The sequence below is a fragment of the Halopseudomonas sp. genome, from assembly GCF_038130085.1.
Taxonomy (GTDB): domain Bacteria; phylum Pseudomonadota; class Gammaproteobacteria; order Pseudomonadales; family Pseudomonadaceae; genus Halopseudomonas.
This window is the reverse complement of the sequence record NZ_JAYPMU010000005.1, coordinates 112,255-169,925: the sequence shown is the minus strand read 5'-3', so window position 1 is coordinate 169,925 and position 57,671 is coordinate 112,255. Positions and strand designations below refer to the sequence as shown.

The following is a 57,671-nucleotide window of genomic DNA, read 5'->3' as shown; positions in this document are numbered from 1 at the left end:
GCCGACCATCTGGTTCATGGCCATGACGACGTGCTTGAGCTCTGGCGTGCGCGGAATTCTTGGCAGTGTGCGGTATTCGCGTCGAGTAATGGCTTCTGCCTGATCAGCCATGGACATCAATGGCATCAGTTGCCGTTTGAGCAGCAGGGCGCCAAAGAGGGCGCTGAACAGACCACAGACCACCAGCCAGGCCAGTGTTCCGAGGGCGCTATCCCACAGTTTGTTAAGGGCGAACTGGGGGTGGCTGACGACTTCGACGCGGGCGAACTGCTGCCAGCCGTTCATGACGATGGCGTCACCCGACTGTTGTTGCAGGTTAACCAGCTTGACGAACCAGCTGGGCGCCTTGGTTTCATCCAGGCTGCGGACCCGCTCTACAACTACTTGTCCGTCGCTGACCGCGTAGACCCTGATACGCGCGAAATAGCCACTGTCGAAAATCGAACTGACCATGAGTTCGATCATTGCCGGATCCTGCACGTGCGGGGTGAGGGACAAACCGAGCGCCGTCGCAGCATCCTGCGCGTGGGAGCGCAGTTGGGTCTGCAGCTGATTGCGTGAGCTCTCCAGGCTGACCAGAAAACTCCCGCTGAACGCAACCAGCAAGAACAGGCAGATGGCCAGGATGAGCTGTTTCACCAGTGACATGGTTGGTTCCTCTTTACTCAGGGTAGACGGAGGTCATCAAAGCCCTCGTTCTGCATCTTCTTCAACAGATCCTGCCAGCGTGACAGCTGCTTGGCCGAGCCACTCTGTGAGTTGCCGCGGCCCGCAAGCCACAGCCCCTCTGCATTAAAGCTGTAGACCGGAAGCAGGTCACCGCGCCGCGAGGCCGGCAGGATGCGATCAGTCAGGTTATCGAGCACCAGCGGTTCGCTATCAGGGGTCGCATAGTAGGTCAGTACCATGTGTGCCTGATTTAACTCTATCGCTTTGACGTAGGTAAGGCGCAGCTGCTCATTTGGGATGCCAGCACGGCGCAGGCTGAAGAACTTGGCGATGGAGTAGTCTTCACAGTCGGCTGCACCTTTAACCATCGACTCGGCTGGTGATGCCCAGTAATCGACTTGGCCCCATACATTGATGTCATCGCTGAAGCGCAGACGCTGATTGAAAAAGCCGTTTATTGTTTCCAGCTTCTGTTGGTCGGTCAGGCTTTGACTGTTGTCCAGCATGGTGCGCCATTCCTGCAGGCGCCATTGTGCTTGCATGTCTGGGCGGTAGAGCGTGTTTATTCGGGCGAATATCTGCTCGTAGTCCCAGCCGATCGCGGAGAGTGCGACCAGCAGCAAGCTGGCAGGCAGCAGTGACCATGAGCGGAGGGATGTTTTCACTGTATTGGCATTCTGGCAGTGTCAGCCGAGGTAGTGCCGTTCAGTGTAGGCAAGTGCGCGCGGTTCGTCATGCTGCCGCACGCACTTGTCTGCGGATATTGATCAGGAGCGCTTGAGCAGGGCCGGGCGAGGCTTTTCTTCCGGTGCATGGAACAGCAGAAATAGCTGGGTGAGCACTTGCGGGATATGCTCGGCCATGTCTTCGACCATGTCCTCGTCCTTGTCGATTTCGGCGAACTCTGGTTGATCGGCGAACAGACCGGAGGCAACCATGACTGGCAGGAGCAGCTCGCTGACCAATTCTTCGTCGTCGCTGAACCAGGCCTCTTCACGCAGGAACACCCCTTCCATGAAGCCGATGCACCAGCTGCGCAGGTCAGAGTAGTCGGGCTCGTCACCCAGGCTCAGTTCGCACGGCAGTTCCAGATCTTCATCACTCGCCAGCTCTCGGGCGATGCGTGACTTGAGCTCCAGCAGGGTGCTGATGATGGCTTCCTGCTGTTCGTCACTTTCGTAGTTCGGGGTTTCAGCGAACAGCTCGGCGAGCATTTCTTCGTCGGCTACTGGCTCCGGGCTGATTGCCAGCGCAGTCAGGTAGCCGCAGGCGGCCATGTAATCCAGCGCTTCGTCGTGCAGGTCATCGGCGTCCAGAAAAGCTTGCAGGCGCTGGAGTTGGTCATTGAAGGACATGGGACACCTCTCTGTGGTTGTCCGGGCATTTTACGCATGCACCGGGAAATTGCCAAAGGCGTTATACTCTGCGGCCGCTGATTCTGCCCATTCAGGGAATTGGCACCGGTGAGGAGACCCATGCGCGAGCAAGCACTGCAGCAACTCAAGAACGTGTTTGGCTACGGCGAGTTCCGTGGTCAGCAAGCCGACATCATTGATCAGGTGGCCTGCGGCGGTGACGCGCTGGTACTGATGCCAACCGGTGGTGGCAAGTCACTGTGCTATCAGGTGCCGGGGCTGCTGCGTCCAGGGTTGACTGTTGTGGTCTCGCCGTTGATCGCGTTGATGGATGATCAGGTCGCGACGCTCAACGAGTTGGGCTTGAATGCTGCTGCGCTGAACTCAACGCTGGACGAGGATGCTCAGCGCGAGGTGGCCAGGCAGATGCGCGCCGGCGAGCTGGATTTTCTCTATCTTGCTCCGGAGCGCTTGCTTAAGCCGCGTACCTTGAACTTCCTGCAGTCGCTCGAGATTGCGTTATTCGCCATCGACGAAGCTCACTGTGTCTCCCAATGGGGGCACGATTTCCGGCCGGAGTACCTGCAGCTCGGTCAACTGGCAGAGCTATTCCCCGGCGTGCCACGCATGGCGCTCACTGCGACCGCCGACGAGCGTACCCGTGAAGAGATGAGCCAGCGGCTGAAACTGGAGAACGCCGCTTGCTTCATCTCCGGGTTTGACCGGCCCAATATCTTTTACCGAATTGTCCCCAAGGATAAGCCCCGGCAGCAGTTGCTGGGTTTTCTGCGCGAGCACAAGGGCGAGGCGGGCATTGTCTACTGCCTGTCGCGCAAGAAGGTAGAGGAGACTGCGGCCTGGCTGTGTGAACAGGGGTGGCCGGCATTGCCCTATCACGCAGGCTTGCCTCAGGACCTGCGCTCAACCCACCAGCGTCGTTTTCTTAACGAGGAAGGGCTGGTGATGGTGGCGACGATTGCCTTCGGTATGGGGATCGATAAGTCCAATGTGCGCTTCGTTGCGCATCTGGATCTGCCCAAGAGTGTGGAGGCCTACTACCAGGAGACCGGTCGCGCCGGTCGTGATGGCCTCGCTGCCGATGCCTGGATGGCTTACGGCCTGCAGGATGTGCTGATGCTCAATCAGATCATGGCGGGGTCGGAGGGTGACGAGCGTCACAAGCGTATTGAACGGCATAAGCTAGACGCGATGCTGGCGTTGTGTGAGCTGACAACCTGCCGTCGGCAGACGCTGCTGGGCTATTTCGGTGAGACGCTGGAACAGCCCTGTGGCAACTGTGATAACTGCCAGGAGCCAGTCGTGACCTGGGACGGCAGTGAGCCGGCCCGTATGGCGCTGTCGACGATCTATCGCAGCGGCCAGCGTTATGGCGTCGGGCATCTGATCGATATTCTGCTCGGGCGCGACAACGAGAAGATTCGCAGTGCCGGCCATCAGCACCTTTCCACATATGGCATTGGCAAATCATTGGGCGAGAACGAATGGCGTTCGGTGTTCCGTCAGTTGATTGCCCGGTCGCTGGTTGAAGTGGATCTAGATGGCTACGGGAGCCTGCGCCTCACTGAGCGTTGTCGTCCGCTGCTGCGTGGTGAGGAAAGCCTGCAGCTGCGTAAAGATGTCAGCAAACCCGCGGCCTGGGGCAGTCGCGGCAGCAACAAGCCGGTTATTGCTGAGGCCGATCGTGATCTATGGGAGGCGTTACGGGCGCTGCGCAAGCGGCTGGCCGATGCGCACGGAGTGCCACCCTATGTCATCTTTACCGACAACACGCTGGTCGACATGTTGCGCCAACGGCCGACCACGCTGCAGGACATGGCGCTGGTCAGCGGTGTTGGCTCACACAAGCTGGAGCGCTACGGCGCTGACTTTCTGCAGGTACTGGACGGCAATGGCAGCGCAGCTGAGGCGCAGGAGCAGCGCGAGGCCCATGAGGCAATCGCGATGGTGCGCGCGGGTATGAGTGCCGAACAGGCAGCACAGCAGCTCGGGCAGCCTTTGCGCAAGGTATATGGTCAGTTGGCGCAGGCAATCAGCACTGGCAACTTGACTCTGGAGCAGGCAGTCGACATGGGACCGGCACAGATTGAGCGTTTGCAGGATGCGTTTCTCAATCATGATGGCGATGACCTGCCGGGTGTCCGCACGCTTGCTCGAGAGCTGGATGAGCCGATCGAGGAGGGCGTGTTGCACTGTATCCGTGCCGCCCTGGTGCTGGAGATTAACGGCTGAGGCGTTGACGCCTCAGAACGTCTGCCCCAGTTTCATATACAGGGCCTCATGGCCTTCCTCGTTGACACCAAGCCCGAAGAACAGCGGGCCAACCAGCGTATCCATGCCCATCAGCAGACTGCCGGCGCCAAAGTAGCCGGTATCGAACCCGGCGTCGTCCCGATTGTAGACCCGGCCATACTCGAGACTGGCGCCGAGGTAGAACGGCAGGCTGAGGGCGTCGAAGTAGCTGGGGGTCAGGCGGCGGTAGTAGACCAGGCGTCCAAGCTGGTAGTTCTGGCCGGCCAGGCCGTCCTGACGGAAGCCTGAGAACCAGCCTGGGCCACCAAGGCGGAAGCTGCTCTGTGCCACATCGACGTCGCTGTCCGTGCGACCGATGAAACCACCCACCTGCAAGCTGTTGGGGCCGAAGCCGAATGCCTTGTTGGCCTTGAACTCGATCTGCTGGTAACGCTCGTCGGCGCCGATATCCGGCTCGGACTGACGCCAACTTAGGCGGGCCTCTTCGCCCGAGTGCGGGAAGTTGACATCGTCGAGGGTGTCGCGGTCGATCTCCAGCGAGTAGAAGGCTTCGTTGAAATCGATCGAAGGCAGGTCAGGATCACCGATACGAACCCGCGAGTTGCCGCGATAGCGTGATAGCCCAAATCTCACTTCACCGCTGTTGGCGATCTGGCGGCCGAGGTTCAAACCTGCTCCGTAACGTTTCTGACGGTAGGCTACAACTGGATCATCATCGTCGATCACGTCGATGTTTCGTGCCTCGGCATCGATAAAGGGCGCGATAAAGTACCGTGATCCGTAGTCCAGTGGCTGATAGAACTCGGTGTACAGCTCCTGGTCGGAGCCGATCTGCAGGCGGGTCAGCCACTCGGCGCCCAGCGGGTTGAGGCCGTTCACACGGAAACTGGCGCCAAAGTTGTACTGGCTGTCGCCCTCGAAGTCATCGACCAGGTTCAAACCCAGACGCAGGTAGTCGGTGCCAGTGCGGCGGCCTGCGGTATGCACCAGCAGGGTGTTGCGTCCTTCTTCGTGGACCACTTCGTAGGTCACGCGGCTGAAGTAGTCGGTGCCGTAGATGGTGCCCATGTCGGTCTGCAGGCGGGCAAGGTTCAGCGGCTCGCCGATCGGCTGGCGAATCATGCCGAGTACGACTTCGTCGGCAACCTTGCCGCTGTTGTCGACTTCAATGGCATGGATGATGGCCTGGCGCTGCGGTCGGCTGCTGGCGAGGTTACCGCCACTGTCGGCGTCGTCCGGCGCGACGAAAGCGAGCACTCCGTTAGCCTCAGCCAGGCTGCGTGCGCCTGCGTCGATGGCCTGCTGGGTTTCGGCGAAACTGCTGAAGCCCATGTTGCCCAGCTGCGGTTGCAGCAGCAGGTCGCGGTCGGTCATGGTGGCCAGCTGCTTTTCGGTGTTGGTGCGCGTCAGCAGCGTAGTGGTCTGGTCCATGATGTCGAGCACCGAGGTCAGCTCGCTGGCGGACTTCAGCGGTGTGCCGATGTCGACCACAATGACCCGGTCGACGCCCATCGCACGCGCGACATCAATCGGTATGTTCTTGCTCAGCACCCCGTCCACCAGCAGGCGCCCATCAACTTCAACCGGGGCAAAGAACCCGGGCAAGGCCAGACTGGCACGAATCGCCAGTGGCAGGTGGCCATGGTCGAACACCACGGCTTCACCGGTTGCGATATCGGTAGCAACGGCCCGGAAAGGGATCGGCAGTTGGTCGAAGTCGTCGATCTCGTTGGTGTGCACCAGCAGGCTTTCCAGCACCACGCCCATGTTCTGCCCCTGCAGCAGGCCGAGCGGGAAGCTGAGTACGCCGTTGTTGAAGGTCAGTCGTTGCTTGACCAGAAAGTCTCGATCGTCCTGCTTGCGGCGATAGGGAATGTCTTCACGGTCCGGTGAGTCGCTCAGGGCATTCTGCCAGTCCAGGCCAAGCGCCAGTTTTTCCAGTTCGTCGGCGCTGTAGCCGGAGGCGTACAGGCCGCCGATCACCGCACCCATGCTGGTACCGGCAATCGCGTGGATCGGAATGTTCATCTGTTCCAGCTGCTTGAGTACGCCGATGTGCGCCAGGCCGCGTGCACCACCGCCGGACAGCACCAGGCCGGTGCGCAGGGGCTCGGCCACGGTCCAGCCCGAGAGAATCAGCAACAGCAATGGCAAGAGGCGTTTGAGCATGGTGGTGTTCCGGACGAGGCGGCGACTAAAGCGGGTCATTGTATACGAAGGTGCATTGGGATGCGGCCTGCTCGCGTTGTCATTTTGCTGTCATTGCAATGCCACAATCCGGTCACCGCGGGCGCGTAGCGTGAAGTCAACTTTCCGAGGAGACAGGCGTATGAACACGGCAGTGTCGTTGCCAGCGGAACATAAACAGCGGGTAAGAACCCTTTGGATATCGGATCTCCATCTGGGGACCCGCGGCTGCCAGGCAGACAAGCTGGCGACCTTCCTCAAATCCTACGAATGCGATCAGCTGTATCTGGTTGGTGACATCATCGACGGCTGGCGGTTGCGCAAGGGCATTTACTGGCCGCAGGCGCATACCAACGTTCTGCGCCGGATTCTGACCATGAGCAAGCGCGGCACGCGGGTGGTGTATGTGACAGGTAACCACGATGAGTTTCTGCGTCGCTATTCCAGTCTGTTGCTGGGCAATATCGAACTGGTCGATGAAGCGGTGCACCAGTGCAAGGACGGTCGCCGCCTGCTGGTTATTCACGGCGACCAGTTCGATGTGATTACGCGTTGTCACCGTTGGTTGGCATTCCTTGGTGATCATGCCTACGAGTTCAGCCTGGTGCTCAACCGTTGGCTGAACCACTGGCGCAGCCGCTTCGGCTTGGGATACTGGTCGCTGTCGGCCTATCTCAAGCATCGGGTGAAGAAAGCAGTCAACTTCATCAGTGAGTTCGAAGAGGCGCTGGCCCACGAGTGCAACAAGCGCGGGTTTGAAGGAGTGGTCTGCGGCCACATCCACCACGCCGAGATCCGCGAGGTCAGTGGTATCGACTATCTGAACTGCGGTGACTGGGTTGAGTCGTGCACGGCGCTGATCGAGCACCAGGATGGCCGGATCGAGTTGTACCGCTGGCATGAGGGAGCGGCGGCAGGGTTGCAGCCGGTTGAGGAGGCGCTGGAGGGCAGCGCCGCCTGAGAGCGCTCCTAGACGATCACCTTGTCGCGCAGCTTGCGAGCGGCTTGTTCCAGCGCCTTGATGATTTGCTCCTTGTCGTAGTTGCGCACGTGGTTGGTGTCCAGGTACATCGAGAAACCGGTCAGCTCGTGCTCAACGAAGGTCGGCGCTGCGCCTAGTTCGCGGCGCAGACCAACCACTTCGTAAATCTGCACCGGACGGGAGAAGCCCTTGACGCTGATCTGGCCCTTGTCCCGGCACATGATCAGTTCCTTCACCAGTGAGTAGGTTTCGTGCGAGATCAGAATCTCGCCGGCATCGGCTGCGCCTTCCAGGCGACTGGCCAGATTCACTTCGCGGCCGATGATGGTGTAGTCCATGCGGGTCGCGGTACCGAAGTTGCCGACGGTGCAGTAGCCGGTACTCAGCCCCATGCGAATTTCCAGCGGTTTGGTAATGCCGCGGCTGCGCCACTGCTGCCGCAGGACCTTCATGTGCTTGCGCATGGCAATGGCCATGGACACGGCGGCTTCGGCGTCCTGCTTGGCCCCGCGGGTTTTGGGGTCGCCGAAAAACACCATCACGCAGTCGCCGACAAACTTGTCGATGGTGCCGCCGTATTGCAGCGCGATGCGCGACATCTCGTCGAGGTAGTTGTTCAGCAGGTCAGTGAGCGCTTCGGCTTCCAGCTCTTCGGCCAGCTCGGTAAAGCCGCGAATATCCGAGAAGAAGACGGTCAGCTTCTTGCGCCGGGTTTCCAGCTTGGCGCTGCGCTTGCCAGAGAAAATGGACTCCCAAACCTGCGGTGACAGGTATTTGGACAGGTTGGCAGCCAGACGCGCGGTTTTTTCCTGTTCGCGCTGCAACTGCAGTTGCGCCTGCTCCAGGGTATATCCCTGTTTGTGCACAAAGGCGGCCATGATCAGGAGGTAGAACCCACCGCTTGTGAGTGCCGCGAGGGTGACCAGGGCAGAGCTGGCAAGGGTGATGTCTGGCTGGAACACGGCGACGCTGAGCATTGTCCCTGCGGCGCTGAGCAGGCTGCCGGCGATCAGATAGGTCGAGCCTCCGGCGATCAGGCAGGAAAAGCCCATGAGCAGAAAGAACACCAGGGCGGGTACGAAGCTGAAGCCCACCAGTGCGATGAAGACGCCGGTGTGGAAGGCGTCCATTGCCAGCAGTGCCAGACGTTTTGGAATGGTGCGGCTTTGCGGCAAACGAAGGCCAAGAAATTGTGCCAACTGGGGGTAGATCAGAGCGTAGAGGATGGTGGCCAGGTATACGAGCTGATGGCCGCGCTCGACCAGTAGTGCGCTGAAGGTTAAAGCGACACACAGGTAGGCAATGACGCGGGAGTAGTAGCCTTCGAGCGGTGGTTTGACAGGCGCAGTGCGAGTGTCGGTGGTCATGTTCAGTCGATTCCGTGGCCAGGAAAGAGCACCGAGCGGGTGTCCGTGACTGCGCATGATAGGCCGTAATCCGCGCGGCGAACAATGCCGCGCGGATCGGCTTGAGACTTACTCGATTTTGTAGATGGTGTTGCGCGGCTTTTCGAATACGCGACGCAGCATCGGCTCGAAGAACTCCAGCGGCTCGCTTTCGTAGTCCGGGTCAAATGCCGGTGCGTCGTAGAGGGCGCAAAAATCGATGGTGTACTGGTACTGAGGATGATCCTTGAACTGCTCGCGCAGGTGACGATCCATGCCCAGGTGATGGAAGAAGTAGTAGCCCTGGAAGATGCCGTGCTTTTCGATCATCCACAGGTTTTCCGGGCTGACGAACGGCTTCAGGATCGCGGCGGCAATGTCCGGGTGGTTGTAGCTACCCAACGTGTCACCGATATCGTGCAGCAGGGCACAGATCACGTACTCTTCGTCACGGCCGTCACGGTGGGCGCGGGTCGCGGTCTGGATGGAGTGCTCCAGGCGGTCGATCGGGAATCCGCCGTAGTCACCGTCGAGCAGACGCAGGTGGGTGAGGATACGGTCAGGCAGGTTCTTGGCAAACGGACGGAAGTGTTCGGAGATGATGCTCCAGTCTTCAGCGGTACCGTCTTGCATGGCACGGAAAGTAGCGTGTTGCTCACCCATGATTGATCTCCTCTTGTTATCTATTTGGGTCAGGCTGCGAATGCATCATAGAACCGATAGGAGAAAGTGACTGTCGCGCTGCAGACAGTCCCTGCATTCGCTGCAATCAGAAGCGAATCCGTCCCGTCAGCGCGTCGCGCAGCATCACCCAGTCGCCCATCAGGCTGTAGAGCGGGTGGGTAAAGGTCGCTGGTTTGTTGTGTTCGAAGAAGAAATGGCCAACCCATGCAAAGCCGTATCCGGCGACGGGCAGCGCCAGCAGCCACCACCAGTTGCCGCTGAATAGCGTGTAGAGCAGCAAGGCAACGACCAGGCAGCTGCCGGCATAGTGCAGACGGCGACAGACGTCATTGCTGTGCTCGCTGAGGTAGTAGGGGTAGAACTCCGCGAATGAGCGGAACTGGGGTGGTGTGTTGTGGGTTGAATCGTTCATGGCGGAATCCGGCGGGTGTCTGGGGTCAATGGACTGCGAGCCAGCATACCGAGCGTGCCTGACCTGCTGAATGACTCTGGCGGCCAAGCGCGGTAGCACAGGTTTTTTCTTCACTTCAACTTTAGTCTATGATCAGCCGCCGGACATAAAAACCAGTTCGCCGGATCATCAGCAGACAATATCGAGAGACCATGGAGCGCGCAGCACGGACCACATCAGCAGGTTGGGTTTCGGCCATCGGCCATGCGTTGGCCGTTGATGGGCTGGATATTGCCGCTTTGTTCCAGGAGCTCGGGCTCGACAGCGAGGTGCTGAACGACCCTGATGCGCGGATCGTGCAGGACAGCATGACGCGTGTTTGGCATCTGGCGGTTGAGCGAAGCGGCAATGCGGCTATTGGTCTGAATATGGCCAAGGTCGTGCGCCCCGGCCACTTCAGTGTGGTTGGGTATTCGCTGATGTCGAGCCGCACGCTGCGCGAGGGCTTTGGGCGGGTCGTCCGCTACCAGCGTCTGATTGGCGAATCGGCTGACATGCTGATGCAGATCGAACCGGACACCTGCCGTTTGCAGTTCGCCATTCACGGTGATCGCCTGCCAGCTGCGCAGCAGAGCGTCGAGGCTGCCATGGCCTACGCGTTGGCATTCTGTCGCTGGATGACGGCGCAACCTATTGTGCCGCTCAAGGCGACCTTTGCCCGTGCCGAACCGGCGGATCTGGCACCTTATCGAGAGCTGTTCCAGTGCCCGCTTGAGTTTAATGCGCCTGCCCACTCGCTGCTGATGTCGCGTCAGGTGATGGAGGCGCCGTTGGCTACCGCTAACGAAAGCTTGGCGAAGCTGCACGACCGGTTCGCCGGCGATTTTCTGGCGCGCTTTGAAGCGGACCCGGTGACCCACCAGACTCGCCAAGTGCTATGTCGGCTGTTGCCCCAGGGCGAGCCCAAACGGCAGACGGTCGCCAGCGCGATGAACATGAGTACCCGCACCTTGCAGCGTCGTCTGCAGGAGGAGGGGGTCTGCTTCCAGCAACTGCTCGAGCGCACCCGCCGGGAACTGGCGTTGCAGTATCTGGGTCAACCCCAACTCACCTTGTTCGAGATCGCCTGCATGTTGGGCTTTGCTGATCCGAGCAACTTTTTTCGTGCCTTCAAGCGCTGGTTCGGTTTGCCGCCGGGCCAGTATCGCGAGCAGGTATTGCAGGAACAGTCCGAGGAGGAATGATACCCGTGGATGCCTTGACCATGCTGCATGAGCGGGTTTCCGTCCCGCGCCTGGTTGGCCCGGCGCCAACAGCCGAGCAGCAACAGGCGATGTTCCGCGCTGCCCTGCGCGCCCCTGATCATGCCTATTTGCGCCCGTGGCGCTTTATGGTGATTGAGGGTGACGGGCTGGATGCTTTGGGCGAGGTATTTGGCCGGGCGGCGCTGGCAGACACGCCAGACCTTTCGGCGGACACCCTCGCGCGCTATCAGGGGCTGCCGTTGCGGGCACCGTTGATGATTATCGCGATCAGCCGGCATCAGGAACATGCCAAGGTGCCGGTGATCGAACAGGATCTGGCCTGCGGTGTTGCGGTCGGCAACATGCTGCTGGCGGCTCATGCGATGGGGCTGGGTGCGGTTTGGCGGACTGGTGCGCTGGCCTACCACCCGGTGGTGCGAGAGGGGTTGGCGTTGGCCGACAACGAGCAGATCTCAGCGTTTCTCTATGTCGGCCACCCCGCCGGCGAGCGCAAGGCGGTGCCGGCGCTGGATGTGGATCAGTTCTTCAGCCGCTGGCCAGCTGAGGGCTGACTCAGCGCCGGGCGGTTGGCAGGCTGATGTCGACCCGCAGGCCGCCTGCCGGGTTGTTCGAGAACGACAGCCTGCCGCCGTGCCGAGCGACGGCTCGGCGGGCGATGGTCAGGCCAAGGCCATATCCACTGTCAGCACGCTGGCCCGGCACCCGGACAAACGGCTCGCCGAGTTTGCCTAGCCATTCAGCCGCTACCCCCGGGCCTTGGTCATCTATCCGAATCAACGCCATACCCGCCTCACGATGCACACTGATGTCGATCTGGCCCTGTTCGGGACTGAAGCGCACGGCGTTGCGCAGCAGGTTGTCGAACGCTGCGGCGAGCTGATCGGGCCAGCCTGTCAGCGTCAGCTGGCTTTTCCCTGTCAGTGTCAGGGTCAGGTCGGGGGCGCTGAAACGGGCGTCCTCAACAACCTGCATCAGCACGCCATCCAGCTCGAATTGGCTGGCGGGCTCGCGCTGGGTATCCAGTCGGCTCAGGGTCAGGATGCCGTCAATCAACTGATCCAGTCGGTCGCATTCGCGATCAAGGCGCTGCCAGAGCGGGTCGTCCTGCGGCAGGTTTTTCTGGCTGCCCAGCGCCAGGCCGACCCGCAGGCGGGCCAGCGGTGAGCGCAACTCGTGGGAGACATCGCGCAGCAACTGCTGCTGGCTGTCGAGCAGTGACTGCACCTGCTCGGCCATGCTTTCGAAACGGCGGGCCAGTTCGCCGATTTCATCGCGGCGTTCGGCGGTCTTCTGCAGGCTGGCTGCTTTGAATTCTCCCTTGGCCAGCGACTGCGCTGCGCTGCCCAGTTCTCGCAGCGGGCGGGTCAGATAGCGACTGAGCACCAGGCTGAGCAGGGTCAGCAGCGTCAGCGCCAAGCCGATGTTGAGCAGCATGGCGACCGGTGCACGCTGACTGCGCCAGAGGGTCGGCGCCGGGACGTGCAGGGTGACGATGTAGCTTGCCTGGTCAGTGTTCCAGGCGAGTTGAATCAGACGGCCGCGGCCGGGTAGTTCTGGTGGTGGCCCTGGCCGACTCGGCGGCGGCTCGGCCTGAAAGCGGGGTAACCGCGGTAGCGTGCCTGGCAGCAAGCTGTCGCCGGCGGCGTCAAACAGGCGCGCGCGAAGGTGGTTCTCGCGGCGCTGGGCCTCCAGCCAAACCTGGGCGGCGGCGGCGCCGTCCTGCTCGTAAACGGTTGTAAGCTGCGCGGCAAAGTCGCGCAGCTCGGGGTTCAGTTGCAGCAGTAACCAATCTTGCTGCAATGCGCGGCTGACCAGAAAGCCAGAGCCGCCGACCAGCAGGGTTGCCAGCCAGAGTACGGCGAATACTTTCCAGAACAGGCGCATGCAGCGTTCTCTTGGTTAGGCGTCAGTGGGTGCAGGGCTCGCCGCGCGGCATACGGCCTTCTCGATGCTCCTGCATACGCTCGTGGCGCTGATCGCGCAGTTGTTCCATCTTCTGCCGCTGCTCTGCAGTCAGTACGGCGTCAAATCGCGCTTTGCTTTCTTCGCGCAGGGAATGGAACTTGGCGCGTTCCTCTTCACGAATCTGGCTCAGCTGAGCTTTTTGTTCGTCAGTCAGCGACAGCTCTTCAGCCATGCGTTCAAAACCGCGTTCGTGCAGCATGCCGTCTCGGGGTGGCATTGGCATGTCGGCAGGCGCTGGGGCCGCCATCAGGCTGGCAGACAGGCTGGTGGTCAGCAGCAGGGCAGTAGCAAGCAGGGTCTTTTTCATGGTCGTTCTCCGTTGGTGTCTGACCGGGGAATCCGCTCATTGCCTGCAGAGTCTAGAGCGTGCTGTGTCAGCGGCCGCCTGTACTTGGTAAAGATTGTGTAAATCAGCTGCCAAGCAGATAGCCGCGCCCGCGGATCGACTGGATGCGTGGGCGACCGTCAGGATACGGCCCCAGTTTGCGACGCAGGTTGCTGATATGCATGTCCAGGCTGCGATCATAGTTGCCCAGAGGCTTGCCGAGTGCCTCGCGTGACAGCGTCTGGCGGTCCACCACCTGTGCAGGCCGGGACATAAGGGCGCGCAGAATCAGGGCTTCGCTTTGCGTCAATTGCAGGGGGGCGTCATCCAGCCAGGCCATCAGGTTACCGCCGTCCAGCCGCAGGCCCGCGTGGGTCAGCACGTCGCTGCCGTTGTCTTGGGTTGGTTGGCTGCGGCGCAGGAGCGCGCGCAGGCGGGCGACCAGCTCGCGCGGATCGCAGGGCTTGGCCAGATAGTCGTCTGCGCCAAGCTCGAGACCGAGGATGCGGTCAACCGGTTCGCCGCGAGCACTGAGCATCAGTAGCGGTGTGCTGCAGTGTTGCCGCAATGCACGCAGGATTTCCAAGCCGTTCATGCCGGGTAGCATGACATCGAGGATGATCGCCGCGTAGGTGTTGGACTGCGCGGCCTGCAGCCCGCTGGGCCCGTCGTGACGGGCGCTTAGAGTAAAACCCTCCGTCGCCAGCCAGTCGCGCAGCAGGTCGCAGAGCTCCTGATCGTCATCGATGATCAGGATTGGCGTCAGTTCAGCCATTCGCGGCGTTTCTGGCGGCCCATTTTGGCCAGCATGAAACCGAGCAGCAGGCTCACTGCAACCGCTAGGCCGCCGATCAGAAACCAGCGCTGCTGTTGGGCAATGAGACGGGCCTGGGCATCCATGCGGGCGGCCTGGTTGTCATTGCGCAGTTGCTGATTTTCTTCCTGCAACTGGGCTAGCGCTTCGCTCTCGTCAGTGTTGCTGCCGGCGGCCAGCTGGTCGGCCAGGCGCTGGCGCTCGGCTTCGACCTTGGCCAGCTCTGCCTGCAGGGTGCCGATATCCTGTTGGCTGACGCTGCTGTCGACAGCCTCTGGTGCGGTTTCATTTTCTTGGGTTTGAGCGCTAACGGTGCCGATCAGTCCAGTGAGCAGCAGGGCAAAGGCGAGGGGTCGAAACATGGGCTACATCCTTGATCAGGCCGGAAATACGCGCTTGAAGGGTTTGATGGTTACTTGCTGGTAGACGCCGGCGGCCACATACGGGTCGGCATCGGCCCAGGCCTGGGCATCCGCGAGGGATGCAAACTCGGCCACGACAAGGCTGCCGGTGAAGCCGGCGCTGCCCGGATCCTCGCTGTCGACCGCCGGCAGGGGGCCGGCCAGCAGCAGGCGGCCTTGATCCTGCAGCACGTGCAGGCGCGCCAGATGGTCGGGGCGGGCACCCATGCGTGCGGAAAGGCTATCTGGAACATCGGTGGCCATGATGGCGTAGAACATGCTGATTCCTTGCTGTTTGATTCGCGCGGACGAATGTTTTTGTTGGGCGGGCAAGGCCGGTTGCAGGCGGCGTTGAATCGCTGCTTGGGCTTGTCATTGCATAGGCGGCATAATAGGCGAAAGCCCCGCCGCTGCGTCAAGCAACCCGCCAGGAGAGTTTCCGTGATTGTCGACTTGCACATGCACAGTACTGCCTCAGATGGCAGCTTGAGTCCTGACGTGCTGATGCAGCGGGTGAAGGAGGCGGGCGTTGATCTGGTTGCCCTCACCGACCATGACTGTATCGACGGTCAGGAGCAGGCTGCTGCAACGGCCAAGGCGCTGGGTGTGCGCTGGGTCAGCGGGGTGGAGATGTCGGCTCAGTGGTTCGGTAACACCCTGCATATCCTTGGTTATGGTTTTGATCTGTCCGCTCCGGCGATGGTCAATGCGCTGGCGGCGGTTCGTGAGGGGCGCTGGAGTCGCGCTCAGCAGATCAGTGATCGGCTGGCGGGTAAGCGCATGCCCGGTGCTTTTGACGGTGCAGTTGCGGTGCAGCAGGCAGCCGGAGGTGATGTTTCCCAGCCCCCGGGGCGTCCGCACTTTGCCGAATGGATGGTGCAGGCCGGACATGTGCGTGATCACGGTGAGGCGTTTCGCAAGTGGTTGGGGGCCGGCAAGCTGGGTGATATTCGCCAGCATTGGCCGACGCTGGCCGAGGTTGTCGGGCAGATTCGCGCTGCCGGCGGTATGGCGGTGATCGCCCATCCCTGGCATTACAATCTGACCCGCAGCAAGCTGCGGGCGCTGCTGCGTGAGTTCGCCGGTGCTGGTGGGCGTGGTATCGAGGTGGTCAATGGTAAACAGCCGGTTGATCAGGTCGCTTATCTCGGCAAACTGGCGGTCGAATTCGGCTTTCTGGCCAGCTGTGGCAGTGACTTTCATAACCCCGATTCACCTTGGACGTCCCTGGGCAGCATGACGGCTATGCCGCCTGATTGTGATCCGGTATGGGATGATCGGCTGTTCAGCAGCTAAACTGCAGGCAAAACAGCCTCGAGAGGGCACATGAGTCAATTTTTTCAGATCCACCCGCAGAACCCGCAAGTCCGGCTGATTCGTCAGGCCGCCGACGTCATTCGCCAGGGTGGGGTGATCGCGTACCCGACAGACTCGGCCTATGCGCTTGGCTGTCAGCTTGGCAACAAGTCAGCGCTGGAACGCATTCGCCGGTTACGCCAGTTGGACGACAAGCACAACTTCACATTGGTCTGCCGAGACTTGTCTGAACTGGGCGTCTACGCCAAGGTCGACAACACTACCTTCCGCCTGCTCAAGGCGACCACGCCGGGCCCGTATACCTTCATCCTTAATGCCACCAGCGAGGTGCCTCGTCTGCTGTTGCATCCCAAGCGCCGGACCATCGGTCTGCGTGTGCCGGATCACCAGATCACGCTGGACCTGCTGGAGGCTTTGGGCGAGCCGTTGCTGAGTGTGACGCTGATGTTGCCCGGCGACACCTTGCCGTTGACCGATCCGGAGCAGATTCGTGACCGTATCGGCAAATTGGTCGATTTGGTTATCGATGGCGGCGCCTGCATGGTCGAGCCGACGACGGTTATCAGTCTGCTTGATGGTGAAGCGGAGCTGCTGCGCGAAGGGCGCGGCGATCCCGAGCCGTTCGGGCTCAGCCGCGATGAAATTCTTGACTGAATGGCGCCGGGCGCTGACGCTTGGCGCATTATCGGTATAATCGCCGCTGACCAAATATCACAATACGTCTTTTTCAGGAGTTCCCCTTGAGTTCTGTCGATTCGCAGCGCCGGGTTCTGTCAGGCATGCGCCCCACCGGGCGTCTGCATCTGGGCCACTATCACGGCGTGCTGAAAAACTGGGTGAAGCTGCAACACGAGTACGAGTGCTTTTTCTTCGCTGCCGACTGGCACGCACTGACCACCCACTACGAAGATCCGCAGAGCATTGAGCAGAACGTCTGGGACATGCTGATCGACTGGCTGGCAGCCGGGGTCAGCGGCACCTCGTCAACCATGTTTATCCAGTCGCAGGTGCCTGAGCACGCTGAGCTGCACCTGTTGCTGTCGATGGTCACGCCGGTCAGCTGGCTTGAGCGTGTGCCGACCTATAAGGATCAGCAGGAAAAGCTCAAGGATCGCGATCTGGCGACCTACGGTTTCCTCGGCTATCCGCTGCTGCAGAGTGCAGATATCCTGATCTATCGCGCTGGCCAGGTGCCGGTGGGTGCCGACCAGGTCGCGCACGTCGAGATCACGCGTGAAGTCGCGCGCCGGTTCAACCATCTGTATGGCAAGGAAGTCGGTTTCGAAGAAAAGGCCGAAGCGGCCATCAAGAAGATGGGCAAGAAGTCTGCCAAGTTGTACTCCTCGCTGCGCAAGGCCTATCAGGAGCAGGGCGACGCCGAAGCACTGGAAACCGCGCGCGCGCTGCTCAAGGAACAGCAGAACATCACGCTGGGTGATCAGGAGCGTCTGTTTGGTTATCTGGAAGGCGGCGGCAAGGTCATTCTGCCGGAGCCGCAGGCACTGCTGACGCCGGACTCGAAGATGCCAGGTCTGGATGGCCAGAAGATGTCCAAGTCCTACGGCAACACCATTACCCTGCGTGACACCACCGACGAAGTTTCGGAAAAGGTCCGTCGCATGCCGACCGACCCGGCCCGAGTGCGTCGTAACGATCCGGGTGATCCAGCCAAGTGTCCGGTCTTCCAGCTGCATCAGGTCTATACCGACAAGGCCACCCATGACTGGGTGCAGGAAGGTTGTCGTAGCGCCGGCATCGGCTGCATTGATTGCAAGAAGCCGATCATCGACGCGATCAGTGCTGAGCTCGAACCGATGCAGCAGCGCGCCGCCGAGTACGAGGCTAACCCGGATGCCGTCCGCGTTATTCTCAACGAAGGTACTGAGCGCGCCCGTGATGCCGCACGCGATACGCTGATTGAAGTGCGCCAGGCCATGGGCCTGCAGTACCGGCCGTAAACGATGGCTGACCCAACGCAGGACGCTGAGGTCAGCCCAGACGCCGATGCCGCGGTCGATCGTGCCCGCGGCGTTGGTCGTCAGCAGGAGTTGCCGTTAGCGGTTGTCTACGGCGAGGCCTACACCGAAGTCCCGCAGGATCTCTATATTCCCCCCGAAGCGCTGGAAGTCTTTCTCGAGGCCTTCGAGGGGCCGCTTGATCTGCTGCTTTATCTGATTCGCAAGCAGAATATCGATATTCTCGACATCCCGGTCGCCGAAATTACCCGCCAGTACATGTCCTACGTCGAATTGATGAAGGCCGTGCGACTGGAGTTGGCGGCCGAGTACCTGGTGATGGCGGCCATGCTCGCCGAGATCAAATCCCGCCTGTTGCTGCCGCGTCCTGAAGAAATGGAGGACGAGGAGGGCGATCCGCGTGCCGAGCTGATCCGGCGCCTGCAGGAGTACGAGCGTTTCAAGAAAGCCGCCGAGGATATTGACGCGCTGCCGCGCATGGGCCGAGAGACTTGGGCTGCGCGGGTGGAAGTGGGTGAGCTGCCGAGCCGCCGGGCCCATCCGGAGGTCAGCATGCAGGAGCTGCTGCTGTCGTTGTCGGAGGTGCTGCGGCGGGCGGAAATGTTCGAGAGTCACCAAGTTACCCGTGAGGCCCTGTCGACCCGCGAGCGTATGGCCGAGGTGCTGGACCGTTTGCGGTCCGGGCAGTTTGTGCCCTTTGTCAGCCTGTTCAACGCCAGCGAAGGCAAGCTCGGCGTGGTTGTTACCTTTATGGCGGTGCTTGAGTTGGTCAAAGAGCAACTGGTTGATCTGGTGCAGAACGAGCCGTTCGCACCTATTCACGTCAAGGCGAGGGGGGAGGATGAGTCAGCCGCCGATTGAACACATCATTGAAGCCGCGTTGCTGGCTGCCGGTCGTGCGTTGTCGATAGACCGTCTGCGCGAGCTCTTTGATGAAGACCGGATGCCCGGCTTCGACGACATTCGCAAGGCGCTGGAAAAGATTGCCGCCAGCTACGAGGGGCGAGCCATCGAGCTGCGCGAGGTCGCCAGCGGCTGGCGCCTGCAGGTGCGCGAGGCCTACGGCCCTTGGGTGGCACGGCTGTGGGAGGAGCGTCCGCAGCGCTACTCGCGCGCCCTGCTGGAGACGCTGTCACTGATCGCCTACCGTCAGCCGATTACCCGCGGCGAGATCGAAGATATTCGCGGTGTGGCGGTGAGCACCCAGATTGTCAAAACCCTGCTCGACCGCGAGTGGGTTCGTATCGTTGGTCATCGCGATGTGCCGGGTCGACCGGCGATGTACGCGACCACTCGCCAGTTTCTCGACTACTTCAACCTGCGCAGCCTGAACGAGTTGCCCCCGCTGGCGGCGGTTCGTGATATGGATGAGCTGGACCTGGAGCCCGAGTTGGCCTTGTCCGGAGAGGGTGAGCAGTCTGCAACTGCTGACGTGGCTATTGATGAACCCTGGCTGCCGGTCGAGCCGCTCAAGCCGCTGGATTCGGAAGAAGGTCAAAGCGGCTTTCGCAATCTGCTTGATGAGCTTAATGCGATGGAAGCCAATCTCAAGAGTGACTTTGATGACATGCCGGTTGCGGACATGCCGGTTGCCGATGCACCGGATCAGGCAGATGATTCCGACGAAGAGCCTATGAACTGATATAGCTGGCGCTCGGTGTCGGTGTTATCCTGCTCCGCTTTTATCTACACCGGGAGGTGCTCCAATGACCGACGAATTTGAAGTGAATGACAGCCCGGCGGCTCCTGTCGCTGGTGAAAAACTGCAGAAAGTCCTGGCCCGCATGGGGCTGGGCTCGCGCCGCGAAGTAGAAGGCTGGATTGCAGCCGGTCGCGTCAGCGTGAACGGTCAGCGCGCCGAGCTTGGCTGCCGCGTTGACAGCATGGATCAGATCAGCATCGATGAACGCCCGCTGCGCCGCGACCTCAGCTCCGAAGTCGTGCGCCGGGTTATGCTCTACAACAAGCCGGAAGGCGAAGTGTGTACCCGCGATGATCCGGAAGGTCGCCCGACCGTCTTTGATCGCCTGCCGCGCCTCAAGCATGGCCGCTGGATCAACGTCGGTCGCCTCGACATCAATACCAGCGGCCTGCTGCTGTTTACCACTGACGGTGAGCTGGCTAACCGCCTGATGCACCCTTCCTGGCAGATGGACCGCGAATACGCGGTGCGCGTCATGGGTGAGGTAGACGACGAGATGATCGAGCGGCTGAAGGAAGGCGTCATGCTGGAAGACGGTCCGGCCAAGTTCACCGACATCGTGTCCTCCGGCGGCGAAGGTATCAACCGCTGGTTCCACGTTTGTCTGATGGAAGGTCGCAACCGCGAAGTGCGTCGCCTGTGGGAATCTCAGGGCGTGCGCGTCAACCGCCTCAAGCGGGTTCGCTTTGGGCCGGTATTCCTTGGTGCTGAGTTGCCGGTCGGCCGCTGGCGCGAGCTGAAGCAGAACGAGCTGGATGCGCTCAGTATGGAAGTCGGCCTGGAGCCGATTGCCCTGCCAGCGATGAAAACCAGCGACAAGGAAAAGCTGCAACGTCTGGCGCGCAAGCCGTCCATGCACCAGGCCCGTCAGCCGCGCGGCGGACGCAAGCCTCCACGCGGGCGGTGAGCTGTCGGATTTTTCCGCTCGTGACAAATATTTGTCACGAGCGGGTTGCGGTTAACACCTTTGAGGTAATTACGGCACTTGCGGTTGTTGTCGCTCCCGTGAGTTGTTAGTCTCGCGCTTTATTTATTCGTCGACAGCGAGGTTGACATGCGCGGCGCAGGGAGCAAGTTGAAGGGCAAAGGACGGCAGGTGGCAGGGCGCAGCTTCAGGCCACATCCGCTGACAACATTGATGCTGGCGTCGGGGTTGCTTCCAGGCTGGAGCTACGCCAACGACATCACCCTGCACACCGGCGCGGGCGGTCAGACCAACACGTCGATCGCGGTTACCGGTACCAATACCGACATCACCACCGCAACGGTGCGTGGACAGACCGGCTTTAACTCCTTCGGCAATTTCACTGTTGATTCCGGTAATACGGTCAATCTGCATGTGCCGGGTGGGGCCAATAATCTGGTCAACCTGGTGCATGATTCGCGCGCCGTCATTAACGGCACCCTGAACGGTCTCAAAGGCGGCAAGATTGGCGGCAATATCATTTTTGCCGACCCGCACGGTTTTGTTGTCGGTGCGTCCGGCGTGGTTAACGTCGGCAGTCTGACCGTCACTACTCCGAATACCGCCACCATGGACAACCTGCACCGAATTGCGGTTGTCGATGGTGCCATGACCGGGGATCAGGCCGATGATTATGTCGCCGAGTTGGCCGCTGGCGAGTTGCCGACAGCAGAGCTGGCAAGTGATGGCAGCAATGCGATTGTCATCAAGGGCATGGTCAACACCAACGGTTCGATCAACTTGCACGGCGCTTCAGTGCTGATTGAGGCGACTGCCGGGATGCAATCGGGCACTGATGTTGCCCGCACCGTCTTTAACAACACGGTTAACACCGATGGCCTGACGATCGGTGATGGTGTTGTTCGCGGCGATGGCGGGATTGTCATCACCGCAACCGATAACGTCGAGATTAGCGGCGAGCTGGCCGCACTGATGGCCGACGACTCCGGGGCGCAGGTGCAGATTGCCGCTCGCAAATCGCTGGAGATGAACGGCGACGCGTTGATCAGTACGCGCGGCCAGAACGGTCAGGACGGCGGCGATGTCACTATCGAATCTCCGTCCATTACCCTCAGCGACAACGCCCAGGTCGTAACTCGCGCGACCGGAGCGGGCAGTTCTGGTGATATTGCGCTGAATGCGCTGAGCGATATCAGCTGTACATTCTGCGATGAGGATGCCGAAGCGCAGACGCTGGATGAACTGAAGAACGGCATTCAGTATCAGGCCAACCCCTGGTTGTCGGCCAACCTCGGCAAGGCTGAGATCATCGTTGGCGAAAATGCTGTGCTCGACGCCGGGCATGACACCGCAGCCAACGCAGGCGACGTGACGCTGGATGCCTATGGCTTGAATCGGCAGATGGCCGGCTATGCAGAAGCCAGCGCACGGATTGATGTCGATGGCACTATTACCGGGCGCAACGTCACCATCACCGCCGATGCGCGTGCAGAAGTGGCTCGGGACATCCTCGGGATGCTGCTCAGCAAGTATGACCTCAAGGAGGATATTGCTCAGCTTGCGACCGACAACGGCTGGACCGAAGCCGAGACTTGGGCCAACGTGCTGGATACTCTGTCTGACCCGATCAAGGCTTACGCCGGGACTACGGACACCAACGCTTTCCTCGAAACGCCCACCAACTTTACCGAGCTGACGCTGCTGGTGCCGAACCTCTCGGCTTACATCGCCAAGGCCGACGCGGTCGTTGATATTGGCGCCACTGCCAATATCAATACCTCTGAAAACCTGACCGCTTGGGCGTCTACCTCGCGCAATGTGGCCAGCTCCACCTGGAGCATCCCGGTTCTTGGCAAGAAAATTCCGTTCGGCTTTGACGCTGCGTACGGCCAGATTTCCGGTTTGACTGAGGTCACTGTCAATAGCGGCGCAACGCTGGACGTCGGGCAGGATCTCACGGTCGTTGCGCACAGCGACAACAGCCTTTCTGTGACTGCAGCTGCTGAAAATAGTGTGGACGGCGAGGGCAGTGCTCTCAAGACCATGGGTCTTGGTTTCGGTATGGGGATGAGTGACATCACCACGCGTGCCGTGGTTGCCGACGGCGCCGATCTGACGGTCGATCGGGATGTCAGCGTACTGGCCCTGACCGAGCAGGAACTCGAGACCAGCGTCAGCTTCAAGGCCAGTGGTGAGGGTGCAACTGGCGGTCCTGCTGTTGGCGTATCGCTTTACAACAGCGACACCTATGCCGAGTTCAGTGCCGACCTGTCTGGTGCACGCAACCTCAACGTCAATGCAGCCAATGTGGTCTACAAGCAGATCACCTCCGTGTCTGTGTCTGCCGGAGCCTCCGAGCCTGGCTATCTCGACAAACTCAAGGAAAAGGCCAACGAACAGGTTGCCAAACCGGTTACCGACTACTTGGGCAACAGTCTCAAGGAGTTCTTTGGTATTACGCCGGAGTCGAAAGAAGAGGGCGGCTCCAAACCTGCTACTGACAGCAAGTTCCGTTTGGCGTCGGCAATTGACGTGACGCTGGCCGACCACAGCGTCAAATCAGTGCTGGGTGGTGGCAGCTCAGCGCCGGTAATCGATATCACTGGTGATCTGGTGGTTCAGGCCTGGCAGCAGCAGAAGAACCTGCACAATGCCGCCCAAAGCACGGTCAACGCTTCCGCCAAGCGCGATGATGGCACGACCGATGGCGCTGAAGTATCGCTCAGTGTCGCGGCCGTTTACACCGAGCTGGATCAGCAGACCCACGCGATCATTGGCGATGGTACGCAAGTCAGTGCCGGTCGCATCGGCGTAGGCGCCCGGTTTGATCAGCCCATCGGCTTGCTCGGACTGGATCGCTGGAGCTCGCTCAAGCAGGTGTATGCCAACCTCAAGTTGCTGAGCGAAGGCCCGCAGGCGGTCATCGGCAAGATTGCGACCCAATACGCGAACTCGACTGGCGAAGCCGACAAGCTCGGTATGGCGGGCTCGCTGTCGATTTTGCAGAACCGCATCGACACCCAAGCCTGGGCCGGGGATAACGTCAATCTTACCGCTACCTCCACAGATGAGGCTCCGTGGTCAAGCCTGCTGGCGGCAGTGCTGCCAGAGCTCGATAGCACCACTGCGCTGGAAACACGCCGCGAAGCCCTGCGAACGCTCGGCTGGGAGTGGTCCGCGCCGTTGCAGGTAACGGCTGACAATCAGCTTGAGCAGTTGGCTATCTCAGGGAATTTCGACGCACTGTTCGGCACCACCAGTGAAGATGGCGGTGCGGTTGGCGCGGGTATCAACATCCAGATTACCGATAACCAGGCTATCGCGGGTATTGGTGCCGGGGGGGAACTGAGTGCGGATGTTATTAACGTCGGAGCCCTGCAGGATGAGCTGATCATCGGCGTCAGTCCGTCAGCAGGCAAAGGTGCCAGCGTTGCAGGTAATGGCTCGGTTGTGGTCAGCGTGGTCGACAGTGCTGTGCATGCGTCCATCCACAGCAGCACCGACGTGACCGCGGATACGGTCAATATCGATGCCGAACATCAGTTGGGCTTGTGGAGCGCTGCCGGTGCCATCGCCGCATCGGAGAATGTTGGTATTGGCGCGGGTGTGGCGGTCAACGTGGTCAATACCGACGTCTATGCGTTGGTAGGCGATAACGTGGGCTGGCGTCCAGAGCATATGGGCGCAGGGTTGACCAACAGCACTGCTGGCAACTGGCTGGTCAATGACCTGACGCTCAGTGCGCAGAGCTCTGGTCAGAGCGGTGCGTTCTCGATTGCCGGCGCCTTGGCGCGCTCCGAGAAGGAAAAGGAACAGCAGGATGCGGTTGCCGCGGAGAGCGGCGCAGCCGATTCTGGCTCGCAAGAGAAGGCTGGTAGCCTGAGTGAAGCGATCAAGACATCGCTGACTAACGGCCTGGCACTGATCACCGGCGAAGTACAGAACGCCAAGGACAAAGCGGCTTCCTCTGGCGAAGCGGCGATGAACAAGATCAGCGAGTACTGGGGCAAGCTGCAGACCGCGTTCAGCGGCGACAGCGGCAGTGACGGTAGTGACGGCACCACCAAGGAAGGTCTGAGTCTTGCCGCTGCGGCTTCAGGCAGCATCAACGTCTCTGGTCAGAAGAACCGCGCCCATCTTGGCAACATCGTACTTGATCCGCGCGATACCGACGGCAGCAAGGTCAATGTGCTGTCACTCAATCAGACCCACCAGTTCAGCGGCTCGGGCGCAGGTGCTTTGACGCTGTCGGGTGGTGACAAGAGTCAGCACAGTGCTGCCCTTGCGGGGGCAGTTGCCTATAACCAGCTCAACAACGTAACCGAAGCGCTCATGCAGGACACCGTCCTGCGCAGCAACGATCTGCTCAAGGTTCAGGCCGCCAGTGGTGGCGATCAGATCGCGATGGGGCTGGGTCTGTCGGTTGCGGCCGGTGGCGAGAGCAACGTTGCAGTTGCGCTGTCGGGTTCCGCGGGCGTATTCAACAACTCCACGCGCGCGGCGGTCATCGACAGCGAAATCGCGCAGCGCAGCGCAGCGCCCGGCAGCATCGCAGTCAATGCCTACGACCGTTCGCGCTCTCTGCTGGGCGGTGGTTCCTTTGCGGTCAGCAAGGAGAAGGGCGGCAGTGCTGGCGGCTCAATGGTGCTGGCCATTATGGGCAATGAACTCAAAGCTGAGTGGCTGGGTAGCACCGCTTCTAGTTTCGATAGCCTCGAAGTGAAGGCCAACAGTGCCTCTCGCGTTCTGGCCGGCGCGCTGGCAGTCGCCGCGAGTACAGGTCAGCAAAGTGGCTCTGGTGCAGGCTCGCTGTTTGTCGTTGTGATGAACAACAAGGTCAGCGCCAAAGTTGACGCCACCAGCAACGGTCATTCGTCGCTGACGGGCAACGACGTAACGGTTGCGGCCGCCAGCGTTCCGGGCGGAGATGCGTTGAATGATATTTTCAATTACGACGCCAACGCCGATACCACGCTTGGCGAAACCGGCCTGGACATGACCGGCAGCAACGCGGCCTCGCAGATTGAGGTCGAATCGGAAACCAATGACGAGTTGTTCAGTGAAGACGGTGTTGATACCAATACCGATGAGTCTTCCAGCACGGCCGACACCACGACACGTAACCTGTTTGACAGCGGCGATATCGCTGGCGAAGCGGTGTTGGCAATTGCCGGCAGTGTTGCCGGCACCAGCGGCAAGACCGCCGTTGGCGGTGCTATTGGTGTGGTCTACAACGGCAGTGACTACAGTGCCAGCGTTGCCAACACAGATATCGATCTGGCCGGTGATCTGGGTATCACCGCGCGTAACGAAACCGATGTGCTCGCGGGTACTATCGGTGCGGCGGTCGCCTCCAATATCTCGGTAGCAGGCTCGGCTACGGCCCTGATTGGTCGCGGCAATGTATCGGCTGATCTGGACATGACCGGCCGTACGCTCAAGGCTGATGACCTGACTGTTGAAGCGCTCAAAACAGGTGGTTTCTACTCGCTTGCCGGCAGCATCTCCGGCAGCACCAACACTGCCGCGGTTGGCGCCGCGTTCAGCATCAATGACATGCAGCAGAGCGCCAGTGCGAATATCATCGGCGGTACCTACGAGCTGACCGGCGATGCCTCCCTCAGCGCGGCGCAGCAGAGCCGGATTATTACGGCAGCGTTGTCGGGCGCGGTCTCGGCCAGCGGCTCTGGTGTGGGTGCGGCGATGACCTACAACCGTATTGCTGACACCACGACAGCGGAACTCAGCTCAGCGCTGATGACCGCGCGTAACCTGACCATTTCCGCCAGCCAGCCGAATCTGGGTGCGAGCATCTGGTCTCTGGCCTTCAACCTCGCCGCTGGCGGCGGCACTGCCGGTGTTGGTGCTGGCGTGGCGGTCAACCTGATTGACGCCGAGCGCGCAGCCAAGCTTACCGACAGCACGGTTAACCTCAGCGGTGACGCTAGCCTGGTTTCGGCGCTGGATGGTGAGATCTGGAGCATCGGCATCGACGCGGCTGGTGGCGGCACTGCTGGTGTAGGCGGCTCCTTTGCGGCCAACAACATCAACGGCAAGGACGAAGTCAGCATTTCCGGCAGTACGGTCAACGCCACTGGCAGCGACCAGACCCTGTCGCTGGACGCCAGCGCCGGAGATGGCCTGACCATCGCTTCGCTGGCGGGCTCGGTGAAGGGCGGCGGCACCGCCGCTGTTGGTCTGGCAGCGTCGGTCAACCGCATTGCGGCGGACCGCAGTGCGCTGATTCAAAACAGCAGCGTGATCGACGGTTTCGCGGATGCAAGTTTGAAGAGTGGGGTAGAGCAGGCGATCTACTCCATCGCGGTGGCTGGCGGCGGCGCGGGCACCGTGTCCGTCAACGGGGCAACCACCACCAACATTCTGGATGGTGAAGAACGCGCTGAAGTTCTTTCCAGTGAACTGAAAAACGTTGGCAGTCTGTCGCTGTCTGCCGCTGAGGGTTCCCGCACTATCTGGGGGCTGGGTGCGGTGATCAATGGCGCTGGCGGCACTGCTGTCGGCGCTGCTAATGTGAACAATATCATTCTGGCCAAGCGGGTCGCGCGAATTGACGAGTCTGCGCTGTCACTGTCGGGCACCTTGAATCTGGCCAGCGGCGGCGATGCGTTGATTCGCTCGGCTGCGCTGGGCGGTGGTGGTGCTGGTACGGCCGCAGCCGGTGCGTCCATTGCCGTTAACGTGGTGGACGGTGAAGAGTCGGCCAGCATCGAAGATAGCTCGGTTGAAGGCGCTACCGCACTCACCGTCGAGGTGACTGAAGGCGAGGTTGATATCAAGACCCTCGCCGGTAACGTTCAGGGCGCGGGTGCTGGCGCGGGTGCCGGTGCGGTTGCGGTCAGCACCGTAACGCAGGTGCGTCAGGCGTGGATCAGCGACAGCTCGCTTGATCTGGCGACGGGCGCTGATGCGCGAGTTGAAGCCCTGACACAGGCGAACATCGACACGCTGGCGCTCAGTGGAGCCGGCGCCGGTACTGCTGCTGCGGTCTTCTCCAATACCACCAACAACATTGACGCTCGCACCTATGCTCGGGTGCTCAACAGCGGCGGTGACGCCGATCAGATGTTGGTGAAGGCGCGTGATGCCTCCAGCGTCAACTCGCTGTCGGGTGGCATTGCGGCAGCCGGTAGTGTTGCGGTAGGTGTTGCGACCGCAGTCAATCGAATTAACAACGATATCGAAGCCAGTGTCAGTGGCCGTCACACCGATGGTGGCTTTGCGCTGAATGACCTTGCCGTGCAGGCTGCGTCTGATGCCGAGATCAACACCATTTCGGTCTCTGGCGGCTTCTCCGGCACTGCTGCGGTGAACGGTGGTGTCTCGACCAGCATCCTGGATACCAGCGCACGCGCGCTGATCAACGGCGGTGCCGGCGTGCTGGCCCAGAACAATGTGGCTGTCACGGCGTTCAACCGCGACATCATCAACTCCTACGCTGGCGTCGTTGCGGGCAGCGGCAACGCTGCGGTGTCAGGCCTGTTGACCGTCAACGTACTGCAAAGCGAAACCGAAGCAGCCATTCGTGACGCTGCAACAGAGGTGACCGCGCTGGCGCTGGGTGCAGGCGTGTCTGTCGATAACGGCGAAATTGATAACGCGCCGGACACCGATGCCTGGGCTGACGCCGAGCAGTTCAACCCTGAACTTAACCTGCAGACCGGTAGTGAGCTGGTCAAAGGTGTCGCCGTACGCGCTACGTCTCTGCAGCAGGCCGGGCAAACCAGTGTCAGTGCCGCGGTGTCTCTGGTGCCGCTGGCCAGCGCCTCTGTGGGGGGCGTCGCCAATACCCAGGTACTGGGTGGCTCTACACTTGCGGCTATTGATGAGGCGCAGATTAACCAGAGTAACGTCGGCGCTGCTGCCGATCAGCAGGTCAGCGTCGGTGCGGCCAGCCACAGCTACAGTTTCGGCGGCGTACTCAATGCGGCGCTGTCGCTTGGCGCTGCTGCGGTCGCCGTAACAGCGGACACCGGTGTTATTAGTCGAGATGTCACTGCGCGTGTACGGGGTGCCAAGGTCACCAGCCGGGGAGCGATGGATGTTGATGCCAACGCCACCAACTCCGCGAGCAATATCGTTGTCAGTGCTTCCGGTGCGATTGTCGGCATTGCTGGCAGCGCGAGCGTGCTGGTCTTGGAGGGCACGACCCAGGCGCTGGTCGACCAGGAAAGCGATCTGGAGGTTGGCAGCCTAACGGTTTCGGCTGATGCGATTAACAGTCTGGCGCCGAGCGCAGACACCGCCAGTGGTGGTGCCGTGGGTGCGGGTGCAGGTGTGGCTGTTGGCTACAACCGCAGTGTGGTTCGTGCCTGGGTAGGCGCACAGGATGGCTCCAGCGAGGGGCGCACCAAGGTCATGACCAAAGGTGACGTCAGCATTGCTGCAAGCAGCGTCACACGCGTGCTCGCCAATAGCGTCAGCGTTTCCGGTGGCGGCGTCGGTGCTGCTGGCTCGGTCAACGTCATGGTGATCGAGAACAAAACCGAAGCAGGGGCAGGTCGCCTGGATCTGGGTAGTGCAGCTGAGCGCGCAGCCAACCTGACCGTCTCGGCTACCGATCAACTGAATGCCCTGAGCAACGCTGGGTCTGCCGCGGCGGGCGGTGTTTCGCTCGGTGCCAGCGCCAACGTTCTGGTCGCCAACAATGCGACCCGCGCGCAGTTGCTGGACAGCAACCTCTGGTTGTCCGGTGATCTGGATCTCACCGCGCTGCGTAAAACGGACGTGCAGCTGTACACCGTCACCGGTGGCATCGGTGGCAGCGCCGCGCTTGGTGGCAGCATCGGCGTGATCGTGCTTGGCTCCGGCGCAGCGAAGACGGACGATGTCGACGCGATGGACGAGCTGGACAAGGACGGTAACGGCAGTCTGTCCATGGTCGATGGCATGACCTCGCGCGAAACCGCGAACACCAGCTATCAAACAACCGAATACAACAGCAGCACCGGTGAATACGACGTTGTGACTCGCAGCAACAGCAGCGAGACCGACTGGGTCAATCAGCAGGGTCAGGTCGGCAGCACCGGTGGTCGCCTGCAAGATGGCACCAGCTACCAGCATGAAACCGTTGCCCGCATCAGTCAGGGGCAGGTAGACGCGCTGGGTGACGTCAACGTCAAAGCAACAGACGCGCTGTATACCTACAACCTCAGTGGCTCCGCGCAGCTTTCAGGTACGGCAGCGGTGGGCGCTGCTGCCAGCTTTACCATGTCGAACGCGCGAGTCAGTGCAGAAGTTGACCCGCTGTCATTGACCAGCGATCAGCTTGATGTCAGCGCTGAAACCGTCAATCTCTACAACGACAAGAATGCGGTTGTCATCGACGCCTTCACTGCCTCTGCCGGTTTTGGTGTTGGCTTAGGTGCTGGGGTCGGCGTTGCGGTCATGGATAACACTGTCTCCAGCCGTCTCGGCGGTGACCTGAACACCACCGGGTTGCAGGCTGCTGCAACGGATGCGCTGGGACTGGAAGTGAGCGTCCTGGGCGGTCAGTTTGGCGCTGGCGGGGCTGCAGGTATTGTGGTTGCGGTCGGTGAGCGCAACAGCGACGTCAGTGTCTCTGTCGACGAGGATGCAGAACTTTCAGCCGATGACGACATTACCCTGGCTGCCAGCTCCGAAGGCAGCAGCAAGGTCAAGGCACAGGGTGCCTCGGGTGGTCTGCTGGCGGGTGTTCAGGCTACCGTTGCTACAGCACATGACGCCAGCAAGGCACGCATCAGCGTTGGCGAAAACGCAGAGCTGATCGCGGCAGACAGCTTGTCACTGACCGCTACAGCAACCCCGCAGCTGGAAACGGAAGGCTTGGGTGTTGCAGTAGGTGGTGCGGTGGCTATGGGGGGCACCATCTTGCTGGCCAATGCTGAGGCCGCGGCTGATGTCACTCTCGCCAGCGGCAGCAAGCTGAGCGCGCACGAAGGCATCATCAATGCGTCGGTGCAGCGCAACGGCTCGGCGGACTCGGTTAATGCACACGGTGTCGGTGTAGCTGGCGGTCTTGGACTGTCGGTCAATGCGGTTGTCGCGCGGGCGGTGAACAACACCAGCAGCACGGTGACGGGCGCCGCCGGCAGCCAACTGGTGGGCTTGAGTGCTGGCGGTCAGGGTGCAAACTGGACGCTGACGGCCTTTACCGATAGTCGTCAACGGGCTAATACCAGCGGCGTGACTGTCGGCTTGCTGAGTATTGGTGCCAATATCGCTGAAGCAGGGTCAACCAACACCACCGCAACCAATATCAGTAGCGCGTTCTCTGGTGACTTGGCTGAGCTGCGTGTTGCCGCCACCGCAACCAACGATTCAGAGGCCCGCAGCGTTGCGGGTCAGGGCGGCTTGATCAGTGGCGCGGCGGTGCAGGCTAACACTTGGGATGATGGTGTTACCGAGGCCAACTGGCTGGCTCAGGGCGCGGCTGGTGGGCTATTGCAGGCTGATAGCGCGACGCTGGATGCCGCGCATACCAGTTACGTCAACGCCTTTGTCGACAGCACCAATGCGGGCCTGGTTGGTGCCAGCGGCGCATACGCTACCAATACGGTGGATGCACAGGTACGCAGCCAGTTGTTGGGCGGGTCCGTGCTGAGCGTCGGCGACTACAGCCAATCTGCACTGGGCAAGTTGGTCAAGTCCGAGAGCAGCAACTACAACGTCACCTCCGGCTCCGGCGGGGTGGTTGACTTGCCAGCGGCCAAGAGCATTACCACTGTGCGTTTCAACACTGAAGCTCTGGTTGGTGATAACGCCAATCTGCGAGTAGATGGCGATTGGCGTGATCCGGGTGCGCTGGTGATTCTGGCGAAGAATGATTTTTATGCGCGGGACAAGGTAAAACTGGACGCCGGTGGCGCCATCGCGGTGACCCGTGCCGAGTCTCGCGTTGATGTCGAGCAGGCGGATGCCTCCGTCGTCATCGGCAGCGGAGCGGACGTCTACAGCGTTGGCGCAATGACACTGGCCAGCTCGACCGTCTCGGATATCGATGCGCGAGCCAACACCAAGGCCTATGGTCTGGCCGGTGCGGCAGAGGGCTACAGTCTGGCGCGAGTCAACGCTCAGCACGCGGTCGATATTCAGAGTGGCGCACATCTGCGTGCCTACGGCGACGTCAAGCTGCTGGCGGGCGCCGATGCAGCCGGACAAGCCAACTCGGCCACGCTGGTCGCTCGTACCGACCTCTGGAACAACACCGCCTTCCCGGTCAACAACGATCCGGTTGCGCGGGCAATCTATCAGCGCGATCAGGACATCACTATTGCCAGCGGCGCGTTGGTCGAGAGTGTGGCCGATGTCTACGCCTATGCCGAGCAGGGTTATGGCAACCTCACCGGCAAGGGGGTTGGCAAGGACCTCTACCGTGAGGCCGCCGCAGCCGTTGTGAACGGCCTTGGTAAGCTGGTCGGTGCCGGTGAAGTGTCCTTCGACATCAATTACGACTACACCGAGAACGGGCACAGCTCCAACGTTGTTGCTGACGGCAATGTCTACAGCGGTATTTTCAATCACCAGGTGCTGGAAATTAACAGCCTGGACTTTGATACCACCAACGAGACCGTGTCGGTGGTGGTGGGTGAGGTCAGTGATGGCATCACCTACGAGCTGAAGACTGGTGAATACGTTCAGGTTCTGAGTGCTCGCGAGGAGCAGTTGAACAAACAGCTTCGTGACTACGGGCTGTCTGAACCGGATCGCCTGGCGATTGAAGCCGAGTTGCGACTGCTGCGTCAGCGCATGACTCAGTTGTATCTGGAGATGGGTGGTGTGATCGAGGGAGAGGGCGATCTTAACTTCGATACCCTGCCGCGCGACATCACCATCCAGATTCTTGAGGTCGACCCGATTATTGCCCGTCCGGGCAACATTCTGGTTCGCGGCGATACGCTGACCGGCAGCGGTAATCTGCGCGCACCGGGCGATGCCAGTATCGAGATCACCAACAAGAGCGCTGCGTTCCTCAGTATTACCGATCTGGAAATTCCCAATCGCGAAGGCGGCCTGTTGCGCTTCAACGGCGCATCAATGCAGAACAACGCCGATATCACCAACGCGAACTTGGGCGGCGTGAGTGCCGGGTTTGGTGAAATCGTCGTTGCGGCCAACTCGCCTGCACCGCAGATCACGATCATCAACAGCTACAACCCGTCAACCGGCGGCAGTTATGACCTCGGTAATGGACTCACGTTGAAGCAGCCTGCGCCGGACCTCTACGTCACGGGTGCCATTCGCAACCTGCGCGGCAATGTGTCGCTGACTGCCAGCTACGGTAGCGTCAACATCAACGGCGAAGTGCGTGCGCAAAGCATCAGTGTCAGCGCGGGCCGTGACTTCATCCTCAACTCGTCGACGCCGTTCTACCATGTTGGTGGTGATCCAAGCTCCAACGTGACTGACGGTTATCTGGATGGCCCGGTTGCGGGTACCGGTACCGTCGCCGGCAACAATGTCGCGATCAGCGCCCAGTACCTGAATATCAATGGTCTGCTGCAAAGCGGTGTTGCCGACTGGTCGGTCGTGATCAACGAGGCTGATTTCACTAGCGTTGACTTCCTCAAGGCGTCGTCTGCGTTCACCAAGGGTACTGGCGAGCGCTACTACCAGCTGCGTCCGAGCGATGCCCGCACGGGTACCGTTGGTTACAGCTATGACTTCCAGACCGGCAACATCGTGCTTGACGCGGTGGAAGTCGGCGGCGGTTACATGGAACTGACCGGCCATATTCTCAGCACTGGCAACGGTCAAATCAACGTGTTGGACGGCTATAGCCGCGTCAACGTGGTCAACAACAGCAGTCGTACCTTGCAGATCTCCGGCATTGACCTTGGGTCCGGAGTCGAGGGTACGCTGCGGATCAACGACATCAACTACAGCGGTGATTTCAAGGGTAATGACACCGTTACCTCGACCATCTACCAGCGCGTAGGGGATGACATTCAGGTCTATCGCGGCTTGAGCAATCAAGTGGCAACTACCGATGCCTACCGTGTCGCGACCTACGACAGCACCCGTGACACCAGCTACGCCGTGCGCGAGGGGCGCAGCTATGTCTGGTTGACCGGTCAGGACTACACCGAGACGCAGGTGTATGAGCGTTATGTAGACAAGTTCTGGAGCCTGATCAAGACCGGTGAGTGGGACTATGAAAAGCTGGTCGAGAGCCGTGAAGGTCCGCCGACGTTCATTCCCGGCGCGGACTACATGGGCAACTATCTGACTTCTGGTGGTTCCAGCCTGTCGGCGGGCGAGGTGATGGATGAGAGCAGCACCGTCAGTACCGATACGCCGATTTCGGTCAAGGAGCACTGGACGTCCTGCGCCAAGCACTTCATCTGGTGTCAGGTCACGCGTTACCACGAGCGTGAAACCATCACCAGCGGCAAGAAGGAAATCGTCCGCAAGACCGTACGCGCCGATCTGCCGATCAGTATCAGCTTTATCGGTAACGACACCGGTCGAGTCACGCTGACCGCCAATGGCAACGTTGTGCTGGCAGGCTCGATCTTTAACGAGACGGGCACCACCAGCATTGACGCCAACAACCTTACTCAGGCTTCCGAAGAGTACGTTGTTGCTGCCAAGGATCTGAGTCTGCGCACCAAGGTGGGCATTGGCACCGAGGCGCAGGCACTGAATGTTCAAATGTCCGGTGGTTCGCTGAGCGCAATCAACCAGAATGGCAACGTCTACCTGCAGGCACTCAATGGTGGCGTCAACCTCGCTGATCTGAGCACGCGTTTTGGCGATATCAACCTGTCCGCGCAGGGCAATGTGACAGCCAATAGCGGCACCGTCATCGGCGGTCACGCGATCAATCTGACCAGCACTCAGGGCTCCCTGGGAGAGCTTGGCTCGGCGCTGAAGATCAATACAAACAACACGGACGGGCTGTCGTCCGCCCCGTCGAATCCTGCGCTCTTTACTGCGTCGGCGGTAGGCGATGTGGCGGTAGAAGAGGTCTCAGGTGATCTGCTGGTGAACCAAGTGTTTGCCGGCGGTGATGCATCCATCAGCGTTGTCGACGGTGACCTGCTCGATGGCAACGCTAATGACACCTTTGATCTGCGTTCGCTGGATGAATTGGTTGCTCTCTGGGAAGAGATGCAGCTCAGCGGTGCTGGCGCCGAAGAGGCGCTGGAGCAGCAGAAGACTGCGCTGGTCAATGCAGGTAATGCCCGCTACAGCCGTTACTGGCAGTTGCGTAACCTGCGCCTCGAGGGTGGTGATCTGGTTGCTGATGACTATGATCCGGACTTCCAGCCGACGCTGAACGCTGCTCAGGAAACTCAGCTTCGCGACGTCTACGGCTGGAATGATCAGCAACTGGCTGACTACAAGGCTGATCTGGCCACCGAGTATCAGAGTCTGCACGCAGAGTTTGGTGGGCAGAGCTACAACGCCGGATTCAGTTACGTGCTGAGCGCGGCAGAGTTGGATGGTGTGGCGCAGGGTTCAAGCTGGAGCACTGAGCAACTGCTGTACTCCATCTCCCGCGGCCTGCTGCGCGGCGAGGGTGGTGCCGGTGCCGGGAAGGTGGAAGGGCTCAACATCGATGCTCGCAACGTCATCCTGAGTGCCAATGCCGTTGGCAGCACTCTGGCTGAGGACATCGTGATTGATCTGTCCAGCGGGTTTGCCGGGTTGACTACCGAGCAGCGCGCCGCGTTGGCTGGTGCTGAGGCCGACGACATCGTCATCGATGCTGACAATCCGGACATCATCCGGATCATCCAGCGTGAGGACGTTGACATCGCTGCCCGCGGCAATATCAGTGTGCAGGCTGACGCCGATGTATTCCTCGGCGGTACCACTGATTTCAACCTCTATGGAGTGTCGGGCGATCGCATTGAGCTGAAGACCGATGGCAGTATCACCAGCGCCAATGGCAATAACCTGGTCATCAATGGCAACGATATTCTGCTGGATGCGGGCGGCACCATTGGCGGCGCTGATCAAGCCCTGTATCTGAAAGCGCTAGGCACCCTGACCGCTCGTGCACAAAGCTTGAATCTGGTGCATGACGATGATCTGACCGTTGACTACCTGCTAGGCCGTCAGGGCATCCGACTGCAGGTCGACAATGGCAGTCTGTTCGTTAAGGACAACAGCTTTGGTGGCGTCTGGCAGGAAGTTGAACATCTGGCTGGTGGGGATATCAATCTGACCGTCAGCGGCGATATTGGCCGCGACGGCGAGCGTTTGAATATCTCCTCCAACCCGGGTGATCTGGTCAATTTGGATGTGGGTGGCAATGCCTGGCTGGGCGGTATTCAGGGGCTGACATCAACACCGGGTGCGCTGCGATTCAACGAGCTGCAGGTAACGGGGCGCTTGGATCTGGCCAATATCTACAACCTGCAGCAAACCAGCGATTGGCAGTTGGGCGCCCTGGCAGTAGACGTGCAGAATAACTGGCTGGCTGACGTCGGCACCGAGATTCAGGCTGCCGGGGGCATCATCGGCCAAGCTGGCAATCAGCTGTCGCTGGGCAACCTAACCGCCAATGGTTCCGCAGCGGGTATCAGTCTGACGGCCGCAACCATCGAGCAGAATGCTGATGGACTGATGTGGTCTGCTGCTGGCGCGCTGGCGCTGAATGCACAGGGCGATATCGGTGCATCTAGCCGTTATGTCAGGGTCGCGGGTGATCAGGTGGGCGCGCGCAGTGACACTGGCGGCATCTATCTGAGCATCTTTGGCCCGGTTAATGGCGGGGATCTAATCAGTCTGGCTGGCGATCAGTGGCTGCGCACCTCAGGTGAGGTGACGCTGGATCAGATCACCTCAGGTGCGGGCGTATCTGGCGAGATTGATGGCGTACTGTCGGTCACTAGCCTGGATGCGGGACTTGGTGTCGAATTCACCGGTGCGCATTTGGAAGCCGGCACATTGACTGCGCGCAATGGCGACGCGCGGTTTAATCTGACTCAAGTTGGCGTGGACCAGCTGTCCGTCAGTGATCACCTGGATCTGCTCACCTCCAGCAGCTGGCGCCTTGGCGCTGTTGAGGCGGGCGGCAACGCGCTGATTCGTCAGCAAGGTGCGACCGACGTGATCAACAGCTACACCTCTTTGCTGGTGGACGGCGAGCTCGATCTGCAGGCCAGTGGTCACGTTAACGGCGGCAATGCGCAGGCAGGCAGCGGAGTGTCCTATCAAGGCGGTTCGGCGGCGCTGGGTGACATTACCAGCACTACCGCTGACATCAGTTTGACTGCGGTAGGTAGCCTGAGTGCAGGTACGCTGTCCACTCCGGCTGGTGCTATCGATGTCACTGGTGGCAACCTGACGGTCTCTGAGGCACAAGCGCTTAACACCATTGATATGCAGGCCAACGGTAATTTGACTCTTGGTTTGGGGCGCGCGGGCCAGAATATGACCCTGACGACCCTCGCGGGATCTGCTGGCGACATTCGCTTCGGCACGCCAGTGACCAATGATGCCGAGCTTGTACCTGACCACCTGTATAGCGGTGATGATCTGACTGTCGAGGCTGATGGGGATGTGATCGGCGGCAACCTAGCGGCAGAAGATCAGCTGTATATCTCCGGTAACAACCTGAGTCTGGGTCGTGCGCAAAGCTACACCTCGGATGTGCAGATGCGTGCGGTCAACGACATCTACGCGCGCCAGGTAATTGCCCTGCGAGACATCGGCATTATCGCCGGTGGTGATCTGACAATGGACAGTTACTCGGCTCAGCGTCTGTCGCTGTCTGCTGGCCGCGACCTTACCATTGGTCTGGGTGGCAACCTGAATGTTAGCGGCTATGCGGAAGCTGGCCGCGATATCTTCTTCCAGATCGGCGGTGACGTGGATCTGCTGGGGATGCGTGCCGGTCGTGATGTCACTGTCATTACTGACGGCTTCATCAATGTTGATGAGGTAATCGAAGCAGGTGGCAACGTCGATCTGCAGGCCGCTGGTGCGGTCACCGTCGGTCAGCACATCGACGCCGATGGGAACGTCGATGTGCTTGCAGGTGGGCTGTTCAGTGTGCCGGAGCTTACCGCTGGTGGGGCCGTGAAGGCTCAGGCCAACGGCATCAGCCTGGGCAACCTGACGGCAGGAACCGATGTGGATCTCCTATCCGGCGGTTTCATTCGGGTTGCCGATACCAGCAGTAGCGGTGGATATCAGCAGTGGGAAGCTGACGAGGAAATCAGCTTCCAGCGCCTGCTGGCTGGTGGTCAGGTGCTGCTCGACAGCCTCCTTGATACCCGTGGTGACCAGGTAGTGGCTGACGGCGGCCTGACCGCCAACGCCGGCTGGCGTAATGGCGTCGCTTCACCAGCAGTGATCGAGTTCCGTCAGGTCGTCGCGCCCACCATGAGCCTCTGGGCTGGCTCGGCTATCAGTGTTGCCGATGCTCATTTGGGAGAGTCGGCTGATCTGCATGCGCAGGACATTCAGTTGGTGGGCGAGCATACCGGTACTGGCGTACTGCAGCTGTTGGCAGAAGGCTTGAATAATCAGGGTGCCCCCGGCGATCGCTTTGTTACTCGTCTGCAGGCTCGGGCGGTGCTGACCACGCTGCTGGACATGACCTACACCGACTTCGAGACGACTGCCTCAGTCGCCGGGTTTGCTGATGTTCGCAACGCCGATTATCTGCGACTGAGCACGCCTCAGGTCTTGCTGATTGCCGATAACCTGTCGCCTGTCTATCTGCCGGAAGCCAACGTGCAGCTGTATGAACTGGACAAGGCGTTCTGGTTATTCCAGACCGACCTCACCAGCTACACCAATGCCTACGTGTTGCACCGCGACACGACTCACCTGGTACGGGTGCCGAACTTCGCCGAGGGGCACCAGGACGGCGGTGTCGATTATCAGGGCATTACCGCGGCGCGCTACGCGCAAGCAATGCTGACACCTGACCTCATGGCATTGCGCCTGGGACAGTTGATGAATCAAGCCGCTGGCATCCCGCAAGCGCCGGGCATGCAGGTTCAGATCCCGGGGCTGAACGGGCCGGTTAACCTGCAATGGCCGCAAGGTCCAATTAACAACGATGATGAAGAGGAACGGTGGGATATCTGATGACAACGCAGGCAAGGAGCAGTAAGCGAGTATGGATGCTGGCGGCAGCTGCAATGCTGCCCTGTGTTGTCGAAGCTCAGGTTTTGCCCGGTGGCGTCAGCGCCGGGCAACTGAATCCGAGCTTGCAGCGCGAGCAGATAGACGCCCAGCAACGTCAGCAGCAGATTGAAGAGCGCGCGCGGCGTATCGAAGTGCCTGCTATTCAGGGCGAACAGCCAGAGCAGGGTGATGCATTGCCCGCCGAGAGCCCGCCTTTCGTGTTGAACGGCATCAGCTTCAACCCGTCGGTGTTCCTGGCACAAGACGAGCTGAGGGAGATTGCCAGCGGCTATGTCGGCAAGGAGATTACCTTTGCCGACCTTAACGAAATGATCCGTGAGGTGAATCAGCGTTACGCCGACAGCGGGCAGTTGACGGCGCGGGCGATCATTCCGCCGCAGTCACTCGAAGACGGACAGCTGCGCGTGGTTCTGGTTGAGGCCAAGCTGGATAGCGTGGTCTTCAGCGGTGAGCAGCAGGGGGTCAAGGAAAGTTTCTACCGCGACCGCTTGAACCTGACCGAGGGAGAAACGCTGGACAGCCCGATGCTGATTGAAGCGATTCGCCGCTTTAACTCAACCAGCCAGGGGCCGCAACTCTCCGCAGGGCTTGCCCCGGGCGAGCGCTTTGGAACTACTCGGGTAGACGTTGAGCGTTTTGAGCCGGACCGCTTTGACTGGTCGTTGTTTGCCAACAACTACGGCAGTGAAGGCACAGGCTACGAGCAGCTTGGCGGCACCTTCAACTGGTTCTCTCCCACAGGCGCTGCAGACAACCTCAGTGCCGTGCTGGTAGGGACCCGCGGCAGTCAGTACATGAACCTGCGTTACACCCGTCCGGTTACCCGCAGTAACGGCTTTGCCTGGATCGAGGCCGGTGCAAACAGCATGGAGATCAAGCGCGGGCCGCTTGCGGACCTCAATATTGAGGGTGACTCAAGCAACTATGGTCTGGGGTTTGATCAGCCTTGGTGGTTGTCGGACCGCTGGCTGCTATTGGGCGGTGTTGGCTATACCTTTCAAACCTCGGAAACGACGCTTGAGGGTGTGACGCTCAGCGAAGTGGATATTCAGGAAGTTTTCGTCAAGGGGCAGTTTGAGTATCGAGCAGCGCCCTGGTACACCCGTTACGAACAACGTATTCGCCAGGCGTCGCCGGATAATGCGCTGACCGGCGACAGCGGCAACTTCACGATTCTGACCGGTGATCTGTACTCATCGCGTCAACTGGGCGAGGCTTACGAGCTGGTCGGCAAGGCCGGATGGCAATATTCGACCCGTCAGGAAGAACTGCCGTCGGCGTTGCACAAACAATTCGGCGGTATCAGTGCCCAGCGCGGCTACGAGCCGGGCATCATTACTGCGCCCTGGGGTGTCAATTTCAGCGTCGAGGGCTATTGGCATCTCAGTCAGCGGTGGCAGCCGTTTGTATTCATGGACTACGGCAGAGCCATGGAGCTGGGTGATGAAGATGTTGACCTGATCAGCGGCGGTGCAGGGGTAAATAGCCGTTGGTGGAATGACCGAGTTTCTGCAAGCCTGCTGGTAGCAGGTGCATTCAAGGACGTAGTGCCCGATCAGGACAGCGGACAGGTACTGTTGCAGCTGGTTTTCAGATAGTCTCGGGCATTGGGAAAAACGCAATAACCGGGTCAGACCCCGGACAGGGAGTAGATGGATGTCAACGCTGTTGCTTTACAAGGAAATCAAGGCGCTTAACCGTGATCAGCATAAGGCGCTTAAGCTGAAGACGGACAAGGGATGCGAGTTTGCAGCGGGGACACACATTGTCCCGCTGGCTGGCCTGGAGTTTTTTCAGGCTGCGCGCAGTTACCCGATTGTGTTTATTGGTGAGGGCGACGGCCTCAGCCCAATTGCGCTGATGGGCCTGAAACAGGGATTGAACAGCTTTGTCGGCGACTCAGGGCAGTGGCGTTCAAATACCTATGTCCCGGCCTTCATTCGTCGTTACCCCTTCGTGTTGGCTCAGTCGGAGAACGACGAGTTCACCGTTTGCTTTGACGAAGGGTATGCAGGCTGGAACGAAGAAGAAGGTCGAGAGCTGTTTGCCGAGTCAGGGGAAAACAGCGCTTACCTCGATGAAATGATTCAGTTCCTGCAGAACTTTACCGCTGAAATGCAGCGCACTCGCCAGTTCGTGTCGATGCTGCGTGAAATGGATTTGCTGGTCCCGCGCACACTGAAACTGACCCACGTCAGTGGCGAGAGCTTTGTGCTGAAGGATTTCCACGCGGTCGACGAGGAGCGTTTCCTCGCGCTTGCCGATGAGCAGGTTCTCGCGTTGAACAAGGCGGGTTTTCTTGGCTGGGTCTACGCTCACCTGATGTCGCTGGGCAATGCCAATCTGCTGTTCGAAGACTATCTGGCGAACAAACCGGCTCAGACCCACTGAGCCAATACGGGGGCGGTATTCACCGCTCCCGATCTTTCTATTCTTCTCCTACAACCTGATTGCGGCCGCTGCGCTTGGCTTGATACATGCGCTGATCGGCACGGTCCAGCAGTGTACTGGCGCTGTCCTGAGAGCGCAGGGTTGCGTGGCCGAGACTGACGGTCATAGGCAATGGCTGGCCGTCAATTTGGAACTGCAAGTGTTCGATTGACTGGCGGATGCGTTCGGCAACCAAGTGACACGCCTCAGCGTCAGTATTGTTCAGCAGGACCACAAACTCCTCACCGCCCAGACGATACAAGCCATCAACGTTGCGCAGCGTGGCGGTGACGCAGCTGACGACGGCTTTCAAGGCTTCATCTCCGTAGGCGTGGCCGTAGCGATCATTGATGCTCTTGAAGTGGTCAACGTCGAGGACCAGCAGGGACAGCGGCTGACCGTTGCGGGTGCTGGAGCGAATATCGCGCTCCAGATTCTGGTTGAGTGCGAGGCGATTGCCTGCCCCGGTCAGCGTGTCGTTTAGCGCACAAGCCAAGGCTTCTCGGTACATCAGAGCATTGCGCAGCGGGAACAGTAAGGTGGCGAGCAGGCCTTCGATGCTGATCAGTTCAGCTTCGGTAAACCGGCTTTGGCGGCTCAGTTGCAGCTCGCCGAGATAGCTGCCGGCATGTGACATTCGGTAGCTGCAGCGGTGGACGCCCTGCTGGCCGTGTGCAACCGGAGTGCTGGAATTGGTGTGACGGTACTCGAGGCCATCCACTTGCAGTAGCTGCTGCAATGCGCCGAAGAACAGGCCAAGCACCCGATCCAGTTCAAGACTGGTTTGCAAGGTCTGGGTCAATTCGCGCTGGGTGTCTTGAAGGCTAACGGTCGGCTTGCCGCTGCGGCGTTTGTGGGCATGGCTTTGGCCAAGCTTGACGCGGGCGGAGTCGAAGTCGATGGTGTTTCCTTGCAGTGACATGATGGCTGATCCCATTGATGTGCTTTGTAGGTTTCAAAGCAATCAATGTGCCATTATAAAAACATGTTAAATATCAGTTGCTTATATATATATTTTGAGGGTTTTGCCGCGTAGGTGGCAAAAAAATGCCGCCATCAGCCGGGAGTGTGGTTGAGTGGCGGCAATACTTCGTCAATATTTCGTCCTACTGTGCGTCCAGCGCTTGGCCATTGCAGTCGCGGCTGTCCGGGCCCAGCAAATAGAGGAACGCCGGCATGATATTTTCCGGCTCGGGGTTGGTCTCGACTGGCTCGTTCGGGTATGCCTTGGCCCGCATGCGGGTGCGGGTGGCCCCCGGGTTGAGGCTATTGACCCGGATGTTGCTGGTGCCGTCCTGTTCGTCTGCCAGAACCTGCATCATGCCTTCCACTGCGAACTTGCTGATCGCGTAGGGGCCCCAGTACGCGCGACCTTTGCGACCGACGCTGGAGGACAGCAGGACGACCGACGCATCACTGGACGCGCGCAGCAGCGGCATCATGGTTTTGGTAAGCAGGAAGGGCGCGTTGACGTTGACCTGCATGACCCGCATCCAGGCTTCGGTCTTGACGCTGTCGAGCAGGGTGCGTGGGCCGAGCTCGGCGGCGTTGTGTACCAGGCCGTCCAACTTGCCAAACGCGTCAAACAATTGGTCCGCGAGGTCTTCGTAGTCTTTCTCTGTGGCTGTTTCGAGATTTAGCGGGCACAGCGCAGGTTGCGGGTGGCCTGCCGCTTCGATGGCATCGTAGACCTCCTCGAGCTTGCTTTGGGTCCGGCCTACCAACACGACGGTGGCGCCGTGAGCGGCACAGCTGAGGGCGCATGCACGGCCGATGCCGTCGCCTGCGCCAGTGATCAGGATGACGCGTCCGGCCAGCAGGTTGGCAGGGGCGGTGTAGTCAAACATGGGGTGTCTCCAGATGACGCCGGCTCAGCAGCCACGGCTGCAGGTCAACGGCGGAATGAACGCTATGGGTGGCCTGCCAGAGGCTGTGGTCTTCGCCGGGCGGCAGATAGCCGTAGAGAGCGGCGATGGTGGCCATGCCGGCGGCATGCCCGGCTTGAATGTCGCGTAGATGGTCACCGACGAAAACGCAGTGCTCAGGGGCGATGCCAATCTCGTTACAGGCTTTGAGTACCGGCTCCGGGTGCGGCTTACCGCGGCTCACCTGATCCGGGCAGACCAGACTGCCGCAACGTTCTGCCAAGCCAATCTGCTCCATCAGCGGAATACTGAAGCGGCTTAGTTTGTTGGTAACAACGCCCCAGGGCAGGCCTTCGCTATCCAGCCAGTCGAGCAGTGGCAGGATGCCGGGGAATGGGCGGGTGTGTACGGCCAAGGCGCGTTCATAGCGGCTGAGAAACTCTTCGCGCAGGGCGTCGAAGCCGGGTTCACCGGGTCGCGTCGCAAAGGCGACCGACAGCATGCCAACCGAGCCATCTGACACTTGAGCGCGGATCAGCTCGGGCGCGACCCTTGGGCGCTGGTGCTCTTCCAGCATGCTGTCGATGACCGCCATGAAGTCATCGACGGTATCCAGCAAAGTACCGTCCAGATCGAACAGGACGCCACGCAGCATCAGGCGTCGGCTCCACGCTGGCAGGAAACCATGTAATTTACGTCTACATTGGCTTCCAGTTTGTAGGTGCGGGTCAGCGGGTTGAAGGTCAGGCCGGTGATGTCCTGCAAGTCCAGATTCGCCTCGCGAATCCAGCCGCCTAGCTCGGCCGGACGAATGAACTTGGCGAATTCATGGGTGCCACGTGGCAGCATGCGCAGAACGTACTCGGCGCCGACGATCGCGAACAGGAAGGACTTCGGGTTGCGGTTGATGGTCGAGAAGAACACCTGACCACCGGGTTTGACCAGGCGGGCGCAGGCGCGGATAACCGAACCCGGGTCCGGTACGTGCTCCAGCATCTCCAGGCAGGTCACCACGTCGAAGGTGCCTGCATGCTGCTCGGCGAATTCTTCGGCGGTGCTTTGTTCGTACTCAACGCTGACGCCGGACTCCAGTTGATGCAGGCGGGCAACTGCCAGCGGCGCCTCGCCCATGTCGATGCCGGTAACTTGGGCGCCGCGTTGGGCCATGGCTTCGGCCAGAATGCCGCCGCCGCAGCCAACGTCCAGCACTTTCTTGCCAGCCAGACCGACGCGCTCGTCGATCCAGTTGGTGCGCAGGGGGTTGATCTCGTGCAGTGGTTTGAATTCGCTGTTGCGGTCCCACCAACGGCTTGCCAGCGCTTCAAACTTGGCGATTTCGGCGCGATCGACGTTAAGACTCATGGGTATCCCCTTTGGCGATGAGTTCAGCCAGGCTGCGGGCCTGCTGGAGAATGGATTGCGTGTCTATTCCAACCAGTTGACCGTCGCGCAGTTTGCTGCGACCGGCGACCCAGACGTCGCTTACCTGGCTGGCGTTGCAGGTGTAGAGCAGCTGCGAAACAGGGTGATAGAGCGGTTGCTGGGCCAGTCCTGACAGGTCAATGGCAGTCAGGTCGGCGGCCTTGCCTATTTCGATAGAGCCGGTTTCTTCGTCGAGTCCCAGTGCTTGTGCTCCGGCGAGCGTGGCCATGCGCAACGCGCTATGGGCATCTAACGCTGTGGGAGCGCCGCTGACGATTTTCGCCAGCATGGCAGCGGTACGCATTTCGCCGAGCATGTCCAGGTCGTTGTTGCTGGCCGCGCCGTCGGTACCCAGAGCCACATTCAGACCGCTCTCCAGCAGGCGTTGAACCGGCATCATGCCGCTGGCCAACTTGAGGTTTGATTCGGGGCAGTGGATCAGTTGCACGCCGTACTCGACCAGTAGTTCAAGGTCTTCGTCGTTTATCTCGGTAGCGTGCACTGCTTGCAGACGGGGGCTGAGCAGGCCCAGTTGCTGCAGGCGGCGTAGCGGTCGCACTCCGCTCTGAGCAACGGCGTCGGCTACTTCGCCGGCAGTCTCATGGATATGCATGTGAATTGGCATATCCAGCTCGTCAGCAAGGGTGCGGATACGACTAAGCGTCTCGTCGCCTACTGTGTAGGGTGCATGCGGGCCAAAGGCGACGCTGATCAGGTCGTTGTGGCGCATCTCGTCACGCAGCCGCAGGCCTTTGGCAATGGCTTCGGCAGCGTCGCGAGCGCCAGGGATCGGGTTGTCGATCACCGGGAAGCAGAGTTGAGCGCGGATACCTGCGTCGGCAGCTGCGGCGGCGGCAACGTCAGGGAAGAAATACATGTCGGAAAAGCAGGTGGTGCCGCCGCGCAGCATCTCGGCAATCGCCAGCTCTGTGCCCAGTCGGACAAAATCGGCGTTGACCCAGCGGCCTTCTGCGGGCCATATATGGTCTGTCAGCCATGTCATCAGCGGGAGATCATCCGCCAAGCCGCGAAACAGCGTCATCGCTGCGTGGCCATGGGCGTTGATCAGGCCGGGGATGAGGACGTGGTCTGGCAGGTCGCGCCGCTCGCGCGGGTTAAGCGCGTTGGCGGAGGCCACCGGCAGAATGCCGACGATGCGCCCTTGATGGACTGCCAGGGCATGATCTTCGAGAACCTGGCCGTGCGGGACAACGGGCACGATCCAGCGTGGCACGATCAGCAGATCGAGCTCGCGGGGCAGCGTGGTCATGTTCAGTTCACCTTGCATCATGGTCGGCAAGTATACCTGCTGGTGGTGCGCAAATGCAGCGTGAAAGTAGCTGTGGTTCGCAACGAATGACAGCGCCGGGATAGGGGGTTCGCTCATGTTGCATGTGGATACGATAGCGGCTGATCAGCCGCTGCAGGGCCTGGTCTGGCTGGCAGAAGGCAGGCTAAGGATGCTGGATCAGCGCGCGCTGCCTGATCGGGTGGAGGTCGTTGAGTGCGGCAATCCGGCACAGGTGCTGGCTGCCATGCGCGATGGCGTGGTTTGTGGGGCAGCGGCGTTGGGGATAGCGGCGGCTTTCGCGTTAGCGCTGGCGGCCCGAAGGCCGGTTCCTCCATCAAGCTGGCTAACGTCGCTGCAACCGCTACTGGACGAGTTGGCGGCGGTGCATCCCATGGCGGCCAACTTGCACTGGGCGCTGGGAATTATGCGGCAGACCATTGTCAGCGCTGGCCCCGGCGACGATATGGCCATGCGTCTTCTGCAAGCGGCGCAAGCGATCCAGGCGGCCGACCGGGAAGCCAATCAGACGATGGCGAGGCTGGGTGTTCAGCTGCTGCGTCGGCACCAGGCGCCGGTGCATCGCGTCATGCTGCATGGCTACGGCGGCGATCTGTCCGGCGGCGGTGGTGGTACTACCTATGGGGTTGCGCGCACTGCCAGTGCGGCGGGGCTGGTTGGCGAGGTGCTGATCAACGAGGGGCGCCCGTTGCTGCCGCGTGCTTCGCTGGGGTTGTCCGAGTTGTTGCGTTCTGGTGCGCCTGCCGCGTTGCACCCTGACGTCGAGGCCGGGAGGCTGATGAAGCACGACGGTGTGACCTGGGTGCTGGTCGGTGCTGAGCGTATTGCTGCCAATGGCGATGTTATCGGCCCGTTGGGTAGTTATTCACTGGCGATTCTGGCTATGCATCACGGGCTGCGTTTTATGGTCGTTGCGTCTACCGCGACGATTGATATGTCGCTGGCAGACGCGGATGAGCTTGGTCCTGACCAGCTCGGCGCTGCTGTGCCCGAAGGAGGAGGGGTTGAGTCGTCGCCGCTGGAGGTGACGCCTGTGGAGCTGATTGACGCGATTGTCACCGAAAAAGGGATTGTCGAGCAGCCAGATGAGCGAAAAATAGCCAGCTTGATGAGCGTTCGTCAGCTTCACTGAGCCAGCGCGGCGGGTGTGCTTCGTGCTCCCGCCAGCGCCTTGTCTGTGGTATCCTCTGCCGCTTTGATCGGGCGGGACGCGTCCCGCTGTGGGCCTTGGCCCGCGGTGAGGGTTGGTCGGCGTGTTCGTCCTCCTTGCGCATGTGACTAATGCTTTTGGCATCAATGGGTTGCCGACAATAAAAGGAATGCCGTTTCATGGGTGAACTGGCCAAAGAAATCCTTCCAGTCAATATTGAAGACGAACTGAAGCAGTCCTACCTGGATTACGCGATGAGCGTAATCGTCGGTCGTGCGCTGCCGGACGTGCGCGACGGCCTCAAGCCGGTACACCGTCGCGTGCTGTATGCGATGAGCGAACTGGGTAACGACTGGAACAAGCCGTACCTGAAGTCGGCCCGTGTTGTCGGTGACGTAATCGGTAAGTACCACCCGCACGGTGATTCCGCGGTATACGACACCATCGTGCGTATGGCGCAGGATTTCTCGATGCGTTACCCGCTGGTCGACGGTCAGGGTAACTTCGGTTCCATCGACGGCGATAACGCCGCGGCCATGCGTTACACCGAAGTGCGGATGGCCAAGCTGACCCATGAGCTGCTGGCTGATCTGGACAAGGAAACGGTTGACTGGGTCCCCAACTACGACGGCAAGGAACAGATCCCCGACGTTCTGCCGACCAAGATTCCGCACCTTCTGGTCAACGGCTCCAGTGGTATCGCTGTGGGTATGGCGACCAATATTCCGCCGCACAACCTGACCGAAGTGATCAACGGCTGCCTTGCCGTTATCAGCAATCCGGATATCAGCATTGATGAGCTGATGGAGTTCATTCCGGGCCCCGATTTCCCGACTGCCGGCATCATTAATGGTCGCGCGGGTATCGTTGAAGCCTATCGCACTGGCCGTGGCCGCATTTATGTGCGGGCGCGCTGCCATATTGAAGATATCGACAAGGTTGGCGGTCGCCAGCAGATTGTTATTTCCGAGTTGCCTTACCAGCTGAACAAGGCGCGTCTGATCGAGAAGATCGCCGAGCTGGTCAAAGAGAAGAAGCTGGAAGGTATTACCGAGTTGCGCGACGAGTCTGATAAAGACGGTATCCGCGTGGTTATCGAGTTGCGCCGTGGCGAAGTGCCAGAGGTTATCCTCAATAACCTGTACGCTCAGACCCAGATGCAGAGCGTGTTCGGCATCAACGTGGTTGGCCTGCTTGATGGTCAGCCGAAGATCCTGAACCTCAAAGAACTGCTGGAAGCCTTCGTTCGCCACCGCCGTGAAGTGGTGACTCGCCGCACCGTGTACGAGCTGCGCAAGGCGCGCGAGCGTGGCCACATCCTCGAAGGCCAGGCGGTCGCGCTGTCCAATATCGATCCGGTCATCGAGCTGATCAAGCAGTCGCCGACGCCGGCTGAGGCCAAGGAACGCCTGCTGGCGACTGCCTGGGCGCCGGGTACCGTAATCGAAATGGTTGAGCGCGCTGGCGCCGAGTCCTGCCGCCCTGACGGGCTGGGTGATGAGTTCGGGCTGCGCGAGGGGCAGTACTATCTGTCTGCCGAGCAGGCGCAAGCGATTCTGGATATGCGCCTGCATCGCCTTACCGGTCTGGAGCACGAGAAGCTGCTGACCGAGTATCAGCAGATTCTGGAGCAGATCGGTGAGCTGCTGCGCATCCTCAACAGCCACGAACGTCTGATGGAAGTCATCGTTGAAGAGCTGGAGCAGGTCAAGGAAGCCTTCGGCGACGAGCGTCGCACCGAAATCGTCGCTTCGCGGATGGATCTGACCCTGGCCGACCTGATTACCGAAGAAGAGCGCGTTGTCACCATCTCCCACGGTGGCTATGCCAAGAGCCAACCGCTGACCGACTATCAGGCCCAGCGCCGTGGTGGTCGTGGCAAGGCCGCAACCGGGGTGAAGGATGAGGACTACGTCGAGCACCTGCTGGTTGCTCACAGCCACGCCACGCTGCTGCTGTTCTCCAGCCGCGGCAAGGTTTATTGGCTGAAAACCTACGAAATTCCCGAAGCCTCACGTACTGCGCGTGGTCGCCCGCTGGTCAATCTGCTGCCGTTGGAAGAGGGCGAGTGGATTACCGCGATGCTGCAGATCGACCTTGAGGCGCTTCAGCAGCAGAGTGCTGAAGAGGGCGATGAGCTGGACGATGACAGCAATGTGATCGAAGGCGAAGTTGTTGAAGCCGAGTCGGATGATGCCGAAGGTGACGACAGCGATGATGATGACAGCGATGAGCCCACCGGCGCCTACATCTTTATGGCGACCGCGCGCGGTACCGTGAAGAAGACCCCGCTGGTGCAGTTCAGCCGCCCGCGCAGCAATGGTTTGATTGCGCTGCGCCTGGAAGAGGGTGACACCCTGATTGCCGCTGCCATCACCGACGGCTCGCGCGACATCATGCTGTTCTCCGACGGCGGTAAGGTCATTCGCTTCAAGGAACGTCATGTCCGTACCATGGGGCGTACTGCCCGCGGTGTGCGCGGCATGCGTCTGCCGACCGGCCAGCGCCTGATCTCGATGCTGATTCCGGAGCGCGAAGCGCAGATTCTGACCGCCTCCGAGCGCGGCTACGGCAAGCGCACAGTGCTGGAAGAGTTTCCGCGTCGCGGTCGTGGCGGTCAGGGCGTGATCGCCATGGTATCGAATGAGCGCAATGGCCCTCTGGTTGGAGCCGTTCAGGTAGTTGATGGTGAGGAAATCATGCTGATTTCCGATCAGGGGACGCTGGTTCGTACTCGGGTCAGCGAAGTCTCCAGCCTGTCGCGCAACACCCAGGGTGTCATGCTGATTCGTCTGGCCGCGGAAGAGAAGTTGGTCGGCCTGGAGCGTGTTCAGGAGCCATCGGAAGACGATATTGAGCTGGAAGAGGAAGCTGCCGCAGAAGGCGATGCACCGCTTCCGGAAGGTGAAGAGCAGCAACCCGTGGATGATCAGGAGTAATCGTGAGTAAGCGTCTGTTCAATTTCTGTGCTGGGCCGGCCGCGCTGCCGGAAGCGGTGTTGCAGCGAGCTCAAGCTGAGCTGCTTGACTGGCAGGGCAAGGGCCTGTCAGTCATGGAAATGAGCCACCGCAGCGATGAGTTTGTCTCGGTAGCCCAGCAGGCCGAACAGGATCTGCGCGACCTGATGGCGATCCCGGACAATTACAAAGTGCTGTTCCTGCAGGGCGGTGCCAGTCAGCAGTTTGCCCAGATCCCGCTCAACCTGATGCCCGAAGGCGGCAGTGCCGATTACATCGATACGGGTATCTGGTCTCGCAAGGCAATTGAGGAAGCATCGCGCTTCGGTAGTGTCAATGTCGCGGGCAGCGCCAAGAACTACGATTACTTTGCGATTCCCGGGCAGAACGAGTGGCAGTTGTCTGCGGACGCAGCATATGTTCACTACTGCCCGAACGAGACCATCGGTGGTCTTGAGTTCAACTGGGTGCCGCAGACCGGTGAGGTGCCGCTGGTGGCGGATATGTCCTCGACCATTCTGTCCCGTCCGGTGGATGTCTCGCAGTTTGGCATGATCTACGCGGGTGCGCAGAAGAACATCGGCCCGAGCGGCCTGGTGGTTGTCATCGTGCGTGAAGATTTGCTCGGCCGCGCCCGCGCGAGTTGCCCGACTATGCTTGATTACACGGTCGCAGCGAAAAATGACTCCATGTACAACACCCCGCCGACGTTTGCCTGGTACCTGTCTGGCCTGATCTTCCAGTGGCTGAAGGAGCAGGGTGGTCTGGAGGCGGTCAAGCGCGTCAATGATGCAAAGCAGAAAACTTTGTACTCGGCGATCGACGCTAGCGAACTGTATACCAACCCGATCAATGTGGCTGATCGTTCCTGGATGAACGTCCCGTTCCGTCTGGCCGATGATCGTCTCGACAAACCCTTCCTTGCGGGCGCCCAGGAGCGTGGTCTGCTGAATTTGAAGGGTCACCGTTCGGTGGGCGGCATGCGCGCGTCCATCTATAACGCGGTGCCGCAGGCGGCGGTTGACGCTCTGGTGGCCTACATGGCCGAGTTCGAAAAGCAGCACGGTTGATACTCATGTCCGATGAAGATCAGTTGAAGGCGCTGCGTAAGCGCATCGACACCATTGATGAAAAGATTCTTGACCTGATCAGTGAGCGGGCGACCTGTGCGCAGACGGTTGCGCACGTCAAGCAGAAGGCGCTGGAGCCCGGTGTGAAGCCGGTGTTCTATCGCCCGGAGCGCGAAGCGTGGGTGCTCAAGCACATCATGGAGCTGAACAAGGGGCCGCTCGACAACGAAGAGATGGCCCGCCTGTTCCGTGAAATTATGTCGGCCTGCCTGGCACTGGAAGAGCCGCTGCGTGTGGCCTACCTCGGTCCGGAAGGCACCTTTACCCAAGCGGCAGCGCTCAAGCATTTTGGCCATTCGGTGGTCAGCGTGCCGATGGCGGCGATCGACGAGATCTTCCGTGAAGTCGCCGCAGGTGCTGTGCATTTCGGCGTGGTGCCGGTAGAGAACTCTACCGAAGGAGCAATCAACCACACCCTGGATAGCTTCCTTGAGCACGATCTGGTGATCTGCGGTGAAGTGGAACTGCGTATCCACCATCACCTGCTGGTGGGTGAAAACACCAAGACCGACAAGATTTCCCGGGTCTACTCACACGCTCAGTCATTGGCGCAGTGCCGCAAGTGGCTTGACGCGCATTACCCCAACGTAGAGCGTATTGCGGTCTCCAGCAACGCCGATGCGGCGCGTCGGGTAAAGGGTGAGTGGAACTCGGCGGCGATCGCCGGTGATATGGCGGCGGACCTCTACGGCCTGACTCGTCTGGCTGAGAAGATCGAAGATCGCCCGGATAATTCCACGCGCTTTTTGATCATCGGCAACCAGCAGGTTCCGCCGACGGGAGACGACAAGACCTCGGTCATTGTGTCCATGCGCAACAAGCCGGGTGCCCTGCATCATCTGCTGGAGCCTTTCCACTCCAACGGCATCGACCTCAGCCGCATCGAGACCCGCCCGTCGCGCAGCGGCAAGTGGACCTATGTGTTCTTCATCGACTTCTTTGGGCATCAGCATGATCCGCTGATCAAGGATGTGCTGGAGAAGATTAATGATGATTCGGTGGCTCTGAAGGTGCTGGGGTCCTACCCGAAAGCGGTACTTTAACTGCGGCACCGGACGCCGCCCGCGCTGTCTGCGAATGTGCAGACGTGTCGAGGTGTGCTCCGGGGCTAGAAGCTTGAGGCTTGTGTGATGAGTTGTGATTTTCTCAGCCTGGCACGTCCGGGTGTACAGAAGCTGTCTCCCTATGTGCCGGGCAAGCCGGTAGAAGAGTTGGCGCGCGAATTTGGGCTGCGCCCGCAGGATATCGTCAAGCTGGCCAGTAACGAAAACCCGCTCGGCCCAAGTCCGGCCGTGCGCGACGCTATTGCTGCTGCCTTGCCTGAGCTGACTCGCTACCCTGACGGCAACGGCTTCGCGCTTAAGCAGGCGCTTGCTGCCAAGCTTGGTGTGGATACCGCTGGAATCACCCTCGGTAACGGCTCCAACGATATCCTTGAATTGGTCGCTCGCGCCTTCGTGGGGCCTGAGCACGAAGTGGTCTTCAGCGATCATGCGTTTGCGGTGTACCCCATCGTCACTCAGGCTGTTGGTGCCAAGGCGGTATCTGTCCCGGCCAAAGACTGGGGACATGATCTTGACGCTATGGCTGCGGCAATTACACCAGCTGCCCGCGTGGTCTTTATCGCCAACCCGAATAATCCGACGGGTACTTGGATTGAGCGCAGCGCACTGGAAGCCTTCCTTGATCGGGTTCCCGAGAATGTCATCGTGGTGCTCGACGAGGCCTACACCGAGTACGTTGAAACCGACGACGTGCCCAATGGGGTCGACTATCTCGGTCGCTACAGCAATCTGCTGGTCTCTCGTACCTTTTCCAAGGCCTACGGCCTTGCGGCCCTGCGCGTGGGGTATGGTCTGTCCAATCCGGCGATCGCCGACGCATTGAACCGTGTTCGCCAGCCGTTCAACGTCAATAGTCTTGCGCTGGCAGCGGCTCTGGCCGCGCTGGAAGATGAGGCGTATTTGATTGAAAGTCGCCGCATCAACCGTGCAGGCATGCAGCAGCTGGAAGATGGTTGCACTGCGCTGGGGTTGAGCTGGATTCCGTCGCGCGGCAATTTCCTCGCGATTGACCTGGGTCGAGAGGCGGCACCGGTATTTCAGGGGTTGCTGCGTGAAGGCGTGATCGTGCGCCCGGTCGCCAACTACGGCATGCCCAATCACCTGCGGGTCACTATCGGTCTGCCTGCCGAGAATCAGCGTTTCCTTGATGCCCTGAAACAGGTGCTTGCGCGTGTCTAATGTAACCGCAATGTCACAGGGCGTACCGACAATCGGGCGTCTCGCGGTTATTGGCTTGGGGCTGATTGGCGGCTCGTTTGCCAAAGGGATGCGCGAGAGCGGCCTGTGCAGCGAAGTCATTGGTTGTGATCTGGACCCGGTAGCGCGTCGCCAGGCGGTGCCACTCGGTGTCGTCGATAAAACGACAGCAGATCTCGCTGAGGCTGTTAAAGATGCGGATCTGATCATGCTTGCTGTCCCAGTGCTTGGTATGCGCGCAGTGCTTGCGCAGCTGGCTGTGCTGGACTTGGGCGAAGCAGTTATCACCGATGTTGGCAGCACCAAGGGCGCTGTGGCGCTGGCGGTCGAGGAAGTGTTTGGCGATGTGCCCGCCAATTTTGTGCCGGGCCATCCGATCGCTGGATCGGAGAAGAGTGGTGTCGAGGCGTCGCGTGCTGATTTGTTTCGTCATCACAAGGTCATTCTGACGCCTCTGGAGCAGACCGCTAAGGGCGCTGTTGAAGTGGTTCGGCGTTGCTGGCAGGCGCTGGGGGCAGACGTCGAGCTGATGTCTTTGGCCGACCATGATGAAGTCCTGGCGGCCACCAGCCATTTGCCGCACCTGCTGGCATTTTCGTTGGTTGACACCCTTGCATCGCGTAACGAGAACCTCGAGATCTTCCGTTACGCTGCAGGTGGCTTCCGGGACTTCACCCGCATTGCCGCGAGTGATCCGGTGATGTGGCGCGATGTGTTTCTGGCCAACCGGGATGCTGTTTTGCGCAGCCTGGACGCCTTTACTCAGGATTTGGGTCGATTGCGTGAGGCGGTGGAAACCCGCGACGCCAATACGCTGCTCGGTGTGTTTACCCGGGCGAAATCAGCTCGAGAGCATTTCAGCACTATTCTGGCCCGCAGGGCCTACATGGAACCTATGCAGACTAACGAATTCAATTTCATCGCGCGCCCCGGCGGTCAGGTGACCGGCAGCATTCGCGTACCGGGCGACAAGTCCATTTCCCACCGCTCCATCATGCTCGGCTCGTTGGCCGAGGGTGTGACCGAGGTAGAGGGTTTTCTTGAGGGCGAAGACAGCCTCGCAACACTGCAGGCGTTTCGCGACATGGGCGTGGTTATCGAGGGGCCGCATCACGGCAGGGTAACCATCAATGGCGTGGGTTTGCACGGTCTGAAGTCGCCGCCGGGCTCGCTCTATCTGGGTAACTCCGGGACGTCCATGCGCCTGTTGTCCGGCCTGCTGGCGGGTCAGGAATTCGATACCGTACTGACCGGTGATGCGTCGCTGTCCAAGCGTCCGATGGGGCGAGTGGCCAAGCCGCTGCGCGAGATGGGCGCGCAAATCGAGACTGGCGATGAAGGTCGTCCGCCACTGCGCATCAAGGGTGGCAGTCGCATGATGGGCATGGACTACCAGATGCCGATGGCCAGTGCGCAAGTCAAATCCTGCATTCTGCTGGCCGGTCTGTACGCCTCCGGTACGACCTCGGTAACCGAGCCGGCGCCGACCCGCGATCATACCGAGCGCATGCTCAAAGGCTTTGGTTATCCGGTCAAGGTTGATGGCGATACCGTCACCATCGAGTCCGGCCACAAACTGACCGCCTGCCGAATCGATGTGCCGGCAGATATCTCGTCCGCTGCCTTCTTCATGGTTGCCGCGAGCATCTGTGAAGGCGCCGACCTGACGCTTGAGCACGTGGGTATCAATCCGACTCGCATCGGTATCATCAACATCCTGCGCGAAATGGGCGGCAACCTGGAGTTGCTGAACGAGCGTGAAGTGGGTGGCGAGCCGGTTGCCGACATTCGTGTGCGTTATGCGCCGCTGAAAGGCATCGACATTCCTGTGGATCAGGTGCCACTGGCGATCGATGAGTTTCCTGTGTTGTTCGTTGCCGCTGCATGCGCCGAAGGGCGCACCATTCTGCGTGACGCTGAAGAACTGCGGGTCAAGGAATCCGACCGCATCCAGGTCATGGCAGACGGTCTGCAGGCGCTGGGCGTCAAGGCTGAGCCGACGCCGGATGGCATCATTATCGACGGCGGCCCGATTGGTGGCGGCAGTGTCGAAAGTCACGGTGATCATCGTATCGCCATGTCGTTCTCGGTAGCCGCGCTGCGCGCCACCGGCGACATTCACATCAAGGACTGTGCCAACGTGGCAACGTCATTCCCGGGCTTTGTCGATCTGGCGCAATCGGTCGGCATGAAAGTCCAGCTGGAGGAAAACGCGTGATTGATCAACAGGCCCCCGTCATTACCATCGACGGCCCCGGTGGCTCAGGCAAGGGAACCATTGCCGGTCTGCTGGCCCGTCGACTGGGCTGGAATTTGCTCGACTCGGGGGCTCTGTACCGCCTGTTGGCTTTTGCTGCTCGCAATCACGGGGTCGATCTGACCAACGAGGCGGCATTGGAAGCGTTGGCGGCGCACCTTGATGTGCAGTTCGTCGCCGCCGAAGACGGTCGCGAGCAGCAGATCATCCTTGAGGGTGAGGACGTCAGCCGGGCTATCCGCACTGAAACCGTCGGAGCTGGTGCTTCCCAGGTTGCTGCGCTGCCTGCTGTTCGTGATGCGCTGCTGCAGCGCCAGCGTGCCTTTCGTGAAGGTCCGGGCCTGGTGGCCGATGGGCGCGATATGGGGACGGTGGTATTTGCCGATGCCCAGTTGAAGATTTATCTGACGGCGAGCGCGCAGGAGCGCGCCGTACGCCGTCACAAGCAGTTGCTCGGAAAGGGTGAAACTGCTAATCTGGCGAGTCTTCTAGATGAGATCGTCGCGCGTGACGAGCGAGATATGAATCGCAGCGTCGCTCCGCTCAAGCCAGCGGAGGATGCCATTCAGATCGACTCGACGCAGATGGGCATCGAAGAAGTACTTGAAACAGTTCATGCAATGGCGCGCGAGCGCAATTTGCTGGGCTGATCAGTCTGTACTTTCCGGGCAACCAGCGACACCGGAGAGAACATTGAGATAATCAACCCACGCAAGCTGGTGGCGTGGCGGGACAGTGGCTGCACAGCGCGCTCTTGAGCGGCTATGCGGTAGCATCCCAAATACTTAATTTACAGGATTCCAAATGAGCGAAAGCTTTGCCGAACTTTTTGAAGAAAGCCTAAAAACCCTTGATATGGAGCCGGGCTCCATCATCACTGGTATCGTTGTGGACATCGACTCTGACTGGGTCACCGTTCACGCCGGTCTGAAATCAGAGGGTGTTATCCCGCGTGATCAGTTCCTGGACGAGCAGGGCGAACTGACCATCGCTGTGGGTGATGAGGTGCACGTTGCACTGGATGCCGTCGAAGACGGTTTCGGTGAAACCAAGCTGTCCCGCGAGAAGGCCAAGCGCGCCGAATCGTGGAAGGTCCTCGAAGCTGCTTTCGCTGCAGAAGAAGTCGTCAAGGGCGTCATCAACGGCAAGGTCAAAGGTGGCTTTACCGTCGACGTCAACACCATCCGTGCGTTCCTGCCGGGCTCGCTGGTTGACGTGCGCCCCGTACGTGACACCACCCACCTGGAAAACAAGGAACTGGAATTCAAGGTCATCAAGCTGGACCAGAAGCGCAACAACGTTGTCGTTTCTCGTCGTGCTGTCCTGGAAGCCGAGAACTCCGCCGAGCGCGAAGCCCTGCTGGAAACCCTGCAGGAAGGTCAAGTTGTCAAAGGTATCGTCAAGAACCTCACCGATTACGGTGCGTTCGTCGACCTGGGCGGCGTCGATGGCCTGCTGCACATCACCGACATGGCGTGGAAGCGTATCAAGCATCCGTCCGAGATCGTCAACGTTGGTGACGAGATCGACGTTAAGGTCCTGAAGTTCGACCGCGAGCGCAACCGCGTTTCCCTGGGTCTGAAGCAACTGGGCGAAGATCCGTGGGTCGCTATCACCGGTCGTTACCCGGAAGGCACTCGCGTGACTGCCAAGGTCACCAACCTGACCGACTACGGCTGCTTCGCTGAGCTGGAAGAAGGTGTTGAAGGCCTGGTTCACGTTTCCGAAATGGACTGGACCAACAAGAACATCCACCCGTCCAAGGTTGTCAACGTTGGCGACGAAGTGGAAGTTATGGTTCTGGATATCGACGAAGACCGTCGTCGTATCTCCCTGGGCATCAAGCAGTGCAAGATGAACCCGTGGGAAGAGTTCTCCAGCAAGTTCAACAAGGGCGACAAGATCTCCGGTTCCATCAAGTCCATCACCGACTTCGGTATCTTTATCGGTCTGGACGGCGGCATCGACGGTCTGGTTCACCTGTCCGACATCTCCTGGAACGAAGCTGGCGAAGAAGCGGTACGTCGCTTCAAGAAAGGCGACGAGATCGAGACTGTCATCCTGTCTGTTGATCCGGAGCGTGAGCGTATCTCCCTGGGCGTCAAGCAGCTGGAAGATGATCCGTTCTCCAACTTCGTTTCTCTGAACGAAAAGGGCAGCAT

At 60.2% G+C, this 57,671-nt stretch carries 38 protein-coding genes (2 of these 38 only partly in view); 21 read left to right on the top strand and 17 right to left on the bottom strand.

Annotation, left to right across the window (positions count from 1 at the left end; translation table 11 throughout):
* From AAFM31_RS05970 to AAFM31_RS05960, 3 genes are all read right to left on the bottom strand, one after another.
* Positions 1 to 648: the beginning of a LapD/MoxY N-terminal periplasmic domain-containing protein gene (locus AAFM31_RS05970; protein WP_341706988.1), read on the bottom strand. The gene continues 1,299 nt to the left of window position 1, outside the view; the window shows 648 of its 1,947 coding nt (coding positions 1-648); its start codon is at positions 646 to 648; its stop codon lies beyond the left edge, outside the window.
* A gap of 17 nt (positions 649 to 665) precedes the next feature.
* Complete coding sequence (locus tag AAFM31_RS05965) at positions 666 to 1,334, bottom strand: transglutaminase-like cysteine peptidase (protein ID WP_341706987.1); 669 nt, start codon at positions 1,332 to 1,334, stop codon at positions 666 to 668.
* Between the two features lie 102 nt (positions 1,335 to 1,436).
* Positions 1,437 to 2,024: a UPF0149 family protein gene (locus tag AAFM31_RS05960; RefSeq protein ID WP_341706986.1), complete on the bottom strand. Its 588-nt coding sequence runs from the start codon at positions 2,022 to 2,024 to the stop codon at positions 1,437 to 1,439.
* A 120-nt stretch (positions 2,025 to 2,144) separates the two neighbouring features.
* Here AAFM31_RS05960 and recQ point away from each other — a divergent pair, with 120 nt between their 5' ends.
* Positions 2,145 to 4,274 carry a DNA helicase RecQ gene (recQ, locus tag AAFM31_RS05955; RefSeq protein ID WP_341706985.1) on the top strand — a complete coding sequence of 710 codons (2,130 nt, stop codon included), beginning with the start codon at positions 2,145 to 2,147 and terminating at the stop codon, positions 4,272 to 4,274.
* A 12-nt stretch (positions 4,275 to 4,286) separates the two neighbouring features.
* On the opposite strand, the gene AAFM31_RS05950 is transcribed toward recQ, so the two are convergent.
* Positions 4,287 to 6,464, bottom strand: coding sequence for a patatin-like phospholipase family protein (locus AAFM31_RS05950; RefSeq protein WP_341706984.1), 2,178 nt, complete (start codon positions 6,462 to 6,464; stop codon positions 4,287 to 4,289).
* A 160-nt stretch (positions 6,465 to 6,624) separates the two neighbouring features.
* On the opposite strand from AAFM31_RS05950, the gene AAFM31_RS05945 reads away from it, so the two are divergent.
* Positions 6,625 to 7,443 carry a UDP-2,3-diacylglucosamine diphosphatase gene (locus AAFM31_RS05945; protein WP_341706983.1) on the top strand — a complete coding sequence of 273 codons (819 nt, stop codon included), beginning with the start codon at positions 6,625 to 6,627 and terminating at the stop codon, positions 7,441 to 7,443.
* An 8-nt stretch (positions 7,444 to 7,451) separates the two neighbouring features.
* Here AAFM31_RS05945 and AAFM31_RS05940 read toward each other — a convergent pair whose 3' ends face one another.
* The 3 genes from AAFM31_RS05940 to AAFM31_RS05930 form a co-directional block, all read right to left on the bottom strand.
* Complete coding sequence (locus AAFM31_RS05940) at positions 7,452 to 8,831, bottom strand: adenylate/guanylate cyclase domain-containing protein (RefSeq protein WP_341706982.1); 1,380 nt, start codon at positions 8,829 to 8,831, stop codon at positions 7,452 to 7,454.
* A 108-nt stretch (positions 8,832 to 8,939) separates the two neighbouring features.
* Complete coding sequence (locus tag AAFM31_RS05935; RefSeq protein WP_341706981.1) at positions 8,940 to 9,512, bottom strand: HD domain-containing protein; 573 nt, start codon at positions 9,510 to 9,512, stop codon at positions 8,940 to 8,942.
* 106 nt (positions 9,513 to 9,618) lie between these two features.
* Positions 9,619 to 9,945 (bottom strand): DUF962 domain-containing protein, encoded by a 327-nt coding sequence (locus tag AAFM31_RS05930; protein ID WP_341706980.1) that lies wholly within the window; start codon positions 9,943 to 9,945, stop codon positions 9,619 to 9,621.
* Positions 9,946 to 10,136: 191 nt separating this feature from the next.
* Between AAFM31_RS05930 and AAFM31_RS05925 the strand changes: the two genes are divergently transcribed.
* Entirely contained in the window at positions 10,137 to 11,168 is a 1,032-nt protein-coding gene (locus AAFM31_RS05925) for an AraC family transcriptional regulator (protein ID WP_341706979.1), read from the top strand.
* Between the two features lie 5 nt (positions 11,169 to 11,173).
* Complete coding sequence (locus tag AAFM31_RS05920) at positions 11,174 to 11,740, top strand: nitroreductase family protein (protein ID WP_341706978.1); 567 nt, start codon at positions 11,174 to 11,176, stop codon at positions 11,738 to 11,740.
* Position 11,741: 1 nt separating this feature from the next.
* Here the strand turns inward: AAFM31_RS05920 and AAFM31_RS05915 are convergent, their stop codons facing one another.
* From AAFM31_RS05915 to AAFM31_RS05895, 5 genes are all read right to left on the bottom strand, one after another.
* On the bottom strand, positions 11,742 to 13,073 hold the full coding sequence (locus tag AAFM31_RS05915) for a HAMP domain-containing sensor histidine kinase (RefSeq protein ID WP_341706977.1): 1,332 nt from the start codon (positions 13,071 to 13,073) through the stop codon (positions 11,742 to 11,744).
* A 22-nt stretch (positions 13,074 to 13,095) separates the two neighbouring features.
* Positions 13,096 to 13,461, bottom strand: a complete 366-nt coding sequence (locus AAFM31_RS05910) for a Spy/CpxP family protein refolding chaperone (protein WP_341706976.1) — start codon at positions 13,459 to 13,461, stop codon at positions 13,096 to 13,098.
* A 103-nt stretch (positions 13,462 to 13,564) separates the two neighbouring features.
* Positions 13,565 to 14,245: a response regulator gene (locus AAFM31_RS05905; protein ID WP_341707014.1), complete on the bottom strand. Its 681-nt coding sequence runs from the start codon at positions 14,243 to 14,245 to the stop codon at positions 13,565 to 13,567.
* Positions 14,242 to 14,655 carry a hypothetical protein gene (locus tag AAFM31_RS05900; protein ID WP_341706975.1) on the bottom strand — a complete coding sequence of 138 codons (414 nt, stop codon included), beginning with the start codon at positions 14,653 to 14,655 and terminating at the stop codon, positions 14,242 to 14,244. Before AAFM31_RS05900 ends, AAFM31_RS05905 begins: the two co-directional genes overlap by 4 nt.
* A gap of 15 nt (positions 14,656 to 14,670) precedes the next feature.
* Complete coding sequence (locus AAFM31_RS05895) at positions 14,671 to 14,973, bottom strand: YciI family protein (protein ID WP_341706974.1); 303 nt, start codon at positions 14,971 to 14,973, stop codon at positions 14,671 to 14,673.
* A gap of 162 nt (positions 14,974 to 15,135) precedes the next feature.
* Between AAFM31_RS05895 and AAFM31_RS05890 the strand changes: the two genes are divergently transcribed.
* The 9 genes from AAFM31_RS05890 (at position 15,136) to AAFM31_RS05850 (ending at position 41,119) form a co-directional block, all read left to right on the top strand.
* Positions 15,136 to 15,990: a PHP domain-containing protein gene (locus AAFM31_RS05890; protein WP_341706973.1), complete on the top strand. Its 855-nt coding sequence runs from the start codon at positions 15,136 to 15,138 to the stop codon at positions 15,988 to 15,990.
* A gap of 30 nt (positions 15,991 to 16,020) precedes the next feature.
* Positions 16,021 to 16,665, top strand: coding sequence for an L-threonylcarbamoyladenylate synthase (locus AAFM31_RS05885; protein ID WP_341706972.1), 645 nt, complete (start codon positions 16,021 to 16,023; stop codon positions 16,663 to 16,665).
* Between the two features lie 86 nt (positions 16,666 to 16,751).
* Complete coding sequence (locus AAFM31_RS05880; protein ID WP_341706971.1) at positions 16,752 to 17,969, top strand: tryptophan--tRNA ligase; 1,218 nt, start codon at positions 16,752 to 16,754, stop codon at positions 17,967 to 17,969.
* 3 nt (positions 17,970 to 17,972) lie between these two features.
* Complete coding sequence (locus tag AAFM31_RS05875) at positions 17,973 to 18,848, top strand: ScpA family protein (RefSeq protein ID WP_341706970.1); 876 nt, start codon at positions 17,973 to 17,975, stop codon at positions 18,846 to 18,848.
* Positions 18,829 to 19,629, top strand: coding sequence for an SMC-Scp complex subunit ScpB (gene scpB, locus AAFM31_RS05870; RefSeq protein ID WP_341706969.1), 801 nt, complete (start codon positions 18,829 to 18,831; stop codon positions 19,627 to 19,629). Before AAFM31_RS05875 ends, scpB begins: the two co-directional genes overlap by 20 nt.
* A gap of 64 nt (positions 19,630 to 19,693) precedes the next feature.
* Complete coding sequence (rluB, locus tag AAFM31_RS05865; protein WP_341706968.1) at positions 19,694 to 20,596, top strand: 23S rRNA pseudouridine(2605) synthase RluB; 903 nt, start codon at positions 19,694 to 19,696, stop codon at positions 20,594 to 20,596.
* A gap of 147 nt (positions 20,597 to 20,743) precedes the next feature.
* Positions 20,744 to 38,668, top strand: a complete 17,925-nt coding sequence (locus tag AAFM31_RS05860) for a leukotoxin LktA family filamentous adhesin (protein WP_341706967.1) — start codon at positions 20,744 to 20,746, stop codon at positions 38,666 to 38,668.
* 35 nt (positions 38,669 to 38,703) lie between these two features.
* A complete protein-coding gene (locus tag AAFM31_RS05855; RefSeq protein WP_341706966.1) occupies positions 38,704 to 40,326 on the top strand; it encodes a POTRA domain-containing protein in 1,623 nt (540 codons plus the stop codon).
* A 58-nt stretch (positions 40,327 to 40,384) separates the two neighbouring features.
* Positions 40,385 to 41,119 carry a SapC family protein gene (locus tag AAFM31_RS05850; protein ID WP_341706965.1) on the top strand — a complete coding sequence of 245 codons (735 nt, stop codon included), beginning with the start codon at positions 40,385 to 40,387 and terminating at the stop codon, positions 41,117 to 41,119.
* Positions 41,120 to 41,156: 37 nt separating this feature from the next.
* Here AAFM31_RS05850 and AAFM31_RS05845 read toward each other — a convergent pair whose 3' ends face one another.
* The 5 genes from AAFM31_RS05845 to AAFM31_RS05825 all read right to left on the bottom strand — a co-directional run bounded on the left by AAFM31_RS05845 (position 41,157) and on the right by AAFM31_RS05825 (position 45,715).
* On the bottom strand, positions 41,157 to 42,080 hold the full coding sequence (locus AAFM31_RS05845; RefSeq protein WP_341706964.1) for a GGDEF domain-containing protein: 924 nt from the start codon (positions 42,078 to 42,080) through the stop codon (positions 41,157 to 41,159).
* Positions 42,081 to 42,264: 184 nt separating this feature from the next.
* Positions 42,265 to 43,005 (bottom strand): YciK family oxidoreductase, encoded by a 741-nt coding sequence (locus AAFM31_RS05840; RefSeq protein ID WP_341706963.1) that lies wholly within the window; start codon positions 43,003 to 43,005, stop codon positions 42,265 to 42,267.
* The gene (locus AAFM31_RS05835) at positions 42,998 to 43,678 is read right to left on the bottom strand and encodes an HAD-IA family hydrolase (RefSeq protein ID WP_341706962.1); all 681 of its coding nucleotides are present in this window, start codon (positions 43,676 to 43,678) and stop codon (positions 42,998 to 43,000) included. Before AAFM31_RS05835 ends, AAFM31_RS05840 begins: the two co-directional genes overlap by 8 nt.
* Positions 43,678 to 44,385 (bottom strand): bifunctional 2-polyprenyl-6-hydroxyphenol methylase/3-demethylubiquinol 3-O-methyltransferase UbiG, encoded by a 708-nt coding sequence (gene ubiG, locus AAFM31_RS05830; RefSeq protein ID WP_341706961.1) that lies wholly within the window; start codon positions 44,383 to 44,385, stop codon positions 43,678 to 43,680. The genes AAFM31_RS05835 and ubiG overlap by 1 nt, the downstream gene beginning before the upstream one ends.
* A complete protein-coding gene (locus AAFM31_RS05825) occupies positions 44,375 to 45,715 on the bottom strand; it encodes a TRZ/ATZ family hydrolase (RefSeq protein ID WP_341707013.1) in 1,341 nt (446 codons plus the stop codon). The genes ubiG and AAFM31_RS05825 overlap by 11 nt, the downstream gene beginning before the upstream one ends.
* Positions 45,716 to 45,830: 115 nt before the next feature.
* Between AAFM31_RS05825 and AAFM31_RS05820 the strand changes: the two genes are divergently transcribed.
* From AAFM31_RS05820 to rpsA, 8 genes are all read left to right on the top strand, one after another.
* Complete coding sequence (locus tag AAFM31_RS05820) at positions 45,831 to 46,886, top strand: S-methyl-5-thioribose-1-phosphate isomerase (RefSeq protein ID WP_341706960.1); 1,056 nt, start codon at positions 45,831 to 45,833, stop codon at positions 46,884 to 46,886.
* A 197-nt stretch (positions 46,887 to 47,083) separates the two neighbouring features.
* On the top strand, positions 47,084 to 49,843 hold the full coding sequence (gene gyrA, locus AAFM31_RS05815; RefSeq protein ID WP_341706959.1) for a DNA gyrase subunit A: 2,760 nt from the start codon (positions 47,084 to 47,086) through the stop codon (positions 49,841 to 49,843).
* A gap of 2 nt (positions 49,844 to 49,845) precedes the next feature.
* Complete coding sequence (serC, locus tag AAFM31_RS05810) at positions 49,846 to 50,931, top strand: 3-phosphoserine/phosphohydroxythreonine transaminase (protein WP_341706958.1); 1,086 nt, start codon at positions 49,846 to 49,848, stop codon at positions 50,929 to 50,931.
* A 5-nt stretch (positions 50,932 to 50,936) separates the two neighbouring features.
* Complete coding sequence (pheA, locus tag AAFM31_RS05805; protein ID WP_341706957.1) at positions 50,937 to 52,034, top strand: prephenate dehydratase; 1,098 nt, start codon at positions 50,937 to 50,939, stop codon at positions 52,032 to 52,034.
* 87 nt (positions 52,035 to 52,121) lie between these two features.
* Positions 52,122 to 53,234, top strand: a complete 1,113-nt coding sequence (hisC, locus tag AAFM31_RS05800) for a histidinol-phosphate transaminase (RefSeq protein WP_341706956.1) — start codon at positions 52,122 to 52,124, stop codon at positions 53,232 to 53,234.
* Entirely contained in the window at positions 53,227 to 55,470 is a 2,244-nt protein-coding gene (locus tag AAFM31_RS05795; protein WP_341706955.1) for a bifunctional prephenate dehydrogenase/3-phosphoshikimate 1-carboxyvinyltransferase, read from the top strand. Before hisC ends, AAFM31_RS05795 begins: the two co-directional genes overlap by 8 nt.
* Positions 55,470 to 56,159 carry a (d)CMP kinase gene (gene cmk / locus AAFM31_RS05790; protein WP_341707012.1) on the top strand — a complete coding sequence of 230 codons (690 nt, stop codon included), beginning with the start codon at positions 55,470 to 55,472 and terminating at the stop codon, positions 56,157 to 56,159. The genes AAFM31_RS05795 and cmk overlap by 1 nt, the downstream gene beginning before the upstream one ends.
* Before the next feature lie 154 nt (positions 56,160 to 56,313).
* Positions 56,314 to 57,671, top strand: partial view of a 30S ribosomal protein S1 gene (rpsA, locus tag AAFM31_RS05785; protein ID WP_088273772.1) — the 5' portion only. 325 nt of this gene lie beyond the right edge of the window; the window shows 1,358 of its 1,683 coding nt (coding positions 1-1,358); it begins with the start codon at positions 56,314 to 56,316; the stop codon falls past the right edge of the window.

What these genes read in the sequence shown, in the direction of transcription:
- pheA (WP_341706957.1), top strand. Translation starts at nt 50,937, where the DNA reads ATGTCCGATGAAGATCAGTTGAAGGCGCTGCGTAAGCGCATCGACACC.
- AAFM31_RS05850 (WP_341706965.1), top strand. Translation starts at nt 40,385, where the DNA reads ATGTCAACGCTGTTGCTTTACAAGGAAATCAAGGCGCTTAACCGTGAT.
- AAFM31_RS05910 (WP_341706976.1), bottom strand. Translation starts at nt 13,461, where the DNA reads ATGAAAAAGACCCTGCTTGCTACTGCCCTGCTGCTGACCACCAGCCTG.
- AAFM31_RS05875 (WP_341706970.1), top strand. Translation starts at nt 17,973, where the DNA reads ATGGCTGACCCAACGCAGGACGCTGAGGTCAGCCCAGACGCCGATGCC.
- AAFM31_RS05895 (WP_341706974.1), bottom strand. Translation starts at nt 14,973, where the DNA reads ATGTTCTACGCCATCATGGCCACCGATGTTCCAGATAGCCTTTCCGCA.
- AAFM31_RS05945 (WP_341706983.1), top strand. Translation starts at nt 6,625, where the DNA reads ATGAACACGGCAGTGTCGTTGCCAGCGGAACATAAACAGCGGGTAAGA.
- AAFM31_RS05940 (WP_341706982.1), bottom strand. Translation starts at nt 8,831, where the DNA reads ATGACCACCGACACTCGCACTGCGCCTGTCAAACCACCGCTCGAAGGC.
- scpB (WP_341706969.1), top strand. Translation starts at nt 18,829, where the DNA reads ATGAGTCAGCCGCCGATTGAACACATCATTGAAGCCGCGTTGCTGGCT.
- rluB (WP_341706968.1), top strand. Translation starts at nt 19,694, where the DNA reads ATGACCGACGAATTTGAAGTGAATGACAGCCCGGCGGCTCCTGTCGCT.
- hisC (WP_341706956.1), top strand. Translation starts at nt 52,122, where the DNA reads ATGAGTTGTGATTTTCTCAGCCTGGCACGTCCGGGTGTACAGAAGCTG.
- recQ (WP_341706985.1), top strand. Translation starts at nt 2,145, where the DNA reads ATGCGCGAGCAAGCACTGCAGCAACTCAAGAACGTGTTTGGCTACGGC.
- AAFM31_RS05935 (WP_341706981.1), bottom strand. Translation starts at nt 9,512, where the DNA reads ATGGGTGAGCAACACGCTACTTTCCGTGCCATGCAAGACGGTACCGCT.
- AAFM31_RS05840 (WP_341706963.1), bottom strand. Translation starts at nt 43,005, where the DNA reads ATGTTTGACTACACCGCCCCTGCCAACCTGCTGGCCGGACGCGTCATC.
- AAFM31_RS05925 (WP_341706979.1), top strand. Translation starts at nt 10,137, where the DNA reads ATGGAGCGCGCAGCACGGACCACATCAGCAGGTTGGGTTTCGGCCATC.
- AAFM31_RS05930 (WP_341706980.1), bottom strand. Translation starts at nt 9,945, where the DNA reads ATGAACGATTCAACCCACAACACACCACCCCAGTTCCGCTCATTCGCG.
- AAFM31_RS05950 (WP_341706984.1), bottom strand. Translation starts at nt 6,464, where the DNA reads ATGCTCAAACGCCTCTTGCCATTGCTGTTGCTGATTCTCTCGGGCTGG.
- AAFM31_RS05960 (WP_341706986.1), bottom strand. Translation starts at nt 2,024, where the DNA reads ATGTCCTTCAATGACCAACTCCAGCGCCTGCAAGCTTTTCTGGACGCC.
- AAFM31_RS05825 (WP_341707013.1), bottom strand. Translation starts at nt 45,715, where the DNA reads ATGACCACGCTGCCCCGCGAGCTCGATCTGCTGATCGTGCCACGCTGG.
- AAFM31_RS05860 (WP_341706967.1), top strand. Translation starts at nt 20,744, where the DNA reads ATGCGCGGCGCAGGGAGCAAGTTGAAGGGCAAAGGACGGCAGGTGGCA.
- AAFM31_RS05845 (WP_341706964.1), bottom strand. Translation starts at nt 42,080, where the DNA reads ATGTCACTGCAAGGAAACACCATCGACTTCGACTCCGCCCGCGTCAAG.
- ubiG (WP_341706961.1), bottom strand. Translation starts at nt 44,385, where the DNA reads ATGAGTCTTAACGTCGATCGCGCCGAAATCGCCAAGTTTGAAGCGCTG.
- AAFM31_RS05820 (WP_341706960.1), top strand. Translation starts at nt 45,831, where the DNA reads ATGTTGCATGTGGATACGATAGCGGCTGATCAGCCGCTGCAGGGCCTG.
- AAFM31_RS05855 (WP_341706966.1), top strand. Translation starts at nt 38,704, where the DNA reads ATGCTGGCGGCAGCTGCAATGCTGCCCTGTGTTGTCGAAGCTCAGGTT.
- gyrA (WP_341706959.1), top strand. Translation starts at nt 47,084, where the DNA reads ATGGGTGAACTGGCCAAAGAAATCCTTCCAGTCAATATTGAAGACGAA.
- AAFM31_RS05900 (WP_341706975.1), bottom strand. Translation starts at nt 14,655, where the DNA reads ATGTTTCGACCCCTCGCCTTTGCCCTGCTGCTCACTGGACTGATCGGC.
- AAFM31_RS05885 (WP_341706972.1), top strand. Translation starts at nt 16,021, where the DNA reads ATGAGTCAATTTTTTCAGATCCACCCGCAGAACCCGCAAGTCCGGCTG.
- AAFM31_RS05915 (WP_341706977.1), bottom strand. Translation starts at nt 13,073, where the DNA reads ATGCGCCTGTTCTGGAAAGTATTCGCCGTACTCTGGCTGGCAACCCTG.
- AAFM31_RS05835 (WP_341706962.1), bottom strand. Translation starts at nt 43,678, where the DNA reads ATGCTGCGTGGCGTCCTGTTCGATCTGGACGGTACTTTGCTGGATACC.